We start from the raw sequence: 57,671 nt of genomic DNA, 5'->3' as shown, positions 1-57,671 counted from the left end.
AACGGAAAGTCCGTATCGCCGGAATTTTTTACAGATACATTAAACGTCACATAAACAGATGCCCTATTTCAGCGTAATCACCCTGTCAGCCATAGATATAGTTGTATCCCGGTGAGCGATGACAATCCGGGTTATTTTCAGTTTTTTTATGGCCTGACTGACTTGTTTTTCGCTGTCATTATCCAGCGCACTGGTTGCCTCGTCCATAAAAAGGATGCCCGGTTTACGATAAAGCGCTCGTGCAATAAATATTCTCTGCTTCTGCCCGCCGGACAATCCTTCGCCTAACTCGCCTATCAGCGTTTCATAACCCATCGGCGTGGACATTATAAAATCGTGAATGTAACTTGCCCGCGCACATTCAGTCATCCATTCCTCATCTGCACCTGCGCTGAAACCACAGATGTTTTCACGTATTGAACCAGAAAATAATTTGTCTTCCTGCATTACGCAGCCTATCAGTCGCTGATAGTTGTTTACGCCGAGCTGTCTGATATCAAGCCCGTCAACGATTACCCTGCCCGTATCTGGCTCGATCAGACCGCAGAGGACTTTCATTAAAGTCGATTTACCGGTGCCTGACGGGCCAGTAATGGCCACATTCTCCCCGGGTAAAACTGAAATGTTTAAACCACTGAAAACAGGTGAAGACTGAGTATCGTAACTGTATGAAAGGTCGTTGGTTTCCAGCGAAAGGGGACGTTTCTCAGTACCGGTCGTGACATCCGGCTTCATTGTTTCCTGTTCATGCAGGGCGATGTCGGCTACCCGTTCGCTTTGCAGGCGGAGCATACGCAGTTTAAAAATAAAGTTAATAAGAGTATGGATTCTGCCGGAGAACTGCTCTCTGAACGTGCCGAAGGCGATAAACATCCCGATAGTTAACTCGTGATCGATAATCATATTTATGCCCAGCCACAGGATCACGATTTGTTCACACGAGACAATCAACGTGTTCAGGCCATCGAATATAAAATCCAGCTTATTCAGCTTAATTTCCGTATTTACAGTATCGATCTCAAGGTTCAGCCAGTTGTTTTGCCTCTGCCCGACCATGCCCTGTATCTTTACTGTCGCAATACCATACAGCGTTTCCATGAAATAGGATTTCGCACGGGCATCTTTAATGAGCGTTTCCTCAGACAGGTTTCGGTAAGTTTGATAAATGCAAAATCTTATCGTTATATATGCCAGCGTGAAGGCCAGTACGATCCAGAACAGCCAGTTTCCGTAGACGTACATCATTATTGCCACGCTTACGACCATTATACCGTCAATCAAGGCGCCAGTGAGACTGGTGGTGAACGTTTCCTTTATGAGGTTTATTGAATTGAAACGGGACTGAATATCGCCCATTCTTCTGCGCTCAAAATAGGTCATGGGCAGGTGAAGAAGATGCGTAAACAGACCTGCCTGCCATTGCACATTAATCAGTGTGCTCATGACGAGAGTAGACCAGGAGCGAATGAAGGTAATGAATGACCGTAAAAAAATAAACAGGATGAGTCCGGAGCATATCAGCGTGAGGAGCCCATGGTCGCCGGCCGGAATCGCATGATCCATAATCAGTTGGGTGCCAACGGGCAGTAACAGGCTGATGGCTTCAATAATGAGCGAAAAGCAGAATATTTTTGCAAGGCTTCCTTTAAGGCCGTTTACGCCCTCAGCCAGTTTTCTGATACTCAGATGGTGCCGGACTGTATCTTTCTCAAACACACTTCCCGGCCAGACTTCCAGCGCCACACCAGTAAACGATTTTGAAAATTCACTCAGGCTCAGGGTTCTCCTGCCCCGTGCAGGATCGTGCAATATGAATTTACTGCCTTTCATTTCAACCAGCACAACAAAATGGTTGAAGTTCCAGTGCAGTATACAGGGCTTCTTCAGGGCCTTAAGCTCGTGCAGCTCAAGCGACAGCGGCCGGGTTATTAATCCCAGCTGTTCTGCGATACTCTTGATATGGGCTAAGGTTGCGCCTCGCGTAGATATGTTATGGCGCCTGCGTAAAGCGATGAGGTCAATGTTCTTGCCATATGAACCGCAGACCATGGCCAGACAGGCAAGTCCGCACTCAGACGATTCCGTCTGATGGATCACGGGTGTTTTACGACGGAAGCTGAAATCCAGCTGATCCAGTAGTTTGCCAAAACGGGCCCTATCCATTTACCGGCCCCGCAGCGCTGTTTCTCATGTCGTAGAGCGGTGACAGCATCCATTGATAGATTTTTCTTTTTTCCAGAAACAGCGTGCTTTCTGCCTTCATACCATTCTGCAACAGGAGTCTCCTCCCGCCGTATTTAACAGCGTTGCTCTCCGGCCGCACGATCACCTTGTAGTACGTCATGTTAGCTGAGGGGGAATGTGCTGGCGCCCCCTGGTATGTCATCATTTCCTGTGTTGACGCAGGAGCACTGGATATGACAGATATTTCACCCGCAAACTGGCCGAATTTTTCCATCGGAAATGCGTCATATCTGATGTTTACTTTATCTCCTTTCTTTAAATACGGTATTGCCTCATTAGGAACCCATATCACCAGGTTATAGAACCTGATGTCTGCAGGGAGGATCTGAAACAGACTGTCACCGGCGTTGACCATTTGACCCACCGTTACGCTCAGCGAATCTATCCTGCCCTCTTTCAGTGCCCGTATGATCACCATCCCGTTTGCCTGCGCGTTAACCAGCTCCTTCTGAAGCTCGTAACGCTGCAATTCCATCTGGTAGATCTGGTTATCAAAATCAGCGGCCTGAGTCTGTATCTGAGTTTCAAGTGACGTAATCTGCAATGAGTTTTGCTCATTCTGACCGGTAAGGCCAAGCAGAGCATTTTGCTGCTGGTAATAGAGCGCTATCTGATTGGTAAGCTGGTCTTTGTTAATAAGCCCTTTATTCTGATAACGCTGATAATTCTGCATGTTCTCTTTCATTATCCGGATCCCTTCCCTGGCTCGCTGAATAATGCTGCTCGAATTTTCGAAGGCAGTGATATATTTTAATTTTTGCTTTTCCATCATATCCAGCGTCTTTTTCTTGTTGCTTTCGAGTTTTTTAATGATTTGTGTGACGCTGGAAATCTGATGATTTATGTCTGCTACCTGCTCTTCGCTTACCACTCCCGAACGTGTACTCTTACTGACATCTATCTGGTAAACAGCATCCCCGGCTTTCACGCTTGTGCCCTCAGACACAAACTGTTTTACGACCACGCCCTGTACACCTGAATAAAAGTTAGCTGCTCTCGGAAAAGTCGTGATTTCCCCTGAAACGTTTACACGTCGGGTATATGACCCAAACATGACAAATATCAGAAAAGCGATAATGAAAATGATTGTTATTGCCCACACTATAATGGGGTGCAAACCGGGCAGAAGTAATGCATCGCCATGCCAGTGTCCTTTACTGTTATCGATAGCCTCCTGACGAAACACCTCATTCCATCCTTATGCTTTCTCAAAGCCGTTTAATATGGCTGGCAGTCTTTATTTTCTGCGAAATTTCGACTTCCCGGAATTGTGATGCTTTATCCCTTTCACTTTACTTCAGAAGTAAAATTTCGTGACGTGAGTCACTGTATTTCAATATCGAGTTCCGGTTTTTTTCGCCACAACTTGTATTTTTCTCCCCAACGTTAAGATTTAGTAAAATTCACGTATTAATCAAGTCGTAATTATACGAGATTTTGTTTCATTGTGTTAGTATATGTTTCCTTTATTGGTTAGTTTGCTATTTATTTATATTTGAATGTTTCGGCCTCTTATTACCAAAGCGGATAAAATCCTTTTAAAATGGCGCAGGTCAGGTATGTGTCAGGATGCGGCTTGGCATATTTTTGACGTGCAAAGTTTTAAAGTTTGACCTTCGTTATAAATGGATATACTTATAACTGAAGACTGTCCCTTTCGCTTCTGTGACGTTGCTTGATAAATGAGTCTGTCAGACATACTTGTTAAAAGCACATCCATATCCTGGAGAAATATCATGCCAGAGTACTGTTTTTACCGTAAAAGCAAAAAGTTAGTTGTTCTCGAAAGGGATGCTGTCCGGAAAGCAGCTCAGCTGACTGAGGATGGCTGGGAAAAGCTTTTTGAAGAAGTCAGGGCTTCCGATCCCGAGAGTGCCCTGAAAAGACTGGCAGCAATCCGTGAGGATGAGGTTACCACCGAACGCACTTATATAGCAGGTTCCGCTTTCAGTGATCTTTTTACTGCGATACTCAAGTAAAGAACCGGGAAAGATCTGCGCATGCGTTCTGCCCTGCTGTCAACGACACCCCTGCCTCTGTCTTCCTGGCGGGGGGATTACCGTCCCGGCCTTTTGAAACGGGTACGGGTGGTCAGGTACTGAGCCTCTCTTCCGCTCCTCTCTGCGCATAAGCTCTGTTTTATCACGTATCGGTTTTGCCACGGCACTGCTGTTCCCTGTCCCGGCCCTCAGTCACCCTTTCTTTATATAATTACTGCTGTACTGACTCCCCGCCCTGTGCATGTCAAAAACCCTTTCTGCCGGCTTTAATCAGGACTGTATACTTTGTTCCATCATGTAACACACTTTTAAACTTATATGCAGTAATTTTGTGTTTGTGTGTATTAATTAACTGTAAACATAATTTAATGCTGTAAGCGAATATGCACCGTTATTCACTGCATGCTGCACACGCCGCTTCTGTTACCTCCCGCAGATCCGAAGAAAGGCAAAGCCGGAAATAACATGCTCGGTTGCAAGGGGAACCGGAGTGCGGGACGACCCTTAACAGCATGAGCTCTGGCTTTCCTTAGATTTGGTTATAAAAGGTTGGATGCGTATCGCAGTTAGTTCCGGGAACGGGACATCTGCTTTTCCCTCTTACAAATGTGGAAAGAATTTACCTCAAACCGGAATGGTGTTTATAATCAGCTGTCGTCACCTCGGGTGTTCCCCTCTGCGCTTTTTACCGCCTGTAAATGGTTACAGGGACTTCCGGCAGTAGCCGGACTGTAAAAGGAAACCCGCCATGAAACCGAAAATTGTACCCGTTGTACGGTATACACGTTTTCGTTTCGGGCGCGTAGAGCATGTGCGTAAGCACATGCGCTCGCTCCCGACGCGTTAAGTGAACGGTACCCGCAGGTGACGATACTGCTAGTTTACTCCACTGTTTCCGGCAGGCCTGTCGATTCGCCCATCATGGTAAGATAGTGATCATCGTCATCTGTCTGAGTGAACACTTTTCTGAACATACTCAGATAGCGTTCCTTATCGATGACCCCTGTAGAAAAGAGATTTCGGCCATCCGAATGAGAGTGCCGGTTGAGAGCCCGATAAAATGAATCATATTCTCCGGCATCACTGTGTTCGCCTGCCAGAGACTCCAGAGCTTCTTTAAGTTTTTCAGTTTTGCAGGCAAAACTGAAATAGTACTCAAGAATATTCCTCATCGTATTAAAAAGCACAATAGGCTGGGTTTTTCCATCCCTGACATCTTTCAGGGTCTGCCATAACGCCTGATATTCATTGAGCATCTCATGCATGGAGAGCTGCTCGCAGGAACTGTAGTCAGACTTAATAATTCGAAGCAGAGACCAGTTCACCGGTGCCTTTCTGTTATCCTGCAGGCGACCGCTGTTTAACAGTATTTCCTGGAAGAAAAATATATTGTGAGTCAGTATAACTACATGTCTCGCTGCGCCTAACTTTATTATTTTCCGTTTAATGAGTGCTGCGACTTCATAGATATAGTTATGTGACAGGCTGGAGATCGGATCGTCAATAACAATAAGTTTATTTTCCGGATGAATGGATTCGGGGGTGAGACTGCCGGAGCATGATTCTATGAAATAAAGGAAAGAAATCATTGTTTTCTCACCCTCACTGAGAGATTTGAATACTTCCGCCTTCTCAGGCTCGCTTCCCCGGCGCAGACGGTATAGTTTCATCTCAGCATCATGGCAGATGATTTCAAAGCCGTTGATCCCCAGTAGCCTGAGATTCGCGTTGATACTGTCAATGGTGGGTTGTATGTCGGAGAGTTGTCCGGTCAGCGCATTCGTCTCGTCATCCAACTGCTTCTTGCTTGATTCGATGATCTCGCAATCGCGCAACCTACTGTTAATTTCATTCTGTAGCTCGCCAAGCTGCCTGTCACGTTCGGTAAAGAACTCTTCGCAAATCCCTCTGAGATGCGCCATGACATCAGCGTAAAGGGACTGTTTTTCTTGAGTGAAGTTTTCAGCCAGTCGGTTATTTTCCCGTACACGGGTATTGAACGCGTCCACTTCATTCTGGAGTAAGAACAGGGGTTCCTGAAGGTTCTCAGGTTGTACCTTCAGAGACGGTTCTTTAATTTTATTAAGGAGTTGCTGTAACAAAATCTGAAAGCCTTTATTTACCGCTTTCACCAGAGATAAAATCTGACTTCCCTCATCAACAAAAGAATGGGTTGCAACGCGGTGTTCAAATTCGGCCATGGCATCACAGTCCTGAGCCAGTCCTTCAGCTGCCTGGCTCAGCCTCCCAAGAGATGTCTGATAAGACTCATCGAACATCTGAGTGAGTTCGCGCGAAAAGGCCCTGACATCAAAGGACTGCTGGCAGAATGGGCAAACATCGTCATGTATATAATGCTGCCCCTGGCGCACCCAGTCTGCATTACCAATTTTCTGGATGAGTGCAGAGAATTGCGTGCTGTTTGCAGTCATAACAGGTTCTTGCATCAGTATTATTGTTTCTTCCGTTAAGACAGTTGTTCGTGGAATATGAATTTCGCCGACAATCGTTCCTTCGCTTTGACTTAACATCCGCCATTTATCAGTCAGTTCATCAGTTGTGGTACGCACGTCTGAAAGTGGTGTTGCAACCATACGTTCGTAAAACGATCTTTTAATTTTGGCGCCATCAAGGAAATCGCTGAGGGTTTTCCTGTCATTGACTGTCCGGTTGAAAATATCCCTGGCACAGTGGTCGACGATCGTTTCTTTCATTCCTTCTTTTTGTGCAATCTCCTCATTAATTTTCTCCAGGCGGGCACTCAGTTTTGTTCTTTCTTTATTATTACTGTTTATTTTATCCTGGCTTTCCTGATTGGCCTCACTGAGAGTGAAGATTCCGGGCTGATAGTCCGCGCGGGCGAATTTACTATCAATGTATTCCTGATTAAAGACCTGAAAGTAGTTGATGTGCGGGCTCTCAAAGGCACAGTGACGGTATTGATCCGCCTGCCGGTCATAAAAATAACCTGACACCGTGGATTTCCCCGAGCCGTTCTGGCCATAGATGAGTGTCACCTTACTGCTGAGATCAAAGCAGATATCCCGGTCAGGCGCGTAGCTTCTTACGCCTCGGATCCTGAGTTGAGCCATTTTTTTCTCCTTATCCCTGAGTTCTTTGAGCCTTTCCATCGTAGCCCACTTTTCATTCTGGTTGTGCCATCCTGATCAGATTTATCTGAACCACTCTTGCGTTCCCAATCAGGCATGACAGGAAGTGATTACCTTCATGATTTGATTGAAGTAAAACTGCCTAAAAAGCAACAATAAATATTATTTTGTGCACTTTTATCAATAATGTTTTTTTAGCAAAAATAATGTTCAATTGCTGTCCTATGTGCATCAGTGCACTTCCTCCTCAATGTAGATCCGAAAACCTCAAAAGTCGGATCTGGACTGGCTAAGCGTGAGGGAGGGCTAAGGAGATACGGCAGGAATGAGTTCAAGGCAAAAGGCAGGAGGGAAAGGAACGTCCGCTTTGAGCGAGGAGAAGACGTTGAGTGAGATTAAAGCTGTAATAAAATGCAGACCTATAGAGCGATTCAGGCTTGAATTTATGTTTATATAAACATTTAAAATCAGCAAGTAAGATTTTTTAAGGGGGATATGTGCGCATTCGACCAGCATCTCGACTACTCATTCTTTCGCCTGAAAATCATGTCCTGCTCTTTAGGTTCTGTCATAAAGATGATGCTCTAAGGGGAAAAGCATACTGGGCAACTCCGGGAGGAGGGCTTGAAAAAAATGAATCTTTTGAGCAGGCCGCTATACGCGAATTATTTGAAGAAACGGGTTTGATAAGAACATTAATAGGACCGCAAATAGCGTCCCGAACCTTCACAATGATGCTACCAAGTGGGGAGACAGTACTTGCTGATGAGCGTTTCTTTATGATTAATGCAAATACAGTAGATCTCGACCGCTCAGGATGGAGTAGCAATGAAAAGGAAGTCATTCGCGATCATCATTGGTGGACAATAGAAGAGCTCATACATACCAATGAGATAATTTTTCCACGCGACTTAATCATTAACATACTTGAAAGCAAGTTAGCCTGATCTTCGATTTTAACTGCGTCATGATATCTTGAACGTCCGCTTTTGGCACAAGGCGGACGGACGGCGCTGAAGGTCCGCTATGAGCGAAAAGCGGACATTGACTAGTATAATTTGCAAATCTTACAGAATACGCCAGCAGATGTAGTGCCGATATGGACCTGAAAGTTTTTAAAGAAGTGCTTCTCAGGCTGTGTCCGACAGATTACTGTGTTTAAAAAAGCATTTAAATGGAAAGGAAGAGCTAATGTACTGGGAGTCAGAAAGACTACTCTACAGACCAGTAATTATGTCCGATGTGGAAGCACTGTTTCGCATATACGGTGACGAAAGAACGCACGCGTTTAACCCACGAGGTCCACATCGGCACATCGAGCAAAGTCGTAGTGTTATCCTTCAGCGAACTGCAGACCGTGAGCTGTACGGATTTGACGACTGGGCTATCTCTGAAAAGACGGATCCAGAAAGGATCATTGGATTTGGAGGCGTATTTGTCAGTCAGTTTAATGGCCGACAAACTAACAATCTGGGCTACCGGTTTGAACCAGAATCATGGGGGAAAGGTTATGCAACTGAGCTTTGCTGTCGCGCTTTAATATATGGATTTGACGAGCTAAAACTGCCTGAAATTGTTGGAGTGACACGCGAAAATCATATCGCCTCTCGCCGCGTTCTCGAAAAAGCAGGTTTGCTGTTTACCCAAAGGGTGGATAATCCTGAAGATCCACCGGCTAACCTGATGTTCACTCTGACTATCGAGCAATGGAAGAGGTTAAAATAACAGGTTTGAGGCATGTTTATAGCTTTTGACTACATAATGTTATGAGCGGAAAGCGGACTTGTTATTAGGGCCGATTACGCATCAATAAATTGACCCTCGGAGATTTAATCTTGCTTGTTCTGGTAAAGATCCCAGCGGTTGCCGTAAATGTCCTCAAACACCACGACCATTCCGTAATCCTACTCTCGCGGCTCCTGGCGGAAGTGAACCCCCTTCGCCTTCATGGCGTTGTAATCGCGCCAGAAGTCGTCAGTCTGCAGGAACAGGAATACCCGTCCGCCGCACTGATTACCGATAAAATCTTCCTGCCGCTCGTTTGAAGCACGAGCCAGGAGAAGATTACAGTCGCTTTCCGGGTTCGGCGTCACCACAACCCAGCGCTTGCCCGGTTGCGGCGTGTCTTCAACCAGCGTAAAGCCCAGCTTGTCGGTGTAGTACTCAATTGCGCGGTCATAGTCGTCGACCACGATGGCCACATAACCTATGCATCGTTTTTGCGTTCTCATTTTTGCTCCATCAGGGTTCAGATACGGCTTTCTTGAAACAGCTTTTTAACACAATCTAACTCTACTGGCTGTATAGATGAGGCCAGAATAATAACGTCCGCTTCTGGCACAAAGCGGACGTTATCTAAGATAAATTTGCATGATTTGTGTCTTTTAAACCTCCAGATTGGTTTTGATTCTCATGATTTAACTGAGAAGAGTGATGGCGATTACTATCTCGTTTTTCCGGACAGGATCAGACTCTTCCCTGAGCATCAGGCTCAGTTTGCCTATTACCTTTAATCGGGTGACTGACTCCGCATCATAAAAAAGAGCTTCCACCGCCTTACCGATGTAACAATGCGGCACGCTGAGATCACACACTGACCACCTCACCGATAAATGACTGAAATATGCAGCCAGATGTCGTTACAGACGGCTCTGGCTGCAGTATGGCTGTCAGAATGTTTCCCAGTTTGCTTCCGACGCCCTGAGGGATGACGGGTGTTTTAACGCCGGCGTGGGCACTTTAACCTCCGGCATCAACAGGCCGGAAGCAGGAACACGGAACACGGCTACGGTTTTTTCAAGCTCATGAGCCTGATCCTCGAGGCTGCTGGCGGCTGCGGATGACTCTTCAACCAGCGCGGCATTCTGCTGAGTTGTGGTGTCCATCTCTGTCATGGCCTGCGCAATCTGGGTTATTCCGCGGTTCTGTTCGTCCGACGCAGCCGCAATTTCGCCCATGATGTCCCTGACCTGGGTCACAGACTTGACGATATCCTCCATCGTGACACCGGCACGGTTAACCAGTTCGGTACCGTTACTCACCCGGCTCAGTGACTCACTTATAAGCGCCTCGATTTCTTTTGCCGCAAGTGAACTGCGCTGTGCCAGATTTCGGACTTCACCGGCAACTACTGCGAATCCCCTTCCCTGTTCTCCCGCTCTTGCAGCCTCGACGGCGGCGTTGAGCGCCAGGATATTCGTCTGGAAAGCGATACCGTTAATGACGGAGATGATTTCGCCGATTTTACCTGAGCTCTGGCTGATCCCTCCCATCGTGTTGATCACGTCACTGATGATTTCCCCGCCGCGGCTGGCATTGTGTGACGCCTCGGTGGCCAGCTGGCTGGCGTGATGGGCATTCTCCGCATTCTGCTTAACGGTGGAGGTCAGCTCCTCCATGCTGGCCGCAGTTTCAACCACCGCTGCCGACTGCTGTTCCGTGCGTGAAGACAGGTCGGTGTTACCCGCAGCAATCTCGGAGGAGGCGCGGGCAACGTTATTCACTCCGTCCCTGACACGGGAGATAATGTCACGCAGGCTCTGGTTCATCGCGCCCACGGCTGTCATCAGCTCGCCAAGCTCATCGGTGCGCGAGGTAGTGATGTCTGAGGTCAGATCACCTTCAGCAATGCGCTGTGCAGACGACAGCGTCTCTCTCAGCGGAACGGTGATACTTCGCGTCATTCGCCAGGCAATCAGGAGGCTGAGAACGATACAGGCGAGTGTTGCAAAACCGATCTGCCAGAGCGCGGTCTGGATATACTTCTCAGCCATCTCTGACTGAAAGAACGCGAGGTCCGTGATGGACTGGTTCAGCTTACCTGCCGCTGCGGTCATTTCATCTGAGGCCTGCTTTTCAGTCCGCACAGAAAGGAGATAATTATTTAACTGCGCGGAGCCCGATGCCATTTTTTGCTCCACGTCCGCCACTACTGCGGCGAGCGCGCTGCCGGAAACGCCTCTGAGCTGGTTTACCAGCGGAGAAATGGCGTCCCTGACTTCACTGAATTTATCCAGCGTGGAAGCGTCCGGCTTTCTGATGAACTCCTGGACATAAAATGCCGCCTGCTCTGTCCTGAAGCTGAGGGAAAGCAGGGGCGCAACAACGTCGGCAGGAGCAGAAGCCTGGCCGGCGGCCAGTTTTTCTCCCAGTGATGCCAGGCCCAGCGTGTGTATTTCGCTCAGCGCGCGCGCGGCACTGTCACTGCTCTCGAGAAAAGCCTGACGCTTTTCCTGATACTGCGTCAGGATACCGCTCAGAACAGAAAGCCTTTCCCCTCCTTCCGCCGACCAGGAGTATTTATTAAGACTGGTTCGTAAGACAAAAAGCTGATTCATCGCCTCGCCGTTAATCTCAATAAACTTTTTGTCGCGGGTGTACTGAAAAAGCGTGCGGTTAAGTCTGGCTTTCGCCAGCGTGTCGAGCATCTGAACGGTGACATCGCGCTTGGCCGAATTTTCCTGAATGCTTAAAAAACAGCGAAAGGCCAGCGCCGATATGATGACGGAGGCCAGTATGACCAGCGTGAATCCCAGTCCCAGTTTGCCGCCTATCTTTAAATCTGTAACTTTTCTTATAATATTCATTTAAATTACCCCGGAGTTAAACAGTACCCTGAGATTTATATCCTCTCAGGGTTCAATCCGGTATCGGCCAGAAAGTTGCATTATTTACACCTGTTTTCCGTGGCTTTATAAAATAATCGGTTTCATTGATCAGAATCACTTAATCACCCCTTTGCTGACAAGAGGGGTTAATTATCTTTCAGGTTATCATTTGGGCTCTAACTTTTATTTTTAACGAGGCGGAGTCAGATAAATAAAATTAAATAATGTTTTCACCATAAGCCAAACGAATCTGAACACATCAACTTAAACGTATAATCAGTAAAAGACGGTATTTAAAAAAAATAAAAATTAAATCCGCATTACCGTGCCGGAATGCAATGTATTTTCTGAAGTTTTTTTCACGAAATTAAAGGCATGCCAGCCAGATTAAACATCTTATTTACCGTCTCGCTTGCATGCATAATGCTTTCAGGCATAATTTAAACGTGCAACTGGGTGCTGGCGCCCGCCGCCAGAGAAGCCTGGAGCCACACAACTGGTTCGCCTCACCTCTTGCGCGGCGTTTTAGCCCGAACTGAACGCTAACATCTTCTTAATTCATTTCTGTTTACCCTGCCGCACCCGTAAAGATGCATTCATCTGCTGCATTCGCGGATGGATTTCCTTGAATAAGGAAGCATACCTGTCGCAGTGATAGTTAAAAGCATTGATTTGACGCTAAAGAAAAGAGATGACTGTGACGATAGTCTGGTAAAGAAGCACAACCACCGGAAAACCTGATAACCAAAAGAAAGTCCGGATAAAGTGTTGATAAGGGAAGTGCTCGCTTATTTTATACACACAATTGATTGTTACGTTGAATTTCACGTTCCGATAACTGCACTAACTGTCTAAAGCGACAGGAAAACAGTGAACAGTATACAGGTATTTAGCGGGTTATATTTCACAGGAATAAACAGCTGAGTTATTCAGGAGTGAAGAAATCTTCTGAGACAGGACAGTCAGTTATGCCAGTGCCTAAATCACCTTACGGAGGGAGATATGTCACTTCGAGACGAAGAAAGAGGACTCATCATAATTGGCGAAGCCGCCCTGTATCTTGCGCTGACTGACAAGGAAATTGACATCAATTCCCTTATGGAACAGCTGAAAAGGATGGCGACAGGCAGCTGTAGCGACAACCGCCTGTGTAAAATTTTTGAGGCCATATCGTGGTTGAAAAAGCTTACCAGCCCAGAATTTGAGAGGCAGTCTGTGCCATATCTTCATATCATCAATAGCCTGAACGAGGGTAAAACTGACAGCAGCTTATAATATTCAAATCTGTCAAAACACACCGATGACTTTACCGAACTCATGCGAGTTTATTACCTCACGTGATGGCCTGTATCCTGTCTGCCGCTAAGGTCATCCCGATTTTAGCCATGTCCGCTTCTGGCACAAAGCGGACAGATTTATTGAGCTTGAGGTCCGCTATGAGCGACCGTGAGCATTGCTAACAACATTCTGTGTGAATCAACAGGTAGCAGGCAGCGATCAAAGCGCCTGCCAGGTCAGATAATTTTGGCTTAGTAACCTTTGCTTCACCTTACCCCCCTTAGACAACGTCTTTCGGCGACATGCTAATAATACAGTGTGCGATTCGCATCTGGTTCAGCCGGCTCATTCAAATCTCAGTAAAAATACTCTGATGAAAATCCAGCAATGGCTAATGCTGCTGCGAAAAGAACTTAATCCCGAGAAAAAATGATTATTTAGCTTAAGTGCTTTGTTTAACGTTACTAAAAGTTTATTACGTAATGCAGTAAAACAACCGTGCGGTATAAAGTTAGTGAGTGAATAACCGATAAATGCATTAAGGTGCGTTACGAATGTATCTTTTGTAATTGTCACTATAACGAATTAATTCACCAGGAATTAAAAATGAATAAGATTCTTAACAATATAAGCCTTACCGCCAAATTTGCCATTCTGGGCCTGTTTTCCCTTGTTCTGTTCTCAGTTCCTACCATGCTTTTTGTGTCTGAAGGTAATAAATACATTCAGGATAAGCAAAGAGAGGTAACAGGTATCCCCGTAGAAAATAAGATTTTAGCCCTACTCAATTTGATACAGCGCCATCGTGCAGAAACCGCCCTTGCCATTGCAACCAAAAATCCAGCAACACCGTCCCGCGTTCAGGTCAGAGATGAAATTGAAAACATCACTGATGTTATTACCAAAGATATGGCCAAGACAGAAGGCAGCGCTGCCATGATCATAAAAAATCAATGACGTGCGCGCACAGTGGAGCCAGCTACAGCAAAGAATCGATTCTTCACAACTGACTCTGACAGCCAGTCTTGATGCACATGCCCTCCTCATCCGCAACCTTTTGAATGCGAACCGTGATGTGCTGGATTTTTACGGCCTTTCACTCGATTCAGATATCAACACGTACCGTTTAATTACGAGTAATTTTTCATCATTGCCTGAACTGACCGAAAGCCTTGGGAAAATACGTGCATTTGGTACTTCCCTTCTTGCCCGAAATGAAAGCATAAGTGAAGCAGACTCTGTCCGTATGGAGTCTTTAATCAGTAATGGTTCGTATAACCTGAATTTATTTGTTCAGGATTCTGAAAAACTGTTTTTATCTGATAACACACTTAAGCAAAAATTTAGCGCAAATGCAGATGCAGCCGTTGAGGAGGCAAACAGTGCTCTCAAAACCGCTGAGGCGATTTTCATTAACCGCAGCATGACGAATCAAAACCCGAAGGACTATGCAGCGCTCTTTACACACGCTATTAACAAATTCAGCGACTACGCCATTGCCGGGGGTAATGAACTGAATGAAATGCTGAATGGGCAGATTAAGGAACACCGGTATGCACAATATGCACTACTGACCGTTCTTGTTTTTATCGTCCTGCTGGCAGTAATTTTTGCTCTGGTTATTATTCGCTCCGTTACCAGACCTATCAGTGCCGCATCAAGACTGGCCCTTGAGGTGGCGGGCGGTGACCTTACGTCAACATTGACGGTGACAGGACGCAATGAAACTGCCGCACTGCTTAAGGCATTACTGCAAATGAGTCAGAGACTTACGCTTACGGTGGAAAACATTAAAAGTAACGCTGTCACTATTGCTACGTCATCTGAAGAAATAGCCCGTGGAAATGGTGATTTGTCGGCGCGAACGGAAGAGCAGGCAGCCTCTCTGGCTGAAACTGCGGCAAGTATGGAGCAGTTATCGTCAATCATCGGCAATAATGCGGATAACACGCGTCATGCTGCTGAAATGGCCAACTCCGCTACAACTGCGGCCTTGAGAGGCGGTGAGGCCATGGAGTCAGTCCTGGATTCAATGGAAAAAATAAGCAACAGTGCTGGACAGATTAAAGAAATCATTTCCGTTATTGACGGGATAGCGTTTCAGACGAATATTCTTGCTTTAAACGCAGCCGTCGAAGCTGCCCGGGCAGGTGAGCACGGTAAGGGCTTTGCTGTTGTTGCTTCTGAGGTCAGGGCACTGGCGCAGCGATCGGCTGGAGCGGCGAAGGAAATCAAAGGGCTTATTGAGCAGTCAGTTGAGCATGCCGGACAGGGAATTTTGATGGCCCGGGATGCCGGTGAAAAAGTTAAACAAAGCGTGGAAGCAATTGAGCAGACATCGCAATTGGTCAGAGAGATCTCATCTTCTTCTGAAGAACAGAGTGCGGGCGTATCACAAATAAATATTGCGGTGACACAGATGGATCAGGTTACGCAGCAGAATGCCGTGCTGGTTGAAGAATCTGCATCATCCGCTGATGAACTTGCAAACCGGGCCGCAAGCCTGAGAGATGCTGTCAGCGTGTTCCGCACAAACGCAGTTTAAGTGGTTCAAATGCTTTAGATGTGTGTAATTAAACGTGGACATACTTTTACAAAAACTACATCTCTGTCTGATAAGCCATCTCTGGGGATGGCTTAACTCATTCAAGGTCATGAAAAAGTTATAAAGTACACTATTGCAATTAAAGTCCCTGCGGACTGATCATACATCTAATGATATATTTGGTATTAACCACCCATTGTGTGTATGGGCTATGTTCATAACGTCCGTAGTGCTTCCATGTTGTTTCTGTAGCAGATGGCCTTCATACTTCTTCTTGTGCCGGACGGCGCGTTACACCTTCCCTCTGGGGCGCTGTTCTGCACCCGCGCCGTCCGGCCGTTCAGTCAAATCTCTTACTGCGCAGTTTCATCAATCAGACTTCAAAATTGAAAATGGAGATATGCAGCTAATCATTAGATGCAGCGTTAGCTGCATAGAGGCGCTGACCTGCTCCCGGAACGTCCGCTTTTGGCACAGAGCGGACAGGCTGACTGAGCTGGAGGTCCGCTGTGAGCGAAAAGCGGACATTGCCTTAAACAACGCTCGATGATGTCGAAGCGAAAGCAATTATTTATCATAATGGCTTTGTTATGAGTCGTTTTCCGAGTCTCGCCTCATAAGATATTCGTCATGAAAAAGACCGCTAGAGTAAAGCGCAGCAGTATCAGTGGCCCAGTTAGTGAAACCGTACGACTGATAAAGTGCATATGCGGCATGATTCGTTGTGACTACGGAAAGCTTTATAGTTCTTACTGAGCTTGCAGCTTCAAGCGCAGCCTCCATTAGCCCTGATGATAGTCCCGATCCCCTCATCCCGGCACGGACATACATCACCCAGATAGTAGCTACATGACTCAGCTTTGGTGAGGTAGTGAAGCTCAAACCAATCAGGCCCTGTAAGGTGTTGTGAAGGTCGAATCCGCCAAAAATATGATTGGTTCGCAATTTTTCAGCAAAGAATGTTGATGGCTTCTGCCTCCAGTCTTCGTAAGAGGCGCCAAAAGCGTCCGGATGAAGGAGCAACGCTTCCAGTCTTACTCTTCTGAAATCTTCCAGATCGCTCTCATTGATGCGACGCACCTTAAATGCTTTCACTTCAGGCTCTCTCCCGTCGTAAATTGTCAACTTCCACTAACACAACAAATTAACATGAGTTTTCACAATGTTTTATAAATTGCCTACAGGGTTAACATCCGCTTCTGGCACAGGGCTGCTGTTGCAGCCCTGACAAATTAGACTTCAATAGATTCTGATATCTCCAGGGCATCATCTACTTCGATGCCCAGGTAACGTACTGTGCTTTCGAGTTTTTTATGACCCAAAAGTAACTGGATAACACGAAGATTTTTCGTTTTTTTATAGATCAGATATGGCTTGGTTCTGCGCATGGAATGCGTACTGTAAAGCGTTTCATCGAGACCCAGCTTCTCAATCCATCCATGAAAAATACGGTTATATTGTCTGGTTGAAATGTGTCTTGAAGAACCAATGCGGGACTGAAAAGATAGTCGCTACTACGCAAATGAGCCATTTTGATCCATGCGGATACAGCCTCTCTGGTTCCCTTCGTCAGTTCAAACTGAACAGGGCTGCCCGTTTTTTGCTGCATCACAGTCGCTCTGCCCGAAACAGTGTGTCCATAGGCCACATCAGAAACTTTCAACTTAACCAGATCGCAGCCCCGAAGTTTACTGTCCAGAGCCATGTTAAACAGAGCCAAATCGCGGACTTTTCCTTCCAGTTCAAGACGGATACGAATCCCCCAGATATGAGAGATCTGAAGAGGTCGTTTCTGGCCAATAAGGCGGCTTTTGTTCCAGGGGGATACTGTCATGTTCAATCTCCATTGGGTTAGGAGATGTGATTATGGTTGTCTCATTTGAGCGAAAAGCGGACGTTAAAGATTCATATAGTAATGTCTTTATACGGAGAACATACTTTTATGAGAATTTCGCAAAGCAGGTTCAACGTTCTGAAGTGGCTACCGCATAACTTAAATAAGCAGCAATGCTTCAGAAATGCATAGTGTAGGGGGCTCTCGCGTATGCTGAGGGCCGTCAAAACAGCCATCAGCAGCCATAATTCTGCTAGTTGCCGCCAATGATAATTGTCAGCGACAACCAGCACATCTGAACGTTTTAATAATTGATAGAATGCATGATGCTAATCAGACTAATACCGTTTTGTAGCGTTCAGTCTGTGCTTCAATTTCTTCGTCGGTGATCGTCGCACTTCCGCCTGTAATGAAAGGCTTGATATAGTGCATCCCCAGATATCCGGAGATGGTTTCAAAGGACTGCAGGTATTCGCTTACCGTATGACCGGCTGCGCCATCAGGCTGATAGGCAGACTCAGCACCACCGAGCGAAACGGCCAGCATAAGTTGCTTGTCACGCAGTGCCTGTGTTTCGCCACCATGTGACCAGCCGTAGGTCAGTACGTCATCAAGCCACTGTTTGAGAAGCGGCGGCGTGCTGTACCACTGCATCGGGAACTGCAGCACAATACGGTCGGTATTTTCCAGAACAGCCTGTTCAGCAGCCACGTCAATTTTGCCATCCGGATACAGGTTATACAGATAACGCACTTCGACATCGGGCAGTGATGCTGCACTTTTTGCCAGCGCCGAGTTAACACGGGACAGATGAATGTTGGGATGGATAACAAATACAGTTGTTTTCATTTTTTTATCTCTTGTCTTTAAAAGAATGTGTCGTCAATTTCAAGCCGGGATAAAGCGTCATTGATGTCATGTAATTCAGCGTCACTGAGCTGAATATTTGCAGCATGAAAATTCTCTTCCAGCCGGTGTAATTTCGTTGTACCCGGAATCGGCACGATATAAGGCTTCTGAGCCAGTTCCCACGCGAGGACAACCTGTGCCGACGTTGCGTTGTTTCTTCCGGCAATGTCGGCGATGAGATTAAGAAGCGCCTGATTATTTTCCATTACCTCGGGTTTAAAGCGCCCCATCATGCCCCGGTAATCGCCTTCCCCGTAGGTTATATCAGCTTTCACCTGACCACTCAGGAAACCATTACCCAGCGGGCTGTAAGCCATAAAGCCGATATCGAGTTCGTCGCAGACTGTAAACAGATCCTGCTCAGGCTTACGCCACATCATCGAATACTGATCTTCAACGGCGGTGACCGGGCACACTGCATGGGCCCGCCGGATATAAGACGCGGGCGCATTGGATAATCCCCAGTACTTTATTTTCCCTTCGGCGATTAACTCTTTCATCAATCCTGCGACCACTTCCGGCTCAACCGCAGGATCAACGCGATGCTGGTAAAACAAGTCAATATAATCGGTTTTAAGACGGTCAAGAGAACCTTCCAGCTGCTTTCGGACAGACGCCGGGCTACTGTCCAGAACCGGTACCAGCTGACCATCGATATTTTCCATTCCGGTCACGCCAAACTTGGTCGCAATGATGACACTCTCCCTGTGTTTACTAAGAGCAGTACCCAGCAGTTCTTCGTTTTCAAATCCGTAAATAGGGGCCGTGTCGAAAAGGTTGCATCCCAGCTCAACAGCCTTGTCTATCAGCTTTATCCTTTCCTTGATTTCAACTGAATGACCATAGCCATGATCCATGCCCATGCACCCCAGCCCCATCTCTGAGACATGAAGCCCCTGGCTACCTAACCTTCTCAATTTCATGATTATTTCACCCTTATTTAAGACGCTGATGATTTTGAGTGGTTAAGTATACGGCTGGATTTATTGCCGAAAAATTGCTAATTTCGAAAGCCAGAATTGCTGAAAACACAATAATCATGAATAAACTTGATGCTCTGCGATTTTTTGTTGCCGCTGCGGAAACGATGAATTTTCGCGAAGCTGCGGTCAGGCTGGCCATTTCTCCCTCCGTGGTAACGCGAACCATTGCTGAGCTGGAAAATCAGCTCGGCGAACCACTGTTCAAGCGGAATACCCGATCGATTGTGCTGACCAGCTTTGGCGAACTTTTCCTGCCAAAGGCTGTGCGCCTTCTTGAAGACTCACAAGCGCTGTTTCAGACGGCCAGAGATGACAATGAGATGAAGGGGATTGTGAGGATCACACTGTTCCGTTTTCCCGGACACGAACAGGTGCTGTTTGAGCTTTTGACTGCGCTTCGACCCTATCCTGAGCTGTTTATAGACTGGCGGCTGGACATGATGAAGCTGAATTCGATACAGAACCGCATTGATATGGGGATCCGCATCGAACGCGAGCCAAATCCGAACTTTATTATCAGGCCCATCACGCTCGTTCATCACGCGCTGATGACATCGCCTGAACTCATTGAGAAGCTGGGGGCGCCGGAAAACTTCGAAGATCTGCGCCAGCGCTATCCTTTCAGTGGGTTGCTGAATCCTGAAACCGGCAAAGTATTCGAATATATGCTCGATGGCGTCGATACGTTTGTACCGCGCCATCTTGAGTTTTTTACCACCGACTCCCAGTCTGAGATTCAGGCTGCTTTAGCCGGGAAAGCCGTGATCCAGTCAAGTAATCTGGCCTGCAGGGAATACCTCGAAGACGGCAGGCTGGTGAATGTCCTGCCGGAACTGAAACTGGAAACCTGGCAGCTTTATCTTTACCGGCCCTATCAGACCCTTGTACCGCAGCGCATCAGGACCGTTTTTCGCATTCTGGAAGATATTTTACTCCGGCACTTCAGCTGAGTGCGTGCCCGGATGCGGCTGGCACCTTCAGACGGCGGCACCACTTACCCGGAGAGTTGAATGTCCGGGTACAACCCTTTCCCCGATAAGTCGCTGCTCCGGGATGCGCGCATCCGCCAGACACAGACTTTCGTCTACACCGGCCTAGAGGTATCAGTTAACGATTTCATCTATCCAGTCTGCAAATGCGCGAACGGCGGGTGACAGAAAACGCTGATGGGGGTAAAGCAATGTGACAGGAACAGACGACGGCTGCCATTCGGCCGGGACTTCAACCAGCGTTCCTTTCTGCAGGTGTTCTGCGACCACGTTCTCAGCAAGCTGCGCCAGTCCGAACCCTTCAAGGCACATTTTTATATAGAGTCCCGTCTCGTTGACGGCGGCCTGCCCGCTAACGGAGACAGACAGCGTTTCCGTTCCCTGCACAAAACATAGTTCGTCCGTGCGCCGGCTTTGGCCGGAAAAATAGTGAATGGCCCGGTGATGAGATAACTCTTCAGGTGACTGCGGAATACCATACGCCCTGAGATAGCCGGGAGAGGCACAGGTGATCCAGCGAAACTGCCCGAGCGGGCGGGCAACCAGCGTTGAGCTAAGCAACTCTCCGGTTCTGATTACACAATCCACCCCCTCCTGAACCAGATCGACCTGACGATCGCTGACACCAATCATCAGGTAAATATCAGGATACCGGCTGTAGAACGTTTTCAGATTGGGCATAACGATGAAATGAGCTATACCGCCAGGCATATCAACGCGTAAACGGCCCCGGGGGCGCCTGTTCGAATCAGCCAGACTGGCTTCAGTATGTTCAATTAAGGCCAGAATTTCCCGGCACTGCGCCAGATACTGCAGACCTTCGGGAGTCAGACTGACCCGTCTCGTGGTCCGGTTTAGCAGACGCACCTGCAGATATTTCTCCAGATTTTTGATGGTGCTGGTAACCGTCGAGGCAGGCAGGGAGAGTGTTTCCGCTGCCCGCACAAAGCTTCCGGCCTCAGCCACCCTTAAAAAAATCTGCATAGCCTGAATGCGATCCATCTGGCTGCTCTCCTGGATATCATATGAGGGTGATAAGTATCATTATTCGTTAATTATGAATTATGAAAACGCGTTAGTCATCTTTTTCACCTTAATCGGAGGGCGTATCGTTTTCCTGTTCACACATAAAGAGACGATGACAATGACAGATTACAACAGAGATATTGTTAATAATCAGCACGAAAACCCGCCGGTAACGCTGATTCGCGGGGCCACCATACTGAGTATGGACGACAATGTAGGAAACCTTGAGCGTGGCGATATTCTTGTCACTGGATCAACGATTACCGCCGTGGGACAGAACCTTGATGCGCCGGGTACTCACGTCATTGATGCCACAAATATGATCGCCATGCCGGGGATGGTCGACTCTCACCGTCACGCCTGGGAAGGTCAGCTGCGACGTATCAACCCCAACGCCACCTGTCTGGACGACTACAGCAACGCCACGCACTTTTCGTTCGCTAAATATTACCGTCCGGAAGATATCTATGTGGGTAACCTGCTGACGGCGCTGGGCGCGATTGACGCGGGCATCACCACAATGATTGATAACTCGCACAACAGCCGGACCGCAGCACATTCCGATGCCGCCGTTGAGGCCCTGCTTGATGCCGGTATTCGCGCGATCCATGCTTCCGGCGCACCGGTGGCCGGTGATGGGATAAGGCGCACTGGCCTGGCAACTGGCAGCGCCTGCAGGAAAAATATTTCACGGACAATCCTGAGAGTCTTGTGACGCTGGGCGTCATGGCTCAGCTGGAGCCAGAATTATGGGCCGAAGCGCGCAGGCTGGGGTTGCCGATCGTGACCGAATTCTTTGGTGCTGAGATGGCCTCCGAGCTTGAATCGCTGCATCGGCAGGGTCTGCTTGGCCCGGATAATATATTCAACCACTGCACGGCACTGCCTGATGAAGGCTGGGAAATCCTGCGAGAAGCCGGTGTCCGGGTGAACGTATGCCCGCGCTCAGATTCGCATTACGGCATCGAAAGCGGGATGTTCGCTATTGAAGCCGCGCAACGTCATGGTATCCATCCTGGCCTGAGTGTTGACAATGAAACGTCTTACAGCACCGACATGTTTATGGAAATGCGCGTGGCGTTCTATCTGCAGCGTGTGATGGGTATGCACAAGCAGCACTGTTGTGATTCAGCGCATTCGCTGACGACGCTTCCGGCTGCGCAGCTGCTTAAATCGGCCACCGTCGATGGTGCTTACTGTGCAGGAATGCAGGACAAAGTGGGCAGCCTGACGCCAGGCAAGCAGGCTGATCTGGTGCTGATTAACGCGGCTGATATCAACCTCTATCCCAACGGAAATGCGTTTGGTACCGTGGTACATGCAACCGAGCGCAGTAACATCGACACCGTGATGATCGGCGGGCGCATCGTCAAGCAGAACGGCAAAGTGCTGGGTGTGGACAGTGAGCGCCTCCGCGCAGCCATTGATGAATCACGCGAGCACCTTTTTGCGGCGGCAGGGTATGAGCCAGACATCTTTGCGGAAAAATTCCTGCCGCTGGTTCAGGCTAACTGACAGAGACGAACAGCATGAGCGCGATTTATTACGTGGTAGCTTTTGCAGCAGGTCTGGGGATTACCCTGCAGACGACCCTGAACAGTCAGCTTGCAAAAGGACTCGGAGGCGACTCTGTCACCGCCGCGTTGTTTTCCTTTACGGCCGGGGCGTTCAGCCTCGGGATTTACTCGCTGCTGCGTGGAGGGTTATTCACCTCCCTTTCAGCCATTCCTTCTCAGCCTGTCTGGAGTCTGGCGGGCGGACTGATCGGTGCCTGCGCGCTGTTCAGCTACGTGGTACTTGCACCGAAAATCGGTTTTTCAGCTCTGCTCGGACTGGCAATTGTCGGGCAGTTGCTCTCATCTCAGATGATCGACCATTTTGGTCTGCTGGGCGCGATCAAGCGCCCGGTTTCTTTAATTAAGTTGGCTGGAATGCTTGTCATGCTGGCCGGTCTCGCCGTCATGCTTTTCGGCGATCGACTTTCCGCACGTTTTCTGCAGTAACGGCTTTCCCCCGTTTGCTACCACGCAGGCGGGGATAAGTCTGGTCTGGCGCAAAGTACGACCTTTATTTATCGAGAGGATTCACATGTTTTCAATCGCAGGTGATATAAGGAATACGCTGGGGGAGTGTCCCCTGTGGTGTGAAAGGACCCGCAGGATTTACTGGACTGACATTGAAGCCTGTGAACTGCTCGCATTAGAAGAAGGTAACGACGCTGTCATGCGCTGGTCGCTGCCTGAACGCCTTGGTTCCTTTGCTCTGACTGACCGAAGTCATATTCTGCTGATGGGGCTTGCATCCAGGCTGGCTTTGTATGATCTCAACACCGGTTTTCTTACCACGCTGGCCGCCTCACCGGGAGGCACGGGTACCCGCATTGGGGATGGCAGATGTGACCGTAGCGGTAATTTTGTCTTTGGAACAATGGATGACGGTTTTCCCGTGAACGTTATCGGTAAGTTTCACCGGCTTAATGCGGCAACGCTGACAGTTGAGACGCTTGCACTGCCCGATGTCGCCATTCCAAACAGCATCTGTTTCAGCCCCGATGGCGGCACTCTCTATTACTGTGACTCGATGCAGGGTCGGATAATGTGCTGCGATTACCCCTCGCTGCAAAACCAGCGCGTATTCACCAAAGTCGAAGGCGCGCCTGATGGTTCCTGCGTGGATGCCAGGGGCTATTTGTGGAATGCTGAATGGGGAGGGAGTCGTGTGGTCCGCTACCGGCCGGATGGAACCAGAGACGCAGTTCTGTTGTCGCCGGGAATGCAGAGCACCTGCCCGGTACTGGCAGGTGAGAACTTCAGCCGCCTCTGTTGCACTACAGCGTCTGTAGGGCTCACTACGCTGTCTGAATATGACGGTAAATTACTGAAAGCTGAATCTGATGTCAGTCCCGGATTATCTGAAAGCCGCTTTGCGACACATAGAATTTAACGGATTAAATTTGGACAGCATCATATCTGCTTCAGGTCGTAAGGTGACGCTTGCTTTTGGCACAACGCGACTATACGCAAGTAGACGTCTGCCATGAGCGCGATGTAAACAACAGATTATGAAATTGTTCTCAGGCGGCGGGAGTCAGAATGCCGGTTAACGCTTCGGCTGTCTGCCACAGGCGCGTCGGGTCGGATTTCATTACGGTTTTGGGTTGTTTTGCGACATGGGGAGCTCCAAAAAGCAGAAAGCGCGGGCCGTAAAATTCTCCCTGCGTCGCCGAAGGGTCAACAGCTGCTCTCAGGAGCGATTCTGTTGCCCACTCTACACGCACTGAAGGCACGAGATAATACATCAGTTTTTTTCGGGTCGATGCCGTTCCCAGATTCGGGCCACTTGTCTGCAGATTAGTGCGCGTATGGCCCGGATGCGCACTCGTACTGAGTAACGGCCAGTGACGTGTTTTTGCGATATGGCCAAGTTGATTCGCAAACAACAAACAGGCCAGTTTGGACTGTGCATACGCCGCAATCGGTTTGTAAGATCGTTCACAATGCAGGTCATCAAACCGAATGTTTCCCATCATTGCAGCGCTGCTGGTCATGGTTGTGACGCGGGGATTTTTTGCTTCCAGTAAAAGCGGTAGCAGAAGATTCGTCAGCGCGAAGTGGCCGAGAAAATTTGTCGCAAACTGCAGTTCAAAGCCGTCTGCGGTGAGCTCACGGCGTGGTGGTGCCATGATCCCCGCATTGTTCACGAGCAGATCCACCGGGCGTCCCTCTCTAAGCAGCTGATGGCTGAACATACGCACGCTTTCAAGGCTGGAGAGATCAACGATACGAACGTCAAGCGAAGCCCCGGAAACGGCCTGACAAATTTCCCGGCACGCCTCTTCCCTTTTCGCCTCATTTCGTACGGCCATGATGATATCGGCTCCCGCTGCCGCCAGCCTCTTTGCTGCTTCCTTACCCGTGCCGCTGTTGGCTCCGGTGATAATGACCCTGCGGCCCCGTTGCTGGCTGATTTCATACATCTGAGTTGCTCCTGTAGTGCATTGTGACAGGGCTGGCGCTGCTTTCACGCTATCCTGACCCAGCTTAACCGATAGGGCAGGCCAGTACGCCTGCAATCGGTGCCAGAGTTAATGCAATCAGCGCCATTTCGACGCCCGCCTTCCGTTTTCCATTGCTTACGGGTCAAAGCTTATTTCCGTGGAAGACTCTGATGAGCGCGCCCGACCGTTTGTCCAGTCCAGTCGTGAAATGCGCGGTAAAAAGAACTGGGGTCTGAAAAACCGAGCAGAAATGCGATTTCTCCACCTGACATTGAAGTGGTGTTGAGGTAATGGCGTGCCAGACGCTCGCGCGTGGAGTTAACCAATCCGCGAAAATTGACACCTTCTTCTGCAAGACGGCGCTGGAGCGAGCGCTGACTCAGTCCGAGGCGGGTTGCCGCATTCTTTATCGTGGCCGTATTACTCGGTAGCAGCTCCAGCAGGACGGCCCGGACCCGTTCTGCCGATGCGGCGGTTGCTTCAAGTTCACTCAGTCTCTGACGGAGATCAGGCTCAAATACGCGCCACATACCTTCACTGGCGGTAAGAAATAGCCTTAATGCATCCCCGGCGGTAAACGTAATGGAAGGCACGCTTCCTTTCATGATGCTGGTACCGAAGAATTTCTCATAGCGTCGGGCATGGGGTTCGGGAAGACTGTCTGGCAGTACCACACGACAAGCGCGGACAGGCTCGCGGGTTGCGAGACGGGCAAACCACAAAAAAGACGATTTCCGCGATTTGTAGCGACAGCGGAGCCTCGGCCTGAAGCGTCAGCCAGCGTGGAGATACTGTCAGTTCACCCTCTGGTCCCACATCCAGCATCAGCTCCATAGGGCAGACAAGCTTTTTGTACGTGGCGAGGCGCTTTGCAGCCTGAATAAGGTTTGGACTGCAAAGGGCGGCAAAAAGTGGTGGGCTGAAAGATTCGGTCGTCAGGGTTTCCATGACTCGCAGGGGAAACATCGCGTCACCAGACTCAGTTTCCAGCGCGTGTCATAAGCGGAAATAGTCCTGTGTTGAAAGGGGCTGTTTTCCTCCCGAGAGTAAGTCTTCCGGGAGCGCGGCGCGGCGTAAAACCTGCGCAGGTGTCAGGCCCAGGTCTTTCAGTAAAGCCTGCCAGCCCACATCCACCGGAAAGGTTGCGCTCTGAACCATCTAGTCTCCCTCGTCACGTTCTGGGGCGAGTGACCAGGCTCTTCAATAAGGTGGCTGCAAAGACTGACAGACACCTGACGACCTAATCGCACACCAAGTTTTTTAATTTCATTAAGGCACGTCTCCGGAACGTATACTCCAGTAATAACTTTTGCGACTACTTTTTCACTTTCTCAGGTTTGATGCATTGTACGACAAGCCCCCGTTTTATCCCGAGGCGCCCGATCCCGGCCATGTCTGAAAGTGTCAATGTCCGCTTCTGGCACAAAGCTGAAATGCTGACTGAGCTGGAGGTCCGCTATGAGCGAAAAGCGGACCATGCAGCTTTTGCTTATGAGTCGAATAATGACTTGAGAGAAATGAGAAGTCTTCACTTCATATAAAAGCCTTTAATTCCTCAGCGTTTATGTTCGCCAGCATGGATACTTTTAAATGTGGGTATGCTACGAGATATCTGGATATAAGGTTGAATCCTGCCGTATATCCAAGCCACCTTGGCAAATCTCCTGTTCCGAAAAACCAGGTGTTATGATCGTAATCTGTGCGATGCCAGTTTTCGAGAATTAGTGGACAGTATGGCTTAACAGTATCGGGCTTGAGGCTTTCCCAAAGCTCAGGTTCACCACCAAAAAGCTCAAGAGAAAAATGCCCGGCAAGTCCTTCAGAGACTAGTGCTTCTCCCAATGTTGAGCCGTATCCTGGCCCTGCCCACCTTGCAGCATGGTGCAGTTCATGGGCTAACATACGTTCAATAGAGTGCGCATCATTTTTGCAGAATGCAGAGTTTTCAGGATCTACTGTTATATAGATAACACCATCTTCAGAACAAAAACCGCTATGCCCTTTTTCAGGGATAATAAACTTCCCGGCTTTAACTACGACATCCACTGAAGGGGTCGGCATCAACCTTGTAACGTGCAGGTAGGTATCGGTCAGACTAGTCTGCAGCCATTCACAGTGAGCATTGAGTTTTTCCTGAGCATTCAGAATATGGATGGTTATTTGAGGCATATCAGTATTCCCCAGAAGCGATAGTAATGCGCGCATGTTAGCAGACATATACTGAATGCCATGGTGCAGCTCAGCGGTGGCAGACCAATGATCGGAAATGTCCGCTTGAGGTACGGAACGGACGTTCGTAATTATCTACAACACTAGAAAATGACTAATGAATCAATGGTGACTCATGATTAGGTTACTCAAAAAAATTAATCGGGTTATAGAGCCAGGTGTTGTTTAAATCATCGTCCGTATTCGTTGGCGGCGGTTTGTGCCGCCGGTGAATAGAGAGGCAGCAGGGCGCACGGCAGGAGTCCAGAAACATCGCTGAGCGGCCCTTAACTGCATATTTAATTTCATCTCATTGATCTTTTAGGTTTTTTTCTCGGCTGTGGATCGGGTTCGGGTGCTGAATCTGGCGCTGGGTTAGGTTTCGGAAGATTTGTATCAATTTCAAATACTCTAACGTAGTCGCTCCAGCCGCTATGGGTCGATGAGATCATATAACCCATGACTATTGTATCTTTTTCACCATGTGAACAAGGCAATACATATTCTAATAAATATTTATCAAACCTTATTCCTTCTACTTCATAAGATTTATTTTTTTGATCGCCTAGGTAAACAAGGGGGATACTTTCATCTGATGCAGGGCGAAATGTTACTATATAATTACTCGTAACTTCTGACATTGCTTCGCATTGTCGACCCAGCCTTTTCTTCTCGCCTTTATCACCTTCGACATCTCTTCTGGGCTTGTTTTTTGCCTGCCCAATGATAGCTTTAGAAAATGGATTCACTGACTGAGCATTGAAATTCACACGTAGCCCAAAATCGCAGCCATATTTTTTCTCAGGGGCATTTTTACCATTTTGATTTGTCTTAGAACTTTTGAATTCCAAATAATATTGTTCACCAAAGGTAATTAATGTAAAACTCAAGGCAGCCATGAAAGAAATGAAAAAACTGTCTTCAGATGCATGAGTATCTCTGGAGAAAGTTTGGGTAATTCGTGTCATGGTTTGTTCAAGTTTAAAGCTAAGCTCATCGTAATCTGTTTTGCTAATGCCCATCTGCTCCCAGCATTTGCTCATCTATGATTTTCCTCGTTTTTAGTTCGTTAATTGCTGTATGCAACACAACTTAGGTAAAGATCGTCTAGATTACATGAATGGGGTTTCGCTATGCTACTACTAAAGCAGATAGCTATGTCTTTTCTTCTCATCCAAGTGATTCAGATGATGGCAAATAAACCCAAGAAATTTAATTTGCCCCGACATGAGTAAAATATTTGGACTGGCTTAAAACCGAACGCGCCCTATGTGTCTTAATCAATCAATAAGTATTCATGTTGATTCGTCATATCTGCTGACTGGCAGTACTTTCCGTTTACGTTAGCGCACTTGCTCTCGCCGTCGTTTATACCGGCATAGCACACCCCGATCGTAACAGCGACCAAGATGCCCCGTTCTTGACCTTAATGCTCCAGAACGTATGCAGGCTCAGCCCTTTTACTCTCTTTCGCCCAGTACTGACAATAGTGAACGCGGTGCACGTGCTGTAATGATATAAACCCGTTTTATACAAACCGAAAGTCTGTTAGCTGATGCTTACTGCGGGATTGCACTAACAGTTTAGGCTCAAGCTGGGGCCGGGAAAATCTATGTCGGTGGTGCCTTAATGGTCAATTTTCGTTTATGGCACAACGAATGTCTTACGCAAAGAGCCAGTGTCTGGCGGAAGGGACAACGGTTTACCGCCTGGCTTTCGCTACGTTGCTTATCTATTTTGATTGAAGCGTTAGTTAATGCCTTTTGAGTAACTCTCATTCTAATCTTGATGAGCTGGCCTGGCGCCAACTACCTATCTCTAAGGTCAATTTATCAAAATGACTTTTAGCGACAATGTCCGCTTTTGGCACAAAGCGGACATTACTCACTGCAGAGCTCTTTCTGCCGTCAGTTAACCCAGTCTTCCAGCACCAGATCCGGCACTCTATCAAACTCCCGTGTATTATTCGTCACCAGCACGGCGCCGGCCGCGATGGCGTGCCCGGCAATCGCCGTATCGTTCGGGCCGATCGGTGTCCCGGCCTGGCGCAGCGCCACTTTAATCTCCGTGGTGGCATCCACCGCGGCGCGATCCCAGGGCAGGACGGCATCGAGCCGGGCGCAGAACGCGTCAACCAGCAGTGCGTGTCGCGGCAAGGCCTTCGGGCCGGTGGCGCCGAAGCGCATCTCTGAGTAGGTGATGGCCGACACCACGATGCGGTGGCCGCGCAGCACTGCCTGCTCCAGGCGCTTCAGTACGGCTTCCGGCTGCTCGCGCATGATGAACGAGCAGATACAGGTATCCAGCATATAGGTTGTGTTCACAGGTTAAATCGTCCTTCGTCGCTGACAACGTCTTCGCGCTCTGCCATAAAGTCTGGATCGGCCTTTTCGAGTTCCAGGTATGAGCTCCAGGTCGGCCGGGCGGGACGCAGGATGATGTTGTCCCCTTCCCGGATGATTTCGAGTTCGCTCACTCCTTCAAAATCCATGTCACGAGGAAGACGAATGGCGCGATTGTTGCCGTTTTTAAAAATGGATACGGTTCTCATGGTTACTCCTTCCGGTCGGATGTCCGACACTGTGCCGATACCGGCTATTTTTTGTGGCAGTACAACGCTGCATAGATAAAGCATATCCACTGTCTATGCAGATGTAAAGCATATGCATCTGTTAAGTATATGCAGATGTAGGACATATGTATATGCATCACATATTCTTATTTGTCTCTTTTTATCGAAGATCCGAAAAAAGACAGAACCGGATCTTTCCTCCTCCGGTGGCGGTTTTCTGCGCAGTACACCACATGTTGTGGCTCACTCAGCTGCACATGACACAACATAGGGGATGCGTCAGCATAAATCCGCCCGGTAAACCCCGCTTCTGCCCGCCCCGCCGCCGTGCTACCCTTCCGGTTACTGCCATAATCGGAAAAAGTCGGATCCGGTGAATGCTGGCTTCCGGCAATTGCGTTGCGGGAATAAAAGCAGGCTTACTGATGAATCAGTAACTGTAAGTATAGTTATAGTCATCTGAGTGACTGTTAGAATAGTTATTCTGACTGTTGTTAATGTCAGAATTCTGACAGTTAACTAAGGTAATCATGAGTGAAGTAACTGTCAGCTGCACTACTGGGTGAAAGGTGACTGTTTTCCTTCCTCATTACTGCAAGGCTTTTTATTACGGGGGGTAACGTTCATGTCCGTGCTGATCACGCACAGCAACGATTTTGTCTACGCGTTTGAACTCATCCGGAACGCCGCGGAGTGTCCGCTGCCGGAAAACTGCCGGATGGCCTCCGCAGGCGGACTCGGCCTGATACGCCGCCACTATGACACCTTCCGGGCGGAGCTGATCCATGAGGACGCGCTGCCCGTCCTCGCTTCCGGGCTGGACACCTACTCCCACTGCATCCGGGTGCTGCAGGACTACTTCACGGGCAACCCGTCCGGCCTGTCCGGACACGACGCGCGTATCTACGGGCGCTATCTGGAGACCGGACATGAAGAATTTGTGGAACTGGCCCGTGAGCTGGACACCGGTCGCGTTAAAGAGTGAGGGTGTTATTCGATAATACAGCGAAACCAATTTAACTCCGGAGGATTGCTCGGATGGGAAGTGCCAAAGAACTTATGTTGGAGCTGCAGCAGGAACGGTTTGAGGCGTGGGCCGCCGAGAAATATCCTGAGGTACAGCCCGATACGCCAGAGTGGGAAACCATCGGCCAGATTTATTCTGACTGGCAGGACTTTCTGTCAGACCAGGCGTATGAAGACTATCTGCGGGACGAGTTTACCGCCTCACTCAACTCTGTTGATGCCCGCTGTGAGCATGCCTTCACAGAACTGAGAACGCTGCAGGGGCTTAACCAATCCTTCCAGCCGGACATCGTGTTACGCATGTCGTGGGTTCACGCGGTAAGCATTATGGAAGCCTGCCTGATGTACTGCGCCCGGGCGCTGCTCAATCATGAGCCACACCTCCGGCTGTTCCAATCAAACCAGCATAAGATCGGACTGAGAGATAACCAGACAAAGTTTCTAAAAGTGTGCTGCCAGCCGGTGGCTCCCGCTGACGCTTATCGTGAAGCCGTGCAGGCCATTGTCAGGGGAATGACGTTTCATAATGTGAAGCATATTGAAAGGTATTTTGGCGCCGTTCTGCGTCAGGAGCCCGAGTGGCCTGTAAGCCGACTCAAAGACATTGTTAATACCAGGCACGACCTGGTTCACCGGAACGGCATATCAGAGTATGACACTGAAACCGTCGTAGGCCGCTACCAGTTGGAGCGTGCTCTCAGTGACATCACCCTGTTTCTTGAGGCCTTCCACGCTACCATGCAGGCTGAAACTGCCGCTTACAGGAAAGAGAAAAATGCGTGCTGACATGAATTCCTGCTGCCTCATCCGGAGAAAGACATGACGGGTATGCTTCCCTATGGCCAGCCGTTACAGGCTGCCTCACTTCCGGTAGCTATAGACTATCCGGCTGCGCTGGCGTTACGTCACATGGCTGCGCTGATCGACGATTTGCCAAAATACCTGCTGGCGCCGGAAGTCAGCGCACTTTTACATTACGTGCCGGACCTGCACCGCAAGATGCTGCTGACCACGATGTGGAACACCGGGGCGCGCATCAACGAGGCGCTGGCCCTGACCCGCGCCGACTTCACCCTGACGCCGCCCCATCCCTTCGTGCAGCTGGCCACGCTGAAGCAGCGCGGTGAAAAGGCCGTACGCGGGCCGGGACGTACCCCGTCGGGCGTGGTGCCGCACCGGCTGGTTCCGCTGTCGGATCCGCAGTACATCGCCCAGCTGGAGATGATGGTGGCCACGCTGCGGATCCCGGTGGAGCGGCGCAATCCTGACTCCGGCCGGACGGAAAAGGTGCGCCTCTGGACCGTGACCGACCGCACCGTGCGGACCTGGATCAACGAAGCCGTGGCGGCCGCTGCGGCCGACGGCGTGACCTTCTCGGTGCCGGTAACGCCCCACACCTTCCGGCACAGTTACGCCATGCACATGCTTTACGCGGGGATCCCGCTGAAGGCGCTGCAGAGCCTCATGGGCCACAAGAGCCTGAAGTCGACGGAGATCTATACGAAGGTGTTTGCGCTGGACGTGGCGGCGCGTCACCGGGTGCAGTTTTCTATGCCGGGCAATGAGGCGGTGGCAATGCTCAGGAAGGAATGACGGCAGGTATACCTTAATTGGCCTGTTGCTTTTGACAGGTCAATAATAACATTTAGCAGCTTAAATTGGCTATCTATTTATTGGCCACTTAAAATGCCCTTTTTTGATGAATCTAGTGACAATTTGCTAATCAATTAATTTTTATTGGATTAGTTTAGTGGTTGATAATTATATCGATAACCATGTTATCAATTATCATAACTAACGTTACTACTGCGTTGATGAGTTTAACTTCTAACTTTATTTATTTTTCGCAAAATAATTGCGTGCAATTTAATTGCTAGCTATTTTAATGTGAACAATTCACCTCAGCTTTCTAAAGCCATCTATTATGAGTGCAATCTTGAACTATCTACGTGACCAACTTTCCGTTGATTGCTTGAATAGCTTAGAGTGATGATAATTGTGGTCATATAAGGCAAGTTATAAGTGATAATAGTGCGGGCTGGCTTGAAATATTAAGACTATCCATGTCTATGGGATGCAGAAGCCCGCAGCGCATGGACTTTTCATCGTTAGCAAGAACATAGGATGTTGATTAGTGAAAAAACATATAAAAGTACCCGACAACATTTTTCATTTGAACGATCCTTTTTTTAAAGAAAAAAAAATTGTTCACCTAAAGACAACGCCGGTAAAAAATGGGGAAATCCATATTTACTCCAACAAAAATAAGGAGGAACACATAGTTGGTTCAAAAGTGCATTTTCCGGTACCTTCCCTTGCACACCTTGAACGCTATAGTCAGTCACACTTTGACCTCACTAGGGATGAGATCCAAATGGGGGACTCAGTAGTTTACTTTTTTGGTAAGGTTATACAACCGCTGGTTTGCGCCACCGTGGTAGGCATAAAAAAGGATTTCGGAAAGACATGGCTTAGGCTTCAACCTAATCACCTTCAGTCAAAGTTTTTTGAAACGTGGGTAGAATATTTACCTCACAATTTTTTTCTTGTATCAAACAATCTAAAGGGCCGAGTAAATGCAATTCCGAATCAAGTTTATGCAGTTTATCAGGATGAACTGGATAAGATTGAAGATATTTATGCGCCTATAAGAAGCTTTAGGCTGGTTGAGAAATATCTAAAAAATCAATCACTTCATATGGGTGAGAAAACATTTCGAGAATGTCATTTCGCACTTTTCAGCGGTATATATTCATGGGCAGGTGACTACCGGACACATGAGTTGGTTATAGGTCCGCGTGAACATCCCACTATGCACCCCTCTAAAGTTGCTGCTTCAATGAAGGTTTTTTGCAATGCTTTTAGCACCAGATATTTACCTAAAGTGGGAAATGACAGAGTGCTCATGCTTAATGCGCTTGTCTATGCGCACAAAGAGCTTGCGTGGATACATCCGTTTGAGGACGGAAATGGTCGCACGATGAGGCTCTATCTGGAAATAGTTGCTAAAACAAGGGGATATGACTTCGATTTATCAGCATCTATGAATAGTAAAAGAAAGAAAAGATACTATCACTTTGCAGTATGGAAGGCTGTGCAAGGATACCCCAAAAGACTAACAGCATTACTCGATAGGGCATTAATTAATTCAAAAATTGATTAAATTACGTCTTCCAGCTGATCGGCAATTCGCATGATCTTAGACCAATCAGAGTTGCTGTAGTGGTGACCTTCAATTTCGAACGATGTTTTAGCGTTATCCATCGCGGATTTAGCGATAGAACGGCGACTTACGTTACGAGAACCAGACTTTCCGCCGCGAATCTTTACGGTAACAATGCCAGTAACTTCACATCGAGTGGGTTTGTTAGCCATTTTGAATTCCCCTGATAACATCGGTTAGTAGGCGATTATAGCGCTCGTACAGTAAATAGTCTATGAGTTGCCTGTTTGCTTATACAACCCTGTAAGCCTCTTTGACCTGCACTTCGGCAAATCGTGATGATTCATTAACATTACCTCAGTTCAGATTTTCGTGTCGGGGTCACTGATTTTGTGAGCCTATTAGTATGGTCTAACTAAAAACTCAGGGACTATCAGTCCCCTGCCCTCCCCTAACAATGCGATTAAATCAGTCTCTTACTTTTTTCCTATATATAACTTACTGTTATTATTGGTGTATGTATCTCTATGGATACCTTATAAGTATATGCTTTTGTATATACATAAGATATATTTGTATATACATCTGTATATACTTCAAGCAAAATGTGCATATACTTTTGTATATACATTGACAAGCGTATTGGTTCAGATAATATGCATATACTTTTGTATATACATAGGGTGCTCAATGAAAAAGCCATACATAATTTCCTTTGCTAACAGCAAAGGGGGAGTTGCTAAAACGACAGGATGTATTGCTGTCGGTTGTGCATTTGCAGCAATGGGTTTTAAAACCTTACTTGTAGACCTGGACCATCAAGGTAATCTTAGTGATGATGTTGGGAGGGGTGAAGAAGACTACACCGTAACTGACCTGTTTGAAGATCCTAAATTCGATATCAACAAAATAGTTTATACAGCTCGTGACATAGACACCGAAATACCAAACCTTTATGTAATCCCTGCAGATATAACACTTGCTGTAGAAGCTAGAAGCGCAGAACGTTTTCGTCACAGGCTGAATATTCTGGAAGAAGGCCTCAAACGACTTAACACTGATTTCGACTTCATTCTTATTGATTTAAGGCCAGCAATAGACCTGAGCATAGAGAATGCATTGCTTATTACTGACTTTATCGTCGTGCCGGTAGATATGGACAGAAGGGCAGTGAAAGGCATTGACGACCTTTTCCAGGTTGTCCGGGAAATCAAAAGAAATGAGAATTTTGTATATACACTTGTAAAGACAAAAGTGAATGTCTCGCACTCAAAAATGCTCAGAGCCATAGACGGCTATATAGCTGAAGGCAAATATAATCTCGCTAAAACTGAGATTCGTTACAGTGAATTGTATAAGCAAGCTACTGAACAACACAGACCGGTTATGACTTTCGCAAAAAACGAAAGGCCTTACCGCGACTACAAAGCATTCGCTCAGGAGCTGCTAAGCATCATCAAAGGGGATGAAGATGGCAAGAAGTGACAGGGTAGCAAAAGGGGTTACCCGAGTTGTTGAAAAAAGAAATATAACTACTGGCCGCCAAATGAACCTTCGGTTAACTGGTTTAGATGATGACGCACTGTCCTTACTGGTGGAAAGAGTACAGGAGCACCTTCCTCTTAAAAACATTTCAAGATCCCGTGTTCTAAGGGCTGCTTGTCACATGGATGATGACAAATGGATTGAAAAATTAGCAAAGTTGGTTATTGAAAACACCTAAATGTATATATAAATGTATATACAGATTGAGTGTATACACAGATTAAATGTGTATACAAAGGTATATACATATGACGTTCAATTGTTACCCAGTTTTGTTAATGATTTATGTATATGTTTATGTATATACATAAATAAAAATGATTTTATTTCAGATGCTTAACTTTGATGAGGTGGGTTTTCATCAAAATAAAGAGGTGACCATGAAAAGGTTTTTATATCTTGTCTCAGGGTATATAGGAATTACAAAGCTCACCGGTAAAGACAGAAAAAGTGCGGCTGAATGGGGCTTTTTACTCGGAATGGCGTGTATAGCTCCACTTCTGTTAGGGGTTATCGAAAGTGTCATAGCCAAAGTGGTTCTCCAGCTGTTTTGGGGAGTTTTTATCACCCGATCAGCTTTTCTGGCCAATGATACCTGGAAAAAGAACAAGCAGCAGCGCTGAAACTTAACCTTGAATTTCCAATGACCCTCAGCGCGCAGCTTAACGACAGTCTGAAAATTAATAATTAAGGCAGGCACCATGAGCAGCTTCAGCGATATCCAGCCGGTTAACATTACCCACGAAGGGTTTGACCGCAGCCACAATGGCCAGTATTTCCAGACCAAAGACCTGGATATGGAATACGGCATGGCCGAATACTGTATCTTCAACGGGCAGCTCTACAGGAACGTCAGTGATGCCGGGGCAGGGGAGGCCGCCGCAGTGCCTGTGCCGCATACGGGCACAGTCGATATCTACACGTCAGTCAGAGAGTGCAATAAAAAGCTGATTTACTGGGTGGAATACCGGCTCGGGTTTGAAGCAGGCAAGCTCATGATTGTTGAGCTTATGGACAAAACGTTGCAGGAAGACCTGCGGGACCTGTCTAAATTGCGCCCGGCCAAACCGGCCAACAGGGTCGAAGTTACGATCAGCGTTAACGGGCTGAGTGTGGAAAGACAACAGGCATTTGCGGCCACGCTGACGGACGATAAACTGTCACGCATCCGCGAAATTCTCGGCGAGCCGACGGCATCCATTTTCTATCCCGCTGTACCCGTAGTGGCAGGGAATAATGACCCGTTCTTACGATTCTCGTCAGTTATGACGGTGGCATCTGTGGTACAGAGCATGGAAGACTTACGCGGCGCAACTGACGAAAATCTACATGTCGTCTCTCCCACAGGCGACAGGATTGTGTTGATTGATGAGTTACATTCAAAATACGAGTCCCACCGGTTCAGTCAGGATGACATGAAGTCTGAATGACGTTTGCACTGTCACCTGCTCAGGGCGCTAATTCAGGTTACCCGGGCAACCGGGATATCGCTCCAGCGCGTGGTCCATGCCGGTGACAGCATGTCCCGTTTCATTTTCCACTCCGTATCAATTCCCTGACCCGCAAACCATACCCGTCCCAGGCCTGACTGATTAATGCCGTCCAGCACCTGCATCAGCTGCGCGCTGTTGGCCCGCGGCCGGTTGTCGTCAAACAGGTTCAGCTGGCTGACGCCGTGAGGGGTGAAGTCATCGAGCATGACGCCGGCCTTCATGTACCGGTGGCCATCAATCCAGATGCGATCCAGCGCGCGCATGGCCACGCCGATGATATCGCGCGTGTCCTGCGTGGGCAGGGTGAGTTTTTCCCCGGCCGTGTTGCCGTAGAATGTCTCGCCGACCGCGTGCGGCGAAGTCCGGACGAACACGCTGATGTGCCTGCAGTACTGGCGTTCGCCACGGAGCTTCTCCGCTGCGCGCGTGGCGTACTGGCAGAGCGCCTGCTGCATGGCCACTTTCGCGGTAATACGTGAACCGAAACTGCGGCTGCAGACAATCTGCTGCTTTGCCGGCGGCATTTCCTCCAGGGGGATGCACGCCTCGCCGTTCAGCTCCCGCACCGTCCTTTCCAGCACCACTGAAAAGTTTTTCCGGATGAAGGCGGGATGCGTTCGCGCCAGCTCGAGCGCGTTCGTGATGCCGAGCAGGTTCAGTTTTTTACCGATGCGCCGACCGACACCCCATATTTCTTCAACCGGCTGGCGCATCAGAAGCGCCTCGGTCCGCTTCGGGTTTCCGGGTGTCAGCGCCAGTACGCCCTTAAACTGGGGCCACTCTTTCGAGGCCCACTGAGCTGATTTTGCTAAAGTTTTACTGGGGCCACTGCCGATCCCGATAGTCAGTCCGGTTCTGGCCAGAACGTGGGCACGCAGCCGGTGGCCAAAGTGCTCAAAGTCCTCACAGCCATCGATGCCGGTCAGATCGAGAAACATTTCATCGATGGAATACTGCTCGACTCTGGGCGTCATTTCCTCCAGAGCTGACATGGTTCTCTGCGACAGCGAATGATATAAGGCATAGTTAGAACTGAAAATATGAATCTTTTCAGTGAATTGCTGCGACTTTAACTGAAACCACGGCACCCCCATTTTGATGCCCAGGGCTTTGGCTGCTTTACTTCTTGCGATCACACAACCATCGTTGTTCGAAAGGACCACGACGGGTTTGCCCCGCAAATCAGGCCGGAAAAGGGCCTCACAGGACGCATAGAAGCTGTTGACGTCAGCCAGACCAAACATTGGCATGGTTACCTCCGGCGCGCCTCGGTATTGTGGAAAAACCAGGTGACCACGCCCAGCAGTTGCAGCTCCTCGGGGTATATCACCGGATAGGCCGGGTTCATCGGGCGCAGCGCAATCTGTGGCTGCAGCTGCAGGCGCTTGACGGTGAATTCCCCGCCAACCTCTGCGATGACGATGTCACCGTGCGTGGCTTCCTTCGCGCGATCGACGACCATCACGTCCCCGTCATACAGACCCAGGTCTTCCATGCTGCTGCCGCTGGCGCGCACGAAAAACGTGGCTGCCCGGTGGGTGATGCAGAGCTCGTTCAGGTCCAGCTCTGCCTCGACATAATCGGCGGCAGGGGAGGGAAATCCGGCGGCGCAGCGCTCAACAAACAGCGGGATGCGCATCACGGGACGGATGTCGGCAGGCCTGAATACCGTCAGTCCGCCCCGGGAGGATGTTGCTTTCATGGTGCCGTTCTCCGGACTGAATGGCCTGAAGCCGGTGCGGCAGTGAATGATTCTGACATGATAAATTCCCCCTTAAATAACACTGTATATAAAAACAGTATTATTGAGCCGGAGTCGCATGGCAAGGGGAACCGGACACCTGGCAATTCAGGGGACGCTTATCTTACTGAGCAGGCTAATAATTTTCTTGTCAGGCAGTTTCAGTCAGGGGAGCGCGTAAGCAGTCGTTGCGGGCATCAGTGAAATGACGCTTCCCCGACACGGCTGTTCGTTCCTCGCTCCGCTACGGTACGCCTCAGCCATGTTCTGCGTCGAGCGTTTCCTCCTTGCGATTAAAAGGCGTAATTTTCAATCTATGCCAAAAGTTGAATTAATCCTTCCTATAAAACACTTCAGTAACACAGCCGCTGATAAAGCCTTTTTTTTGATGACCTACAGTCATATGAGTTGACTCACCTTCAGTCCAGAAGGGTATTACAGTGCCATCGATGGTTGTGAACCCCTTTTTTCCTTCAGGAAAAAACATTGCTAAACGGTACTCTGCTTCATGACTGAAGGTCGCTGGCTTATAGAACACCAGTTCTTTTGGTGTGAAAGCATCAGGTGGGGTTCCAGGATGATAATAGGTAACTTCTTTTCCGATAAGCTCAACTCCGGGAAATTTTTCTTTACTAATTTCAAGTCTTTCCTTGAGCATATCGACATCAAATCCGATGCATATATCGGATTTAAATGTATCGAACAAAATTTCGTCGTTTTTTCTGCTGGTAAAGCAAATACAGTAACAGTGCTTTGGAGAAAGATTGAAAACTGGATCGGCCGTCATTTCATTGGGGTTTATAACGATATTGTTTACGGTCAGGCTAAAATGGTTTCTGTCGACTACGAAAATTTTTTCCATTTCGTTATCGCGCATTTTCTCATTTTCCATTCGAGAATAGTGGGTTATGTCACTCAGACGGAGTCCGGCTTTATCTTCAATCACAGGTAACAGGAACTCTTTCTTCCCATACAGGTATCTGACATTCATTTAAAAAGGTCCTTTTTATCAATCTAAAAGTTCAGGCAACAATAGCAAGCGTTAAGGTCATCGTCAGCTCAATTGCTCCCAATAAAGGGTACTCACTTAAGAGCCTGCCCCCTATCGGCCCATAAATAATTAGTTAGATTCTTTCTCCTCTAAGAGAGGAACATTAAGCACTTCTGAGGTTGATAAAGTTACGTATACGTTTATAAGGTGAGCTGTTACCCAGATCCGGATTTGTATCTTCAATCTCAGTGAGGATTTCATTCAATCCATATGGAACATGACTCTGGCAATCAATTATTTTATCCAGTAGAAATAACGACTCTAATGGGTACATCCTGTATATTTCATTTTTTTTAAGTAAATCAATTGAGTACTGAAGGTATTCTAAGGGAAGAAACCAGTCCATGAGCAGTGTATATGCTGACTGAAACTCGTATCCTGACATAATAACCAGTCTGACCAGTTTCTCTGAAACTGAAGGCGTTTTTCTGTCCTCAAATTTTGGCCAGAACTTTTTCCAAAAAGGCCTGATACGGTTTCTCCAGTATGATGTCCCTTGTTCACCGGCACCTTCTAACGCGTTAATCAACGTCATACAAACATCTTCCAGACCTTCCGTAGGAAGATTTCTGAAAGCGTCCCTTAGGTCGGTTTCAGTGAATTCTTCCCCCATTTCTAGCGCAGCGTAAGTGAGTAAACTCACATAGTGTTTTTTTTGTTCTCCAAGACTACTGTAGAAGCCAGCTGTTGAGAGGAAATCATGCTTAATTTTTATAAATAAGGGTTTGTGCAGACGGGCCGTCCACAGAAAACCTGACCAAAGGGCTCTGGCTTCCGAAGGATTACTCCAGCTAAAACAAGGTAAAAGGTTCTTTTGCGTCCATTCCGGGTCTATTCGGAAAAGGCCATTTAAATTGGTTGCCAATATCACACGTGCATGGCGAAAACGGTCCAATTCTGTGTTAAAGATTTCAGAGAAAACAGGTCTCAGTCTGCGCGGAATTTTATCGTTATCGTCAATTTCATTTCTGAAGATATCCCCAATCAATGCATCAGCAATATGACCGACGGGATGGTTGATGGCTTCGACAAGCGGATCATCAATTGGCTTATCGCCAACCGTTATATCGGAGTCTGCAGGTATAGGCATGGCTAAAATGCGACTGCACAGTGTCGTAAAAATTTTTCTGTGTTTTGACGTTGTATTAGCGCAAACGGCTATCCACCTGCTGACGTGAGGAACCATCTCCTCGATTTTATCATCAGGCAGCCTGTAAACTACCGGGGCCGCATTCTCCCAAGATTGCACTTTGAGTTTATCCGCACTCCATGCCTGAAATGCCTCCACCCAGCGTTCTGTGGGGATGAAACTTTCCTTCGCCAGTTTCTCTAAAGCTCTGAGAGATTGGGAAAAACTATTGGTGCATCTGTCCTTCCATTCATCGTCTGCAAACGGGTGAGTTTTTGTAGGATCTTTCCTTAACCAGGCTACCATACCCTCAAAGGTTTCAGGGGCGACTTCTGTACTGCGATCAGACTTGAAATCTGAACTTAAACCGTCACCCATCCAGATGGCGAACTCATCTCTTTCATCTTCTGCGAGTTTCCAGTGAGGATTTTTTTTACTGAGTTTCTTGAACCGTAGCATTGCTCTGTACCCAAGAGCATGGCCTGAGAGTTCTAGCTTGGCCAGAGCAAGCCAGATTTCCCTGTCATACAATTGCTTCAGTGTTTCGTCAGTTATATCTTCTCTGTACAAGCTTCGGGGCGGGCCATCCAGAATAGCGCTTTCCAGTACAACACTTGCCGAGGGGGATAGGTTTCTCCCCTGCAGGACTAACAGACGGTAGACTTCCCGTGCAGTCTCTGTACTCCACAGCCATTTTGAATTGACACCAGTTAACCACTGTACCCACTGGTCAGATGTTGCAATTCCATCATGTCGTGCTGCAAAAAAAGCCAGCCTTTTAAATACTGGAAAAGACTCCTCAAACCATCGACATCCCAATCGTTTTGCGCGATTAAAGTCTTTTTCAAGGATTTCCAGCCAGGCATCACGTACTAAATCAATGAGTAAAACCCATGCCCTGAAACGACGATTCTGATTGTGTTCTGATATTGAGGGCAGAGAGAGAAAAGAACGATCTGAGTTGTCATCTGCTTCACCAATTGCCTTCAGTAGATTCATTGCATCTCTGAGCAGGTCTTCAAAATCCTCAAACAGCATTGGCAGCGCTGACCTGATCAATATATTATGGCTATAATTTAATACAGTACGAGCATGCTCTGAATTGAGTACCAGTTCGAAATGAACGAGCTCACCAACTTTCGTTGGTTCAGATTTAACGTTGTCATTTGTCAGTGAAGAAATATAAGAGGTTTCTCTTAGAAATAGTTTAGGTGCCAGCAATTCCTTTAATTCTAGCCGCATAGGGAAAGATATGTCACCATGAGTCAATCGAGCCATCCATTGGTATAAATATATATCTACAGCATTCTTAGGCCTGACTCGGCCACAAAGTACTAACTCCCAGAGAGTTTTCATTAAATGCCCAGGAATAGCTTCAGGTGAGTCTTTTTTTATTTTATGTAGTTCCTCGGTATTGCCTAAATTCGTACATTTTGCGTAAGAACTCAATTTTAGCAGGATTCTGTTTTTTAATTGGTTATGTAAACATCCATAACTGTTAGCTACAGCAAGAAGAAGTCTTGTATCATTCAGGTATCGTAACAGCCAGTCAGCAAGATGACACGTTATGTCATCCCAGTCATTTCCCATCGGGCTCTCTGATAGGACTGACATTTTCATGACGTGATAATTTGGTGAAGGCCTCGATATCATGCTGAATTTAAGTTTTTCATGTGGAGAAGGACTGCCTGTCGATGTACCTAGATCTTCGGAAGTGTATCTCTCCTGCATTAAAGCATTAAAAAGCCAATCAAGATCAGGTGCCGGGATGTGATTTGCAAACAGCTTTGCGGGGAGACCGGACTTATCAGATAATGCCCAAAGCATTCTGCCAATAAAATCATCCTGACGCGTGCTGTTGGCTGGATAAGATGTGGCATATTCAGTGATAATTCTTTCTTTACCCGTTATGCCGTCGCGATAAGTGGCGGCCCAATCATTGATGGTCTTGTAGAGCAGAGAATAATCGTATTTATCAATTATCTCGAACATGATGGGAGAAACGCCCTTAGACTGCCAGATCGCCTTCTCCTGTTCCTCTTCTCCCTTAAAAAAACCACCAAATGCCCAGGTTTTTTGAGTGGATTCCCCTGCAAGTTTGTCTGCGGCGAGTGCGTCCATCATGTATCGCATAACAGGATCGTTGATTCCATATCCTATAAAGCAGACCTGATAATTCCGAAATAACTCACTCACGAATCGAGAAGCCCATCTTTCGGTCAGATAAGCCTGTCCAAAATCACCGCTAGTTACTACTAAACGGTTCAGGTCGGCATCAGTCATATCAGGTGTAAGTAAGCCATGAAGGTATACCAGTCCGTTCCAGCGACTTTTCTTCGGTATCGGTAACATTGGCGCTGCAAACGATTCAAAATTTGATTTTAAATATTTTGACGCGGACTCGAAAAGACGATCAAAGTTGGTCGTTACAAGCCGATATTTACCATCGGGATTTTTTGATAACTCTAGTAGGGCACGATGTGTTTCAGTTTCTTTTTTTGACCATGACCTTCTTGAAAGTATCGAAAATATTGCCTGCCTCAATTTGTTGCGCCCGTCAGGTAATCTTTTTTCCAGAAGGTTCAGAGTCGCATCATAGAGTTTATTGTCGTAGGCGGCTTTTTCAGCATCAGAATGGGATGTGTCTGTGTGAGTGTAAACTTCATCAACAAGTTTCTGAAAATTGGGTAACCCCGCAGGTATTGATATTCCTGCTCCGCAAAAAAATATTACTTTTCCATCTTCATGCGCCCTGAGTAATGCATCCGGTATATCCGGGCCATTTGTTATAAATTGCATGATATCTAACTCCTGTTAGTAAATGCAGATGTTTCTGTATCCTTTGTCTGACGATGAGTGCTATAAGCCAGTGGAAAAAGGTGCTTGTACAGACTGTTTCCTGCGCAGTAAAATTTTTCGCCGTATTAATTTTTGAGATTATTGTGTCTGTGCAGGTGCTGTTTATACCAAATAGCCGTGTATTTTTCCTGAAGAATGCAGTGAAGTTTATCGGGGATAGTAAATATATATGCTCCATTAAAAAAAATGACAGTCATGCAGGGCTGACAGGAACTACTTTCTGTAATGTAGTTTCGGGCTGGGGAGGACGTAAGTAGTCCTTACGGGCATCAGTGAAATGACGCTTCCTCGACACGGCTGTTCGTTCCTCGCTCCGCTGCGGTACGCCTCAGCCGTGTTCTGCGGCGAGCGTTGCCGGCTCACGTTTTAAGGGCGGTATTATCTGGCTGTGTGAACGTTGAACAGGGCAGGTGCATGTTTTATGCTCGGGTGAAAATCACGGATGAAGGGAGCTTTTATGGATGAGCATGAATCAGTGGGGCGTTTTGGCCGAATACGATATGAGCGTGGACAAGTTTTGCCGGCGTTCCAGGCTGCAGGAGCATGAGGTCAGGCTTATTCTGCGGGACAGACTGACCGTCACGCCTGCCGTGGCGGAGAAGCTGGGCCGCGTGTTTTACTCGCCCGGCTTCTGGATGGTCCGTCAGGCGATGTCGGAACTCAGGAAACTCAGTCAGGGGAGTTAAAAAAGCCCGGATAACCGGGCAAAAAGGACAAGTGACTACTCTTATGAGGCTTCTGGAAACTCACAGCACATTCATGATAAACAACGTACCGCGCAGTGGTACTCAAAAAATTTGTCAGTCTGTAAGAGGGCGTTATCGGCTTCATCTGCAGCCCTCTCCTGAGAGGACCGGGGTAAGACGCCGGTCCTGAATGTCATCTGGCACAGATACACTGTGTCAGGTTTTTTAGCTGAAGCATTCCATCTTATTTTAAAGCCTGCCGGTGATCAGAAAAAAATCACAGACGAAAAGCGCACGGCAAATATTGCGCTCAGGATGAAGTGCGCCAGAAAAATGGCAAAAGCGATGCCGCCGAGTAAGACACTCAGAAAGGAGTGCTTCTCCTTAAGGATGAACGTCAGGCCGGACAGCACCGCCAGTGAAAGCAGGGCCTGCAGTACATGACTCACCGGGATCACCCAGTAATGGCCTGCATATACACCCGCCTTGCTGATGGCCACAATCAGCGCGGTTCCGCCGAATCCCCATCCCCAGAATGTTTTCGCCAGACTAAATTTTCCTGTCACAAGCGCCTTTAACATCGTCATTTCCCTGTCTTAACCCGGTTCGATCCGGGAAATTTAGCATTCAACGACAGGCTCAACCAGAAACTTTCTGTGCTTCAGCGACGAAGGATGTCGCTGCGCTCCGCTTTTTTCCGGCGCCCCGCTTCGCCTGGCACCGGAGCGCCTCCCTTACTCATGAATTGTTCTCTTCCTTTTTCCAGGGCCTGCACCGTGCCTTCACGTTAGCCGGGCCGCGTCGCCGTCAAGGGCGTCGTGCTCACCCGTTCCCCGCCGTGCGCGGGACATTCAGTCCGCTCCGGCGGCGCGTGCGGCTTGCGCGTCCCCCCGTGACTGCTCCGCTTTTCGCCCGGCTGTTGTGGCGGCACGGAGCAGGTGAGGCCGTGCAACCACTGACTGAGGAGCAAATCATGCCCAGCCTGAGCAGCCCGCCGGAGTGGGGAGAAGAGAATGAGGACGGTCACGTCAGCGTGACCGGGCCGGACTGGATTATCAACAACGTCGGGCACTACGGTGGCTGACAGGAGGCGGCGGGGGAAGCCCCGCCGGAAAACGACATGAGAGAAATGACGGTACGTGAATTTAAGGCGCGCCTCGATACCAGCGGGGATGACGAGCTGTGCTGCGGCACCTTCTGGCTGGCAGATGACTTCCTCAGCATTGACCCGGCGGTAAGCGTCGCATATTGACCGTGTTGACACTCGCATGAAGGTGCATCAGCTCAGACTTTAGCTGATAGGTTTTGTTGATTTAGCACAATCAATTAGAGAGGGGCTGCTTTGCGCGAAAAGCGGACCTGGTTTTGGGGCCGCTTATGTCTAATTAACCTGACCATCAGAGCTTTTGTGTTACCTGTTCTGATAAAGATCCCAACGGTTGCCGTATATGTCCTCAAACACAACGACCATCCCGTACTCCTCTTCTCGCGGCTCCTGACAGAAGTTGACGCCTTTTGCCTTCATGGCGTTATAGTCGCGCCAGAAGTCGTCAGTCTGCAGGAACAGGAAAACCCGACCGCCGCACTGGTTGCCGATAAATCCTTCCTGCCGCTCGTTTGAAGCACGAGCCAGGAGTAGATTACAGTCGCTCTCCGGGTTCGGTGTCACCACAACCCAGCGCTTGCCAGGCTGTGGCGTGTCTTCAACCAGCGTAAAGCCCAGCTTGTCGGTGTAGTAATCAATTGCGCGGTCATAGTCATCGACCACGATGGCCACATAACCCATGCATTTTTTTTGCGTTCTCATTTTTGCTCCATCAGGGTTCAGATACGGCTGTCTTGAAACAACTTTTTAACACAATCTAACTCTATTAGCTGCATAGATGAGGCCAGAATAATTACGTCCGTTCATGGCACAAATCGGACGTTCAGGCTGAAAAAAAGTACGGCGATGAAACAGACAAATAAATGCCTCGTATGCAGCATTTATGCTGCCGGAAACCCGTATAACTAAACATGCGTGCTGATTAGCTACTCCCTCTGAAGCAGATTCAGCCAGTCCCTGTCATTAATACCAGGCCCTGGACTAATACTCTGACCCTTCGCCTCATCTGCATCATGGTGACCGGAGTCTCAGGCAAAGAAACTGGCTGGGTGAACCTTTGCTGACCACTGCCGATAATAACAGTGCTGCAGCTAGATGCTGCGGCATTTCATACCAGTATCCTCCCGTTAAACGGGAGTGATTTTTTTCGTCAGCACCATGCTTTCATGCTGGCGCCTTACACCATGGAACCCGTATGAACAATATCAGAATAGGAATCCGGCTCGGTGCCGCCTTCGGCTTTATGGCACTCCTTGTCATGTTTATGGTGCTCATCGGCATCGTTAAAATAAACTCTCTCGGTAGCACCAACGACGAGATATCCGGCAGTCTTTACAGTAAGGCCTCCTCTTCACTTTCGCTGCGCTATTACACCTCAGACATGAGCCGCCTTGCGCGGAATGCGATTCTTCTCAGCGACGTCACTAAAAGGGAAAAAGCCATCAGCGATTACCGGGGTGAAAGGCACGAGGTGGACAGTCTCATCAGTCTTATCGGTAAGCAGGTCAACACCCCTCAGGGAACCGAAATCTTTACCCGCCTCAAAGCCCATGGAGAACTCTTCCTGCCCTTCATCGATGAAGTGGTGGCACTTGCGCAGCAGGGCAAAAGTGATGAGGCCACCCGGCTGCTTTTTGGTCCACGCTATCAGACGCAGGGAGACTTTATGGCTTCCCTCAAGGAAATGCAGACCTTTCAGGAAGCGCGCATGAGTTCAGCCGCCGCCCAGGCGCGCGAGGAACGCACCGCTGCGCTGATGATGTTAGTCACTGCCGGCGTGGTTGCTCTGCTCCTGGCCGCGGTATCCGCCTGGGTTATCACCCGGAGTATCACGCGTCCACTCAATGTGGCCGTTGAGGCTGCCCGGCGGGTGGCCCGCGGAGACCTGAGCGGTACCGTCCGGGCAGACCGGAAAGATGAGACCGGCACACTGCTGTCGGCCATCAGTGACATGCAGGACTCACTGATTAACACAGTCAGCCTGGTAAGAAGCAATGCAGAAAGCGTGGCATCAGCCAGTACCCAGATTGCCCAGGGCAATACTGACCTCTCGCAGCGTACCGAGGAACAGGCCAGCGCGCTTGAGCAGACGGCCGCAACCATGACGCAGCTCGGCATGACGGTAAAAAACAACGCAGATAACGCCCGGCAGGCCGGCCGGCTGGCTGTCAGCGTGCGTGATGTGGCAAACAAAGGCGGTGAGGCTACCGCAGCCATCAGTGGCACCATGAAATCCATCAGCGAAAGTTCCGGGCGCATCGCTGAAATCACGGCCGTTATCGACGGCATCGCTTTCCAGACCAATATCCTTGCGCTGAATGCCGCCGTGGAAGCGGCCCGTGCCGGCGAACACGGCCGGGGCTTCGCGGTGGTGGCAAGTGAGGTCAGGTCGCTGGCGCAGCGCAGCGCCTCGGCAGCGGGTGAAATACGCCAGCTGATTGCAGCCAATGCCGATACTGTGGGACAGGGCAATGAACGGGTGGTTCACGCTTCTGAAACCATGTCAGGTATCCTCGCGGCGGTCGGGAAGCTGTCGGATACGGTGGAGGAAATCAACGCGGCCAGTGCGGAACAGGCCCGGGGAATTGAGCAGGTGGGGATTGCCGTCACTGAAATGGACACGACCACCCAGCAGAACGCCTCGCTTGTAGAAGAGTCGGCTTCCGCAGCCGCGAGCCTCAGGGAACAGGCGGAGTTACTTCTGCAGGCCGTGTCTGTGTTCAGCCTGGGCAGCCAGGTAAAACCTGCCGCTGTTCATGCGCCCGCTCCAGCTGCGGGTGCGGCAGTTAAAGCCCGCGTGGAGACCGAAGACGACGGCTGGACACATTTCTGATTACAGCACTGCGCCTCATTCAGCAGATTCTGAATAAGAATGGAAACCCCTCCGGTCCGGCGGAGGGGGCAGGAGAGCAGACCGGGTGACCAGTACCCCGCATATCAGTACATTCTGGTGTTAGCAATGTCCGCTCTGGCACAGAGCAGCCTGTCAGATTAAATTCAGCTCTGTGCCATAACCGGGTCAGGTCAAAACAGCGGAGGTAAGATCGGCCTTCCACGGCAGCAGATCGCGCAGCCGGTTCACTGGCCAGTCCTGAATGTGGCTGAGCACGTAGCGCAGCCACGCCTCCGAATCCACGCCGTTCAGCCGGCAGGTTCCGATCAGTGAGTACAGAACAGCAGCACGTTCTCCGCCCCTGTCTGAACCGGCAAACAGCCAGTTCTTCCGGCCCAGGGCAACGCCCCGCAATGCGTTTTCCGCGATATTATTGTCCATTTCCGCCCATCCGTTACGGCAGTAAAGGTTCAGCGCGTCCCACTGCTTCAGCAGGTACGTGAATGCCTTTGCCGTGTCGGAGTGGCGCGACAGTATTGTCATCTGTTGTTGCACCCAGTCGTACAGCGACTGCATCAGCGGAATGCTTCTGGCTTTTCTGGCTGCCAGCCGCTCGTCTGCCGGACTGCCGCGTATCTCTGCTTCGATGGCATACAGCTCACCGATGCGCCGGAGCGCTTCGGTGGTGATGCCGGTCGGCGTGCGGGCATGGACGTCGTGGATTTTTCGCCGGGCATGCGCCATACAGGCCGCTTCCGTGATACGGCCGTCTTCGTAAAGTGCATTATAGCCACTGTATGCATCCGCCTGCAGGATGCCGCTGTACCCGGCAAGATGCTGTTGTGGATGGATACTTTTCCGGTCCGGTGAGTATGCAAACCATGTCGCCGGCGGCAGATGCGACCCGGCGTTGCGGTCATCCCGCACGTACACCCACAGACGGGCAGTGCGCGTTTTGCCGCTGCCAGGCTCCTGTACCGGGACCGGGATATCGTCGGTGTGCACCTTACCCGGCATCAGTACGTACTGGCGCAGCAGGTCATACAGCGGCTCCAGCAGTTCGCTGACCGCGCCGGACCAGCGCCCCAGCGTGGCACGGCTCAGCTCCACGCCCTGGCGGCTGTATATCTCCGACTGTCGGTAGTGAGGCGTGTGTTCGGCGAACTTCGCCGTGACAATGCGCGCCAGCAGGCCGGGGCCGGCGTAGCTGCGCTCAAGAGGTTTTGACGGCATGGGGGCCTGAACGATGTGGTCGCACCTGCGGCAGGCCAGCTTCGGCCGCTGCGTTTCGATAACCCTGAAGGCACTGCTGATGAGCTCCAGCTGTTCCGACACGTCGCAGCCCAGCGCGCTGAGCTCTCCGCCGCACGCCGGACAGGTGGTTTCTTCCGGAGTCAGCGTGCGGGTTTCACGGGGAAGCGAGGCCGGTAAAGGTTTGCAGGCGGAAGTCTGGCGCAGCGGCTGCGGGAGTGCCGGGTCATGCTGCTCACCCAGGACCTCCGCCATTTCCTCCTGCAGGGCGCTGATGCGATCCTCAGTCTCGCGCACCTGACGTGCCGTTTTCTCACGCAGCTTTTCGGAGCTTTTGCCGAACTGCATGCGCTGCAGTTTCGCAACCAGCGCCTTCAGGCGGCTGATTTCGCTGGCGTAGGCCGCCACCCGCTGTGACAGGAGGCGGTTGTATTCGGCCATCTGCTCAAGGCTTCGCTGCTGCGTGTCCAGCAGCGCCCTGAGCCGGGCGTTTTCTGCAGAGAGTGAGCGTTCCATGCATTCACATTACGCCGGTTCAGATGCGCAGGCCAGGAGGATTTATCCGCTGCGGATGCTTCCAGTTGATACCTTCCAGCAGCATCGCCAGCTGGGCCTGCGTGAGGTGCACCCTGCCGTCCCGGTTCACCGGCCAGACAAAGCGCCCCCGCTCCAGGCGCTTGGTGAACAGGCACAGGCCGTCCGCATCGGCCCAGAGGATTTTCACCATATCGCCGCGCCTGCCCCTGAAGATAAACAGATGGCCACCAAACGGGTCTGCCCGCAGCGTGTTCTGCACCTTCGCCGCCAGCCCGTTGAAGCTGCAGCGCATGTCTGTCACGCCGGCAACCAGCCAGATGCGCGCGCCTGACGGAAAGCTAATCATACCTCACTCTCACGGAGCTCACTGACCAGCGCCCGCAGCAAGTCCGGTGTCACGGGGCCGGTCAGGCTCAGGGTGCCGCCGGGCAGCGTCAGCTTACAGCTGATAACGGGGGGCGAATCCGGAACCCCACTGCTCTGCCTGACCGGAACGGGAAAAGGCTCAACCATGACTGGTATCATCCCGGCGCGCGTGGCGGGGTCCAGCAGGCCCTGACGGTGCAGGTTGCGCCAGTTAAACACCAGGTTATCGTTGACCCCGTGCTCCCGGGCCAGCTGTGCCACACAGGCGTCCGGCTGCAGGCTCAGCTCCGCCATGCGGATTTTGAACTCCAGCGGCCAGTCCGGGCGCCGCTTTTTTACGGGCAGATTCGTTTCCAGATTGAAAGCGTAAAGCTCCTCATCAAGCCGTTCCGGCGTGTAGTCTTCGGGCAGCGGCCAGTTAATACCCGTACGGCGAAAACGCTTGAACATTTTATGCGTAGCGGAAGTGCTGATATTCAGCTGCTCAGCGATTTCACGGTAGGTCAGGGCGTCGTTAAAACGCAGGCTGAGTGCTGTAGTGATCCAGGGTCTGCTGATGTAAGGCGTGTTTCTGTCCACGGTAGTGTCCATGTTCGTGAAAGTGTCCATGGTAGGAAACACGGGCAGAAATGGAAGACGGTGTGGATGTGACGCTTACACCCGGCGCTGACGCGGGAAGAAATTGCAGCGGCGATGGAGATTGCTGAAGACAGGCATGACGCGAATGAGGGTTTCAACTGGTGGCATCTGGAACGGGCCATCAGCGAAATGAAACAGGGCGGTGACGTATGAATTCCTGGCTTGTCAGCTGGCAGGAGGAGGTGGGCAGCACCTCACACGAGTATCACATGCTGCTCCAGGGGAGTGACTTCGCTCTGGCTGAGGCGGCGTGCGAGCGGATGGGTGAAAACTGGTGGCCACCGGAGCGGCCCGTCTGCTCTCAGGGCTGCTACTGGCAGTTTGACCGGGGCAGCGTCTGGCTCAAAAGCATCGTCCTGCTTGATGAACGGGAGGCCGACACCCTGACCGGCCTGCGGTTCCTCGATGAGTGGGCGGTGAGCGGCACGCCGGATGCGCCCGTCATCTGTGACCGGTGCGACTGCCGGTGGGAAGATTACTGGCCCTGACCTTTCACCCCGATGCCGCCCCGACCGGCGGCATCTCTTCAGTAAGGGATAATGAAGTCGCTTCGCTCCGCCTTTTTTGCCGCTTCCCGTCCGCTGGCCGAAAACCGGCCGATGCAACGTGCCGTGCCCTCACGGTAGCCGGGCTGCTTCTCAGACAAGTGAAGCTTCGCCGGTCTGCTCACCCGTTCCCCGCCGTGCGCGGCACATTCAGTCCGCTCCGGCGGCGCGTGCGGCTTCGCGCCCGCCCTTGTCTGCTCAGCCGGTCGCCCGGCTGTGTGGCGGTCACGGCACCACAGGGGTGCCCTCTGACAGTGAGGAGCAGAATTATGTCCCGTTTCATGCGTGGAGACAGCGTACAGATCATGGCCGGCTTTCCGGATGCGAGTATTGATTTCATCCTCACCGACCCGCCATACCTCGTCGGCTTTAAGGACCGGTCCGGCCGTTCGATTGCCAATGACGTTAACGACGAGTGGGTGCTGCCGGCGAGCCGGCAGATGTTCCGGGTGCTGAAAAACAACAGCCTGGCGGTGAGCTTCTACGGCTGGAACCGCATCGACGTCTTCATGCAGGCCTGGAAGGCGGCGGGTTTCCGCGTCGTCGGGCACCTCGTTTTCACCAAAACCTACGCCTCGAAATCGGCATTTGTCGGGTATCAGCACGAAAATGCCTACGTGCTGGCCAAAGGGCGCCCGCCGCTGCCGGCAAACCCGCTGCCCGACGTGATCCCCTGGCAGTACACGGGCAACCGACACCACCCGACCGAAAAGCCGGTGAGCGTCCTGCGGCCGCTTATCGAGTCCTTCACGCAGCCCGGTGACCTGATTCTGGACCCTTTCGCGGGGAGCGGTTCGACCTGCGTCGCCGCGGACCAGTGCGGCCGGCGCTGGATTGGGATCGAACTGCTGGAGCAGTACCACGCCGCCGGCCTTAAGCGCATCGGCGAACTTCGCGCCGCCCGGGCTGCCTGATTTTTCCCCTTAACCTGACCAGAAGGACAGCACCATGACAGACCAGACACCAAATACGGAACTGACCCAGCTTACCGACGACGTGAACGACCTGGAGGAATCGCTTTACGAGTTTCACCTGCGGCTGCGGGACATGGTAAAGCGCAACCTGTACCGCGGCGCCTCGCCGGCGCAGAAAATGGCGGGGGTGCTGATTGAAGATATCGATTTACAGCTCCTTGAGCTTTACCGGCGCGCCGCCCTGATGCGCAGCCACCTGAATTAAGATGCCGGAGTGGTCATTTTATGACCACTCCTTTTCAGTTCGCGGGTACTGCCGCCGCGGCGCTTTTATCCACAGGGTTCCGGCCGGTTTATTCACCGTGCTGTGGACAACTGAGAGTCAGGAGGTTGCTGCGCGCCGCTTTATGCCGCCTGTCGGCGGGGGAGGGCAGAAAACCAGGTCCGTGCGGTCTGCGGCCGGTGCCGTGCCTTCACTCTAGCCCGACCGCTGCGTGATCAAGAGATCGCTCCGCTCGACTCCTCCCCCGTTCGCACTCCCTCCGCCGCGCTTACTTCCGTCGCGCTTCCGCTCAATATTCGCGTCAGCGCCGTGCGTAATCACGGCTCCGCTCGTTTGCGCTGCGGCCTCGTCGTCGCTCCTGATCACTCCGCTTTTCGTCGGGCTGTCATTCAGGCACGGCACAGGCCGTAACGGTAATCCCCTCTGACTGCGGAGATGTCTGATGAACACACAATTCCACGTTTACCCGCCAGCGTCTGTCCTGGCGGATGCTGAAAGGCTGCATTTTCTTCCTGCGCTGTTTGGCCACGACTTCATGCGTGCAGAAAACAACGTCTACCTCTACGCCGATCGATACCTGGCCAACTATGACGGAGCGGTGTGGGACTTTGTAAGGGTGCCAGGCGTGCCCCACGGCGGCGGCTACATGAAGCCCGCCGGAGAAGAACGCTGGCAGTTTTCCAGCCCCCACGTCTGGACCGACCTTGAAATCAGTTCGGACGCGGCGGGGATCATCATTACGGCGCTGGTACTGAATCACCGTAGCTGGCTGTATGACCGCCACGACGACGAGGAGCTGTGCGCGCACTTCTGCCGTCGCTACCGCCAGCTGACCGCATTTGCCCAAATTCATCCCGAAGCCGCCGCGATTTTCTGCGCCCTTGACTGAAACCAACGGGGCGGCGGGGCCGCCCCTCACAGGAGAAAAATTATGTACGGAACCGTTAACGAAATCTGTGAGCAACTGCGCCAGCGCTACAAATCCGACGAACTCATGACGCTGATTATCTGGACGAAAGAGGACGTACGGGACGTGCTGGATAGCGCACAGATCAACGACGAAACCGCCGACGAAATTTTGCAGCAAATCGACGGGATTAGCGATCAGCACGAATACGGCGTGAGCCTGGAAACGCTCCAGGCGGTACTGGATAACATCCGTGAGGAAGAGAGGCAGGCCCGCGAAGCGACGGTGCCCGCCGCCGCACTCGAAATTGCGCTCAGGGTGGCGTGGGATTTTATGCGTCTTGAGGACGCACAGAGCGGGGAGGGGGCGGCCGCGCGGCTGTATCCACACGAAACACAGGCGCTTTTACGTGTCAGCGCCGCGCTGAGAGCGCAGGCAGACAAATAACAACCCAGTGACAGCGCGGGGGCGGTGAAGCCGCCCCCCGTAAGGAGTCAAAAAATGTACGGAACCGTCAGTCAGCTTTGCCACCGCCTGAAAACCGAATTTCAGGGCGAGGAAAAAATAACGCTGATCATCTGGCGTAAAGAGGACGTGATGAAGGTACTCAGCGAGGAGCACATCACGGAGGAAACCGCAGCCGAAATCGTGTGCGACCTCTCAACATGGGACAGGGATGCACAACACGAGGCGGGCGTGGGTGCCGAAACTCTTCGCGTGATTGCCAGCGGCATCCGCTACGCTGCCACACGGCGTAACCGGCCGGTGACTGTCACCGCGTCCGATCTGGCTGTTCTGACCGAGGCCGTGGAGCGCTTACTGAATACGGGGGGCGATGACGATCCCAGCGCCATTGAAGAAGCGCTCAGACGGGCTTACCACGCCTTAAATCAGTAACGGCGGTAAGCAGGGCAGGGAGGCCCGCTGCCGGTTTTGGCCGGGCGAAACCCCTTCGCCTGCGGCGGCGAAACGGCAGGGCGCGCCTGACGGCGCGGCCACCGTAACGCCTCTGACAAGAGTATTCTTCAGCACGACGTTTGCCGCCATTTTTTCAGGCCTTTCTGTCGTGATGCGTGAGCGACTCAGCGGTTTCTGCCCGTGTGACCCGAAAAAAATGCTTTTACGCCGGGCGTCCGGTCGGCTGTCATGCTCCGCACAGAGCCGGCAGGCCGTCTCTGCCCGGCCCCGTTCCGGGGCAGCGGGTTTCCATCCTGACGCAACACCTTTCGCCTGCAGCAGCCGTTCCGGCTGCGCCGCTCAGTCGCGCCGTATACGTCGCTCCGTGCATCCCGCCATCACACACGGCGGGACGTAAGGGGCAACGCCGTTTCGCGCCCGCGCCTCACGCCGTTGCGGCGGGTTCCTGCTGCCGGTTGTTTTCACGCGCATGAGTCCGTACGCCGGGGCTGAGACAGCCACAAACCGCCTGGCTGTCCAGGGACGGCTGAAGCCTCTCGCCGGAAAATTTTTTGTCTGGCCAAAAATTTTTCCGCTCGCGCCCGGACAGCTGCACCGGCCCGTGCCTGATTCGCCCTTTGCGGCGTACGGCTCTCAAGCGGGTGAAGGTTACAACCTGGTGAGCAAGCAGCAGTTCCCCGCAAAACGTCAAAACCGCGGCCCCGGCAACTCAGCGGATGATGGTTCTTTAACAGACTGGAGAGAGGTTCAGGCAGATGCAGGCAAAGCGTATCTACAAAGTTGCGTTTCTCGGCAGCGACGAAAAAGGCTCGTTACCGTTGTTTACACGCGTCGAGGCTGTGACGGCGAAGCGCGCGCAGAGACGGTTTATCGAGGAATTCAGGCCTGTAAAGGGCTGGTTCCTCGGTGACCCTGAGGACGTGACAGAACAGGCACAGGCAGAAGCAGAAACACCGAATCAGCACCAGGCATGAACACCCCCCTTAACAATATGACACGCCGCCCCGCAGCGGCGTACAGGAAGGAGAAAAACATGACAGACACAACGACCGCACTCACCGCCGATATGCACTGTTTTGAGGATGCAGGCGAACTCATCCCGTCCGTGCCGGTTGAGCGCATAATCGCGCAGCGCAACAGCGGCGTGGAGTGGTTTATGCAGGGTATGCACCTGATACAGCAGGCGCAGGCCGCGTTTGCGCAGGCGTCCGGGCGCGAATGGTTTTACGGCATGAAGGACATCATCGAATCCGGCCTCAGTTCGGCACGTGGTGACAAGGCGAGTGAAAACCTCCGCCGCCAGATTGGCCGCCTTGCCGATCGCCCGATATGGGATCGGCTTATGCGTGACACCGGCATGCTGACGCTGATGAGCGCAGAGCAGAAAAAAGTCTGGGATGCGGAGTTGTACGGCGAGGATTGCCCTGAAATCAGCTTTGACAGCGTGATCGCCACATTCCGCCACCTCAACGCAAATAAAGCTGCGACCTTTGAGCAGGGGATCATCGACGTGTTCCGCAAACTGTCGTGGGACTACAAAACCAATAACCCCTGCATGCTCGGCAAACGCGTGATCCTCAGTGGCGTGATAGACAACCACGCAAACCGCTGGTTTTCCGTGCGCACTTACGGGCAGGAGCGGCTAAATGACCTTGCCCGTCCGTTCTGGCTGCTTGACGGCAAAACCGTGCCGGACTGGCGGGTTTCAGAAGGTGCGCATCTGGCCGATTTTATCAATGCCCGATCGTCGAATCTGGGTGAGGTGCTGACCTGTGCCTATTTCACCGTCCGCGCCTTCAAAAAAGGTTCTGCGCACGTCACCTTTACGCGGCCTGACCTGGTGGAAAAGGTGAATGACATTGTGGCGCGTCACTATCCGGGCGCACTGCCGCCAGCCGTCTGACCGGATCGCGGGGGAACCGACCCCCGCAGTCGTCCGGGCGAGCGCAAACCCCTGTGGCCTGCGGCAAAGGAAAGGAGAGCGGCGCTGGCGCGCCACTCTCTTTCCCTTTGCGGCTGCGGGCCGGTTATAAGGGCATGTTTTTGCCAGGTTGGTTTTTTCCCTTCAGATCGTCGTTGCGGCGTGCCTGAGGGCTGTCTCACCGGGCGTCCGGTCGGCTGTCATGCTTCGCACAGAGCCGGCAGGCCGTCTCTGCCCGGCCCCGTTCCGGGGCAGCGGGTTTCCATCCGGACGCAACACCTCTCGCTTGCAGCAGCCGTTCCGGCTGCGCCGCTCAGTCGCGCCGTACACGTCGCTCCGTGCATCCCGCCACAACACACGGCGGGATGTAAGGGGCAACGCCGTTTCGCAACCGCGCTCAACGCCATTGCGGCGGGTTCCTGCTTTCCTCAGGGGTTGTGTTCGCCCGTATGAGTCC

Annotated in this window: 50 protein-coding genes and 5 pseudogenes; 29 read left to right on the top strand and 26 right to left on the bottom strand. The window is 50.4% G+C overall.

The features are described from left to right. Positions 1-63 precede the first annotated feature (63 nt). Together A6A26_RS24090 and A6A26_RS24085 are read right to left on the bottom strand one after the other, a co-directional pair. Positions 64-2,163 carry a peptidase domain-containing ABC transporter gene (locus A6A26_RS24090; RefSeq protein ID WP_063881301.1) on the bottom strand — a complete coding sequence of 700 codons (2,100 nt, stop codon included), beginning with the start codon at positions 2,161-2,163 and terminating at the stop codon, positions 64-66. Next, positions 2,156-3,430, bottom strand: coding sequence for an HlyD family secretion protein (locus A6A26_RS24085; RefSeq protein ID WP_063881300.1), 1,275 nt, complete (start codon positions 3,428-3,430; stop codon positions 2,156-2,158). Before A6A26_RS24085 ends, A6A26_RS24090 begins: the two co-directional genes overlap by 8 nt. Positions 3,431-3,980: 550 nt before the next feature. Here A6A26_RS24085 and A6A26_RS24080 point away from each other — a divergent pair. Beyond that, entirely contained in the window at positions 3,981-4,223 is a 243-nt protein-coding gene (locus A6A26_RS24080) for a hypothetical protein (protein ID WP_063881299.1), read from the top strand. Positions 4,224-5,125: 902 nt separating this feature from the next. Here A6A26_RS24080 and A6A26_RS24075 read toward each other — a convergent pair. Next, the gene (locus A6A26_RS24075; RefSeq protein ID WP_063881369.1) at positions 5,126-7,336 is read right to left on the bottom strand and encodes an AAA family ATPase; all 2,211 of its coding nucleotides are present in this window, start codon (positions 7,334-7,336) and stop codon (positions 5,126-5,128) included. Positions 7,337-7,851: 515 nt separating this feature from the next. Between A6A26_RS24075 and A6A26_RS24070 the strand changes: the two genes are divergently transcribed. Further along, the gene (locus A6A26_RS24070; protein ID WP_063881298.1) at positions 7,852-8,301 is read left to right on the top strand and encodes an NUDIX hydrolase; all 450 of its coding nucleotides are present in this window, start codon (positions 7,852-7,854) and stop codon (positions 8,299-8,301) included. A gap of 244 nt (positions 8,302-8,545) precedes the next feature. Then, positions 8,546-9,079, top strand: a complete 534-nt coding sequence (locus tag A6A26_RS24065; protein ID WP_063881297.1) for a GNAT family N-acetyltransferase — start codon at positions 8,546-8,548, stop codon at positions 9,077-9,079. 104 nt (positions 9,080-9,183) lie between these two features. Here A6A26_RS24065 and A6A26_RS24060 read toward each other — a convergent pair. Both A6A26_RS24060 and A6A26_RS24055 read right to left on the bottom strand, forming a co-directional pair. Next, a pseudogene (locus tag A6A26_RS24060) lies at positions 9,184-9,585 on the bottom strand (VOC family protein). Between the two features lie 438 nt (positions 9,586-10,023). Beyond that, positions 10,024-11,940, bottom strand: a complete 1,917-nt coding sequence (locus A6A26_RS24055; protein ID WP_063881296.1) for a methyl-accepting chemotaxis protein — start codon at positions 11,938-11,940, stop codon at positions 10,024-10,026. 1,023 nt (positions 11,941-12,963) lie between these two features. On the opposite strand from A6A26_RS24055, the gene A6A26_RS24050 reads away from it, so the two are divergent. Then, on the top strand, positions 12,964-13,236 hold the full coding sequence (locus A6A26_RS24050) for a hypothetical protein (RefSeq protein WP_063881295.1): 273 nt from the start codon (positions 12,964-12,966) through the stop codon (positions 13,234-13,236). Positions 13,237-13,845: 609 nt separating this feature from the next. Beyond that, a pseudogene (locus A6A26_RS24045) lies at positions 13,846-15,784 on the top strand (methyl-accepting chemotaxis protein). 588 nt (positions 15,785-16,372) lie between these two features. On the opposite strand, the gene A6A26_RS24040 reads toward A6A26_RS24045, so the two are convergent. The 4 genes and pseudogenes from A6A26_RS24040 to A6A26_RS24025 form a co-directional block, all read right to left on the bottom strand. Continuing rightward, positions 16,373-16,879 (bottom strand): GNAT family N-acetyltransferase, encoded by a 507-nt coding sequence (locus A6A26_RS24040; RefSeq protein WP_063881294.1) that lies wholly within the window; start codon positions 16,877-16,879, stop codon positions 16,373-16,375. Between the two features lie 137 nt (positions 16,880-17,016). Continuing rightward, positions 17,017-17,618: pseudogene (locus A6A26_RS24035) on the bottom strand (site-specific integrase). A 333-nt stretch (positions 17,619-17,951) separates the two neighbouring features. Then, on the bottom strand, positions 17,952-18,467 hold the full coding sequence (locus A6A26_RS24030; protein ID WP_063881293.1) for an NAD(P)H-dependent oxidoreductase: 516 nt from the start codon (positions 18,465-18,467) through the stop codon (positions 17,952-17,954). Between the two features lie 17 nt (positions 18,468-18,484). Then, positions 18,485-19,450, bottom strand: a complete 966-nt coding sequence (locus tag A6A26_RS24025; protein ID WP_063881292.1) for an aldo/keto reductase — start codon at positions 19,448-19,450, stop codon at positions 18,485-18,487. 116 nt (positions 19,451-19,566) lie between these two features. Between A6A26_RS24025 and A6A26_RS24020 the strand changes: the two genes are divergently transcribed. After that, a complete protein-coding gene (locus tag A6A26_RS24020) occupies positions 19,567-20,460 on the top strand; it encodes a LysR family transcriptional regulator (protein WP_028715698.1) in 894 nt (297 codons plus the stop codon). 153 nt (positions 20,461-20,613) lie between these two features. Here the strand turns inward: A6A26_RS24020 and A6A26_RS24015 are convergent, their stop codons facing one another. Next, entirely contained in the window at positions 20,614-21,501 is an 888-nt protein-coding gene (locus tag A6A26_RS24015) for a LysR family transcriptional regulator (RefSeq protein ID WP_063881291.1), read from the bottom strand. A gap of 142 nt (positions 21,502-21,643) precedes the next feature. On the opposite strand from A6A26_RS24015, the pseudogene A6A26_RS24010 reads away from it, so the two are divergent. The 3 genes and pseudogenes from A6A26_RS24010 (at position 21,644) to A6A26_RS24000 (ending at position 24,468) form a co-directional block, all read left to right on the top strand. Continuing rightward, a pseudogene (locus tag A6A26_RS24010) lies at positions 21,644-23,040 on the top strand (amidohydrolase family protein). A 14-nt stretch (positions 23,041-23,054) separates the two neighbouring features. Continuing rightward, a complete protein-coding gene (locus A6A26_RS24005; protein ID WP_063881290.1) occupies positions 23,055-23,528 on the top strand; it encodes a DMT family transporter in 474 nt (157 codons plus the stop codon). An 85-nt stretch (positions 23,529-23,613) separates the two neighbouring features. Continuing rightward, positions 23,614-24,468 (top strand): SMP-30/gluconolactonase/LRE family protein, encoded by an 855-nt coding sequence (locus tag A6A26_RS24000; protein WP_063881289.1) that lies wholly within the window; start codon positions 23,614-23,616, stop codon positions 24,466-24,468. Positions 24,469-24,598: 130 nt separating this feature from the next. On the opposite strand, the gene A6A26_RS23995 is transcribed toward A6A26_RS24000, so the two are convergent. From A6A26_RS23995 to vapB, 6 genes and pseudogenes are all read right to left on the bottom strand, one after another. Further along, entirely contained in the window at positions 24,599-25,501 is a 903-nt protein-coding gene (locus A6A26_RS23995) for an SDR family oxidoreductase (RefSeq protein WP_063881288.1), read from the bottom strand. 170 nt (positions 25,502-25,671) lie between these two features. Then, positions 25,672-26,680 (bottom strand): annotated as a pseudogene (locus A6A26_RS23990) (AraC family transcriptional regulator ligand-binding domain-containing protein). A 375-nt stretch (positions 26,681-27,055) separates the two neighbouring features. Further along, complete coding sequence (locus A6A26_RS23985) at positions 27,056-27,691, bottom strand: DUF2268 domain-containing putative Zn-dependent protease (protein WP_063881368.1); 636 nt, start codon at positions 27,689-27,691, stop codon at positions 27,056-27,058. Between the two features lie 344 nt (positions 27,692-28,035). Further along, complete coding sequence (locus A6A26_RS23980) at positions 28,036-28,773, bottom strand: hypothetical protein (protein ID WP_063881287.1); 738 nt, start codon at positions 28,771-28,773, stop codon at positions 28,036-28,038. 864 nt (positions 28,774-29,637) lie between these two features. Beyond that, positions 29,638-30,054, bottom strand: coding sequence for a type II toxin-antitoxin system VapC family toxin (locus A6A26_RS23975; protein ID WP_063881286.1), 417 nt, complete (start codon positions 30,052-30,054; stop codon positions 29,638-29,640). Then, positions 30,051-30,281, bottom strand: a complete 231-nt coding sequence (gene vapB / locus A6A26_RS23970) for a type II toxin-antitoxin system VapB family antitoxin (protein WP_063881285.1) — start codon at positions 30,279-30,281, stop codon at positions 30,051-30,053. Before vapB ends, A6A26_RS23975 begins: the two co-directional genes overlap by 4 nt. A gap of 646 nt (positions 30,282-30,927) precedes the next feature. On the opposite strand from vapB, the gene A6A26_RS23965 reads away from it, so the two are divergent. The 4 genes from A6A26_RS23965 to A6A26_RS25280 all read left to right on the top strand — a co-directional run bounded on the left by A6A26_RS23965 (position 30,928) and on the right by A6A26_RS25280 (position 34,491). Next, positions 30,928-31,287, top strand: coding sequence for a hypothetical protein (locus tag A6A26_RS23965; protein WP_063881284.1), 360 nt, complete (start codon positions 30,928-30,930; stop codon positions 31,285-31,287). Between the two features lie 53 nt (positions 31,288-31,340). Continuing rightward, positions 31,341-32,114, top strand: a complete 774-nt coding sequence (locus tag A6A26_RS23960) for a hypothetical protein (RefSeq protein ID WP_063881283.1) — start codon at positions 31,341-31,343, stop codon at positions 32,112-32,114. 33 nt (positions 32,115-32,147) lie between these two features. Then, the gene (locus A6A26_RS23955; protein ID WP_063881282.1) at positions 32,148-32,921 is read left to right on the top strand and encodes a site-specific integrase; all 774 of its coding nucleotides are present in this window, start codon (positions 32,148-32,150) and stop codon (positions 32,919-32,921) included. Positions 32,922-33,462: 541 nt separating this feature from the next. After that, complete coding sequence (locus A6A26_RS25280; RefSeq protein WP_063881281.1) at positions 33,463-34,491, top strand: Fic family protein; 1,029 nt, start codon at positions 33,463-33,465, stop codon at positions 34,489-34,491. Here A6A26_RS25280 and A6A26_RS23945 read toward each other — a convergent pair. Then, positions 34,488-34,703 carry a hypothetical protein gene (locus A6A26_RS23945; RefSeq protein ID WP_063881280.1) on the bottom strand — a complete coding sequence of 72 codons (216 nt, stop codon included), beginning with the start codon at positions 34,701-34,703 and terminating at the stop codon, positions 34,488-34,490. The two genes, A6A26_RS25280 and A6A26_RS23945, sit on opposite strands and share 4 nt — an antisense overlap. A gap of 478 nt (positions 34,704-35,181) precedes the next feature. Between A6A26_RS23945 and A6A26_RS23940 the strand changes: the two genes are divergently transcribed. The 4 genes from A6A26_RS23940 to A6A26_RS23925 all read left to right on the top strand — a co-directional run bounded on the left by A6A26_RS23940 (position 35,182) and on the right by A6A26_RS23925 (position 37,466). Further along, entirely contained in the window at positions 35,182-35,976 is a 795-nt protein-coding gene (locus A6A26_RS23940) for a ParA family protein (protein WP_063881367.1), read from the top strand. Continuing rightward, positions 35,963-36,214 (top strand): hypothetical protein, encoded by a 252-nt coding sequence (locus A6A26_RS23935; protein WP_063881279.1) that lies wholly within the window; start codon positions 35,963-35,965, stop codon positions 36,212-36,214. Before A6A26_RS23940 ends, A6A26_RS23935 begins: the two co-directional genes overlap by 14 nt. Before the next feature lie 139 nt (positions 36,215-36,353). Continuing rightward, complete coding sequence (locus A6A26_RS23930; protein WP_253851962.1) at positions 36,354-36,659, top strand: hypothetical protein; 306 nt, start codon at positions 36,354-36,356, stop codon at positions 36,657-36,659. A gap of 78 nt (positions 36,660-36,737) precedes the next feature. Beyond that, positions 36,738-37,466, top strand: a complete 729-nt coding sequence (locus tag A6A26_RS23925) for a hypothetical protein (protein ID WP_063881278.1) — start codon at positions 36,738-36,740, stop codon at positions 37,464-37,466. Positions 37,467-37,498: 32 nt separating this feature from the next. On the opposite strand, the gene umuC is transcribed toward A6A26_RS23925, so the two are convergent. The 4 genes from umuC to dsr1 form a co-directional block, all read right to left on the bottom strand. Then, the gene (umuC, locus tag A6A26_RS23920) at positions 37,499-38,773 is read right to left on the bottom strand and encodes a translesion error-prone DNA polymerase V subunit UmuC (RefSeq protein ID WP_063881365.1); all 1,275 of its coding nucleotides are present in this window, start codon (positions 38,771-38,773) and stop codon (positions 37,499-37,501) included. An 8-nt stretch (positions 38,774-38,781) separates the two neighbouring features. Next, on the bottom strand, positions 38,782-39,231 hold the full coding sequence (gene umuD / locus A6A26_RS23915) for a translesion error-prone DNA polymerase V autoproteolytic subunit (RefSeq protein WP_082875242.1): 450 nt from the start codon (positions 39,229-39,231) through the stop codon (positions 38,782-38,784). Positions 39,232-39,601: 370 nt separating this feature from the next. Further along, complete coding sequence (locus A6A26_RS23910) at positions 39,602-40,261, bottom strand: hypothetical protein (RefSeq protein WP_253851960.1); 660 nt, start codon at positions 40,259-40,261, stop codon at positions 39,602-39,604. Positions 40,262-40,424: 163 nt separating this feature from the next. Continuing rightward, the gene (gene dsr1, locus A6A26_RS23905; RefSeq protein ID WP_063881277.1) at positions 40,425-44,249 is read right to left on the bottom strand and encodes an anti-phage defense-associated sirtuin Dsr1; all 3,825 of its coding nucleotides are present in this window, start codon (positions 44,247-44,249) and stop codon (positions 40,425-40,427) included. A gap of 521 nt (positions 44,250-44,770) precedes the next feature. On the opposite strand from dsr1, the gene A6A26_RS23900 reads away from it, so the two are divergent. After that, entirely contained in the window at positions 44,771-44,995 is a 225-nt protein-coding gene (locus A6A26_RS23900; RefSeq protein WP_253851958.1) for an XRE family transcriptional regulator, read from the top strand. A gap of 266 nt (positions 44,996-45,261) precedes the next feature. On the opposite strand, the gene A6A26_RS23895 is transcribed toward A6A26_RS23900, so the two are convergent. Then, positions 45,262-45,576 (bottom strand): hypothetical protein, encoded by a 315-nt coding sequence (locus tag A6A26_RS23895; protein WP_029571277.1) that lies wholly within the window; start codon positions 45,574-45,576, stop codon positions 45,262-45,264. Between the two features lie 365 nt (positions 45,577-45,941). Here A6A26_RS23895 and A6A26_RS25685 point away from each other — a divergent pair, with 365 nt between their 5' ends. After that, positions 45,942-46,079, top strand: a complete 138-nt coding sequence (locus A6A26_RS25685; protein WP_156506714.1) for a hypothetical protein — start codon at positions 45,942-45,944, stop codon at positions 46,077-46,079. 36 nt (positions 46,080-46,115) lie between these two features. After that, positions 46,116-46,247 carry a hypothetical protein gene (locus tag A6A26_RS26200; protein WP_256393290.1) on the top strand — a complete coding sequence of 44 codons (132 nt, stop codon included), beginning with the start codon at positions 46,116-46,118 and terminating at the stop codon, positions 46,245-46,247. A 159-nt stretch (positions 46,248-46,406) separates the two neighbouring features. On the opposite strand, the gene A6A26_RS23890 is transcribed toward A6A26_RS26200, so the two are convergent. After that, a complete protein-coding gene (locus tag A6A26_RS23890; protein WP_063881276.1) occupies positions 46,407-46,802 on the bottom strand; it encodes a VOC family protein in 396 nt (131 codons plus the stop codon). Positions 46,803-47,295: 493 nt separating this feature from the next. Between A6A26_RS23890 and A6A26_RS23885 the strand changes: the two genes are divergently transcribed. Then, positions 47,296-48,933: a methyl-accepting chemotaxis protein gene (locus A6A26_RS23885; RefSeq protein ID WP_063881275.1), complete on the top strand. Its 1,638-nt coding sequence runs from the start codon at positions 47,296-47,298 to the stop codon at positions 48,931-48,933. A gap of 186 nt (positions 48,934-49,119) precedes the next feature. Here A6A26_RS23885 and A6A26_RS23880 read toward each other — a convergent pair whose 3' ends face one another. From A6A26_RS23880 to tnpA, 3 genes are read right to left on the bottom strand one after another with little or no spacing between them, the layout of a single operon-like run. Beyond that, positions 49,120-50,700, bottom strand: coding sequence for an IS66 family transposase (locus A6A26_RS23880; protein WP_063881274.1), 1,581 nt, complete (start codon positions 50,698-50,700; stop codon positions 49,120-49,122). A gap of 19 nt (positions 50,701-50,719) precedes the next feature. Beyond that, complete coding sequence (gene tnpB / locus A6A26_RS23875) at positions 50,720-51,067, bottom strand: IS66 family insertion sequence element accessory protein TnpB (protein ID WP_063881273.1); 348 nt, start codon at positions 51,065-51,067, stop codon at positions 50,720-50,722. Beyond that, positions 51,064-51,666: an IS66-like element accessory protein TnpA gene (tnpA, locus tag A6A26_RS23870; protein WP_253851956.1), complete on the bottom strand. Its 603-nt coding sequence runs from the start codon at positions 51,664-51,666 to the stop codon at positions 51,064-51,066. The genes tnpB and tnpA overlap by 4 nt, the downstream gene beginning before the upstream one ends. 209 nt (positions 51,667-51,875) lie before the next feature. Here tnpA and A6A26_RS23865 point away from each other — a divergent pair, with 209 nt between their 5' ends. From A6A26_RS23865 to A6A26_RS23825, 8 genes are all read left to right on the top strand, one after another. Next, entirely contained in the window at positions 51,876-52,214 is a 339-nt protein-coding gene (locus tag A6A26_RS23865) for a hypothetical protein (RefSeq protein ID WP_063881272.1), read from the top strand. Positions 52,215-52,540: 326 nt separating this feature from the next. Beyond that, a complete protein-coding gene (locus A6A26_RS23860; RefSeq protein ID WP_063881271.1) occupies positions 52,541-53,185 on the top strand; it encodes a DNA methyltransferase in 645 nt (214 codons plus the stop codon). A 34-nt stretch (positions 53,186-53,219) separates the two neighbouring features. Beyond that, a complete protein-coding gene (locus tag A6A26_RS23855; RefSeq protein ID WP_063881270.1) occupies positions 53,220-53,450 on the top strand; it encodes a hypothetical protein in 231 nt (76 codons plus the stop codon). Between the two features lie 460 nt (positions 53,451-53,910). Then, positions 53,911-54,357, top strand: coding sequence for an antirestriction protein (locus tag A6A26_RS23845; protein ID WP_063881268.1), 447 nt, complete (start codon positions 53,911-53,913; stop codon positions 54,355-54,357). Positions 54,358-54,399: 42 nt separating this feature from the next. Then, the gene (locus A6A26_RS23840; RefSeq protein WP_063881267.1) at positions 54,400-54,822 is read left to right on the top strand and encodes a DUF1380 family protein; all 423 of its coding nucleotides are present in this window, start codon (positions 54,400-54,402) and stop codon (positions 54,820-54,822) included. Positions 54,823-54,876: 54 nt separating this feature from the next. Then, positions 54,877-55,272, top strand: a complete 396-nt coding sequence (locus A6A26_RS23835; RefSeq protein ID WP_063881266.1) for a DUF1380 family protein — start codon at positions 54,877-54,879, stop codon at positions 55,270-55,272. A gap of 776 nt (positions 55,273-56,048) precedes the next feature. Beyond that, the gene (locus A6A26_RS23830) at positions 56,049-56,267 is read left to right on the top strand and encodes a hypothetical protein (RefSeq protein WP_063881265.1); all 219 of its coding nucleotides are present in this window, start codon (positions 56,049-56,051) and stop codon (positions 56,265-56,267) included. 59 nt (positions 56,268-56,326) lie between these two features. Beyond that, positions 56,327-57,196: a DUF4942 domain-containing protein gene (locus tag A6A26_RS23825; protein WP_063881264.1), complete on the top strand. Its 870-nt coding sequence runs from the start codon at positions 56,327-56,329 to the stop codon at positions 57,194-57,196. The last annotated feature ends 475 nt before the right edge of the window (positions 57,197-57,671 follow it).

It is taken from the genome of Pantoea sp. OXWO6B1 (assembly GCF_001641135.1).
Taxonomy (GTDB): domain Bacteria; phylum Pseudomonadota; class Gammaproteobacteria; order Enterobacterales; family Enterobacteriaceae; genus Pantoea; species Pantoea allii.
Note: the sequence above shows the minus strand (reverse complement) of the source record. Positions and strands in the feature narration are given on the sequence as shown.

Bases quoted from the DNA above. Each gene is read 5' to 3' on its own strand.
- A6A26_RS24005 (WP_063881290.1), top strand. From the start codon at position 23,055: ATGAGCGCGATTTATTACGTGGTAGCTTTTGCAGCAGGTCTGGGGATT.
- A6A26_RS23995 (WP_063881288.1), bottom strand. From the start codon at position 25,501: ATGTATGAAATCAGCCAGCAACGGGGCCGCAGGGTCATTATCACCGGA.
- A6A26_RS23890 (WP_063881276.1), bottom strand. From the start codon at position 46,802: ATGAGAACGCAAAAAAAATGCATGGGTTATGTGGCCATCGTGGTCGAT.
- A6A26_RS24015 (WP_063881291.1), bottom strand. From the start codon at position 21,501: ATGGATCGCATTCAGGCTATGCAGATTTTTTTAAGGGTGGCTGAGGCC.
- A6A26_RS24050 (WP_063881295.1), top strand. From the start codon at position 12,964: ATGTCACTTCGAGACGAAGAAAGAGGACTCATCATAATTGGCGAAGCC.
- A6A26_RS26200 (WP_256393290.1), top strand. From the start codon at position 46,116: ATGAGAGAAATGACGGTACGTGAATTTAAGGCGCGCCTCGATACCAGC.
- A6A26_RS23960 (WP_063881283.1), top strand. From the start codon at position 31,341: ATGGGAAGTGCCAAAGAACTTATGTTGGAGCTGCAGCAGGAACGGTTT.
- A6A26_RS23855 (WP_063881270.1), top strand. From the start codon at position 53,220: ATGACAGACCAGACACCAAATACGGAACTGACCCAGCTTACCGACGAC.
- A6A26_RS23845 (WP_063881268.1), top strand. From the start codon at position 53,911: ATGAACACACAATTCCACGTTTACCCGCCAGCGTCTGTCCTGGCGGAT.
- A6A26_RS24065 (WP_063881297.1), top strand. From the start codon at position 8,546: ATGTACTGGGAGTCAGAAAGACTACTCTACAGACCAGTAATTATGTCC.
- A6A26_RS23835 (WP_063881266.1), top strand. From the start codon at position 54,877: ATGTACGGAACCGTCAGTCAGCTTTGCCACCGCCTGAAAACCGAATTT.
- A6A26_RS23860 (WP_063881271.1), top strand. From the start codon at position 52,541: ATGTCCCGTTTCATGCGTGGAGACAGCGTACAGATCATGGCCGGCTTT.
- A6A26_RS24000 (WP_063881289.1), top strand. From the start codon at position 23,614: ATGTTTTCAATCGCAGGTGATATAAGGAATACGCTGGGGGAGTGTCCC.
- A6A26_RS24080 (WP_063881299.1), top strand. From the start codon at position 3,981: ATGCCAGAGTACTGTTTTTACCGTAAAAGCAAAAAGTTAGTTGTTCTC.
- A6A26_RS23885 (WP_063881275.1), top strand. From the start codon at position 47,296: ATGAACAATATCAGAATAGGAATCCGGCTCGGTGCCGCCTTCGGCTTT.
- A6A26_RS24075 (WP_063881369.1), bottom strand. From the start codon at position 7,336: ATGGCTCAACTCAGGATCCGAGGCGTAAGAAGCTACGCGCCTGACCGG.
- A6A26_RS23985 (WP_063881368.1), bottom strand. From the start codon at position 27,691: ATGCCTCAAATAACCATCCATATTCTGAATGCTCAGGAAAAACTCAAT.
- A6A26_RS23910 (WP_253851960.1), bottom strand. From the start codon at position 40,261: ATGAATGTCAGATACCTGTATGGGAAGAAAGAGTTCCTGTTACCTGTG.
- A6A26_RS23925 (WP_063881278.1), top strand. From the start codon at position 36,738: ATGAGCAGCTTCAGCGATATCCAGCCGGTTAACATTACCCACGAAGGG.
- A6A26_RS23940 (WP_063881367.1), top strand. From the start codon at position 35,182: ATGAAAAAGCCATACATAATTTCCTTTGCTAACAGCAAAGGGGGAGTT.
- A6A26_RS23825 (WP_063881264.1), top strand. From the start codon at position 56,327: ATGACAGACACAACGACCGCACTCACCGCCGATATGCACTGTTTTGAG.
- A6A26_RS23840 (WP_063881267.1), top strand. From the start codon at position 54,400: ATGTACGGAACCGTTAACGAAATCTGTGAGCAACTGCGCCAGCGCTAC.
- A6A26_RS23935 (WP_063881279.1), top strand. From the start codon at position 35,963: ATGGCAAGAAGTGACAGGGTAGCAAAAGGGGTTACCCGAGTTGTTGAA.
- A6A26_RS23955 (WP_063881282.1), top strand. From the start codon at position 32,148: ATGACGGGTATGCTTCCCTATGGCCAGCCGTTACAGGCTGCCTCACTT.
- A6A26_RS24055 (WP_063881296.1), bottom strand. From the start codon at position 11,940: ATGAATATTATAAGAAAAGTTACAGATTTAAAGATAGGCGGCAAACTG.
- umuC (WP_063881365.1), bottom strand. From the start codon at position 38,773: ATGTTTGGTCTGGCTGACGTCAACAGCTTCTATGCGTCCTGTGAGGCC.
- A6A26_RS23880 (WP_063881274.1), bottom strand. From the start codon at position 50,700: ATGGAACGCTCACTCTCTGCAGAAAACGCCCGGCTCAGGGCGCTGCTG.
- A6A26_RS23865 (WP_063881272.1), top strand. From the start codon at position 51,876: ATGAATTCCTGGCTTGTCAGCTGGCAGGAGGAGGTGGGCAGCACCTCA.
- A6A26_RS24020 (WP_028715698.1), top strand. From the start codon at position 19,567: ATGAATAAACTTGATGCTCTGCGATTTTTTGTTGCCGCTGCGGAAACG.
- tnpB (WP_063881273.1), bottom strand. From the start codon at position 51,067: ATGATTAGCTTTCCGTCAGGCGCGCGCATCTGGCTGGTTGCCGGCGTG.
- A6A26_RS23980 (WP_063881287.1), bottom strand. From the start codon at position 28,773: ATGAGCAAATGCTGGGAGCAGATGGGCATTAGCAAAACAGATTACGAT.
- vapB (WP_063881285.1), bottom strand. From the start codon at position 30,281: ATGAGAACCGTATCCATTTTTAAAAACGGCAACAATCGCGCCATTCGT.
- A6A26_RS23965 (WP_063881284.1), top strand. From the start codon at position 30,928: ATGTCCGTGCTGATCACGCACAGCAACGATTTTGTCTACGCGTTTGAA.
- dsr1 (WP_063881277.1), bottom strand. From the start codon at position 44,249: ATGCAATTTATAACAAATGGCCCGGATATACCGGATGCATTACTCAGG.
- A6A26_RS23895 (WP_029571277.1), bottom strand. From the start codon at position 45,576: ATGTTAAAGGCGCTTGTGACAGGAAAATTTAGTCTGGCGAAAACATTC.
- A6A26_RS24030 (WP_063881293.1), bottom strand. From the start codon at position 18,467: ATGAAAACAACTGTATTTGTTATCCATCCCAACATTCATCTGTCCCGT.
- A6A26_RS23930 (WP_253851962.1), top strand. From the start codon at position 36,354: ATGATTTTATTTCAGATGCTTAACTTTGATGAGGTGGGTTTTCATCAA.
- A6A26_RS24025 (WP_063881292.1), bottom strand. From the start codon at position 19,450: ATGAAATTGAGAAGGTTAGGTAGCCAGGGGCTTCATGTCTCAGAGATG.
- A6A26_RS23900 (WP_253851958.1), top strand. From the start codon at position 44,771: ATGAGCATGAATCAGTGGGGCGTTTTGGCCGAATACGATATGAGCGTG.
- A6A26_RS23945 (WP_063881280.1), bottom strand. From the start codon at position 34,703: ATGGCTAACAAACCCACTCGATGTGAAGTTACTGGCATTGTTACCGTA.
- A6A26_RS24090 (WP_063881301.1), bottom strand. From the start codon at position 2,163: ATGGATAGGGCCCGTTTTGGCAAACTACTGGATCAGCTGGATTTCAGC.
- umuD (WP_082875242.1), bottom strand. From the start codon at position 39,231: ATGAAAGCAACATCCTCCCGGGGCGGACTGACGGTATTCAGGCCTGCC.
- A6A26_RS23830 (WP_063881265.1), top strand. From the start codon at position 56,049: ATGCAGGCAAAGCGTATCTACAAAGTTGCGTTTCTCGGCAGCGACGAA.